The 56,058-nt window shown below is 63.6% G+C and carries 54 protein-coding genes and 1 tRNA gene (2 of these 55 running past the window's edge); 21 read left to right on the top strand and 34 right to left on the bottom strand.

Translation table 11 applies throughout. The annotated features are described in order from the left end of the window. From MESOP_RS09405 to MESOP_RS09365, 9 genes are all read right to left on the bottom strand, one after another. Positions 1-868, bottom strand: partial view of an ABC transporter ATP-binding protein gene (locus MESOP_RS09405; protein WP_013893094.1) — the 5' portion only. 197 nt of this gene lie to the left of the window's left edge; only the first 868 of its 1,065 coding nucleotides appear in the window; its start codon is at positions 866-868; its stop codon lies off the left edge, out of view. 30 nt (positions 869-898) lie between these two features. Then, positions 899-1,690 (bottom strand): ABC transporter permease, encoded by a 792-nt coding sequence (locus MESOP_RS09400; RefSeq protein WP_013893093.1) that lies wholly within the window; start codon positions 1,688-1,690, stop codon positions 899-901. Then, a complete protein-coding gene (locus MESOP_RS09395; RefSeq protein WP_013893092.1) occupies positions 1,687-2,604 on the bottom strand; it encodes an ABC transporter permease in 918 nt (305 codons plus the stop codon). The genes MESOP_RS09400 and MESOP_RS09395 overlap by 4 nt, the downstream gene beginning before the upstream one ends. A gap of 64 nt (positions 2,605-2,668) precedes the next feature. Further along, a complete protein-coding gene (locus tag MESOP_RS09390; protein WP_013893091.1) occupies positions 2,669-3,775 on the bottom strand; it encodes an ABC transporter substrate-binding protein in 1,107 nt (368 codons plus the stop codon). A gap of 243 nt (positions 3,776-4,018) precedes the next feature. Beyond that, positions 4,019-5,191 carry an iron-containing alcohol dehydrogenase gene (locus MESOP_RS09385; RefSeq protein ID WP_013893090.1) on the bottom strand — a complete coding sequence of 391 codons (1,173 nt, stop codon included), beginning with the start codon at positions 5,189-5,191 and terminating at the stop codon, positions 4,019-4,021. 18 nt (positions 5,192-5,209) lie between these two features. Further along, positions 5,210-6,598 carry an aldehyde dehydrogenase family protein gene (locus tag MESOP_RS09380; RefSeq protein WP_013893089.1) on the bottom strand — a complete coding sequence of 463 codons (1,389 nt, stop codon included), beginning with the start codon at positions 6,596-6,598 and terminating at the stop codon, positions 5,210-5,212. A gap of 180 nt (positions 6,599-6,778) precedes the next feature. Further along, positions 6,779-8,149: a glutamine synthetase family protein gene (locus tag MESOP_RS09375; RefSeq protein ID WP_013893088.1), complete on the bottom strand. Its 1,371-nt coding sequence runs from the start codon at positions 8,147-8,149 to the stop codon at positions 6,779-6,781. 84 nt (positions 8,150-8,233) lie between these two features. Beyond that, positions 8,234-9,790 carry an amino acid permease gene (locus tag MESOP_RS09370; RefSeq protein WP_013893087.1) on the bottom strand — a complete coding sequence of 519 codons (1,557 nt, stop codon included), beginning with the start codon at positions 9,788-9,790 and terminating at the stop codon, positions 8,234-8,236. A gap of 21 nt (positions 9,791-9,811) precedes the next feature. Then, complete coding sequence (locus MESOP_RS09365; protein WP_013893086.1) at positions 9,812-10,630, bottom strand: N-formylglutamate amidohydrolase; 819 nt, start codon at positions 10,628-10,630, stop codon at positions 9,812-9,814. A 135-nt stretch (positions 10,631-10,765) separates the two neighbouring features. On the opposite strand from MESOP_RS09365, the gene MESOP_RS09360 reads away from it, so the two are divergent. From MESOP_RS09360 to MESOP_RS09350, 3 genes are all read left to right on the top strand, one after another. Then, the gene (locus tag MESOP_RS09360; RefSeq protein ID WP_013893085.1) at positions 10,766-11,593 is read left to right on the top strand and encodes a MurR/RpiR family transcriptional regulator; all 828 of its coding nucleotides are present in this window, start codon (positions 10,766-10,768) and stop codon (positions 11,591-11,593) included. 203 nt (positions 11,594-11,796) lie between these two features. After that, on the top strand, positions 11,797-12,957 hold the full coding sequence (locus MESOP_RS09355) for an efflux RND transporter periplasmic adaptor subunit (RefSeq protein WP_013893084.1): 1,161 nt from the start codon (positions 11,797-11,799) through the stop codon (positions 12,955-12,957). After that, entirely contained in the window at positions 12,954-16,085 is a 3,132-nt protein-coding gene (locus tag MESOP_RS09350) for an efflux RND transporter permease subunit (RefSeq protein ID WP_013893083.1), read from the top strand. Before MESOP_RS09355 ends, MESOP_RS09350 begins: the two co-directional genes overlap by 4 nt. A gap of 59 nt (positions 16,086-16,144) precedes the next feature. On the opposite strand, the gene MESOP_RS09345 is transcribed toward MESOP_RS09350, so the two are convergent. From MESOP_RS09345 to MESOP_RS09320, 6 genes are all read right to left on the bottom strand, one after another. Next, positions 16,145-16,555 carry a GtrA family protein gene (locus tag MESOP_RS09345; RefSeq protein WP_013893082.1) on the bottom strand — a complete coding sequence of 137 codons (411 nt, stop codon included), beginning with the start codon at positions 16,553-16,555 and terminating at the stop codon, positions 16,145-16,147. Next, positions 16,552-17,370 (bottom strand): ChbG/HpnK family deacetylase, encoded by an 819-nt coding sequence (locus MESOP_RS09340; RefSeq protein ID WP_013893081.1) that lies wholly within the window; start codon positions 17,368-17,370, stop codon positions 16,552-16,554. The genes MESOP_RS09345 and MESOP_RS09340 overlap by 4 nt, the downstream gene beginning before the upstream one ends. Further along, positions 17,367-18,383, bottom strand: a complete 1,017-nt coding sequence (locus tag MESOP_RS09335) for a glycosyltransferase family 2 protein (protein ID WP_224730233.1) — start codon at positions 18,381-18,383, stop codon at positions 17,367-17,369. Before MESOP_RS09335 ends, MESOP_RS09340 begins: the two co-directional genes overlap by 4 nt. Continuing rightward, positions 18,376-19,557, bottom strand: a complete 1,182-nt coding sequence (locus tag MESOP_RS09330; protein ID WP_041164039.1) for a glycosyltransferase 87 family protein — start codon at positions 19,555-19,557, stop codon at positions 18,376-18,378. Before MESOP_RS09330 ends, MESOP_RS09335 begins: the two co-directional genes overlap by 8 nt. Positions 19,558-19,858: 301 nt before the next feature. Then, a complete protein-coding gene (locus MESOP_RS09325) occupies positions 19,859-20,896 on the bottom strand; it encodes a zinc-binding dehydrogenase (protein ID WP_013893078.1) in 1,038 nt (345 codons plus the stop codon). Positions 20,897-20,935: 39 nt separating this feature from the next. After that, the gene (locus tag MESOP_RS09320) at positions 20,936-22,177 is read right to left on the bottom strand and encodes an acyl-CoA dehydrogenase family protein (RefSeq protein WP_013893077.1); all 1,242 of its coding nucleotides are present in this window, start codon (positions 22,175-22,177) and stop codon (positions 20,936-20,938) included. A gap of 120 nt (positions 22,178-22,297) precedes the next feature. Between MESOP_RS09320 and MESOP_RS09315 the strand changes: the two genes are divergently transcribed. From MESOP_RS09315 to MESOP_RS09295, 5 genes are all read left to right on the top strand, one after another. Then, on the top strand, positions 22,298-23,113 hold the full coding sequence (locus tag MESOP_RS09315) for an SDR family oxidoreductase (RefSeq protein WP_013893076.1): 816 nt from the start codon (positions 22,298-22,300) through the stop codon (positions 23,111-23,113). Between the two features lie 39 nt (positions 23,114-23,152). Then, a complete protein-coding gene (locus MESOP_RS09310) occupies positions 23,153-23,638 on the top strand; it encodes a MaoC family dehydratase (RefSeq protein ID WP_023765869.1) in 486 nt (161 codons plus the stop codon). Further along, positions 23,635-24,669, top strand: coding sequence for a phosphotransferase family protein (locus tag MESOP_RS09305; RefSeq protein ID WP_013893074.1), 1,035 nt, complete (start codon positions 23,635-23,637; stop codon positions 24,667-24,669). Before MESOP_RS09310 ends, MESOP_RS09305 begins: the two co-directional genes overlap by 4 nt. Positions 24,670-24,797: 128 nt before the next feature. After that, positions 24,798-25,442 (top strand): TetR/AcrR family transcriptional regulator, encoded by a 645-nt coding sequence (locus MESOP_RS09300; protein ID WP_013893073.1) that lies wholly within the window; start codon positions 24,798-24,800, stop codon positions 25,440-25,442. A gap of 180 nt (positions 25,443-25,622) precedes the next feature. Beyond that, entirely contained in the window at positions 25,623-25,871 is a 249-nt protein-coding gene (locus MESOP_RS09295) for a DUF680 domain-containing protein (protein ID WP_013893072.1), read from the top strand. Between the two features lie 48 nt (positions 25,872-25,919). Here MESOP_RS09295 and MESOP_RS09290 read toward each other — a convergent pair whose 3' ends face one another. The 8 genes from MESOP_RS09290 to MESOP_RS09255 all read right to left on the bottom strand — a co-directional run bounded on the left by MESOP_RS09290 (position 25,920) and on the right by MESOP_RS09255 (position 33,751). Then, the gene (locus MESOP_RS09290; RefSeq protein ID WP_013893071.1) at positions 25,920-26,969 is read right to left on the bottom strand and encodes a Gfo/Idh/MocA family protein; all 1,050 of its coding nucleotides are present in this window, start codon (positions 26,967-26,969) and stop codon (positions 25,920-25,922) included. A 60-nt stretch (positions 26,970-27,029) separates the two neighbouring features. Beyond that, the gene (locus tag MESOP_RS09285; protein WP_013893070.1) at positions 27,030-27,815 is read right to left on the bottom strand and encodes a ThuA domain-containing protein; all 786 of its coding nucleotides are present in this window, start codon (positions 27,813-27,815) and stop codon (positions 27,030-27,032) included. A gap of 78 nt (positions 27,816-27,893) precedes the next feature. Further along, on the bottom strand, positions 27,894-28,127 hold the full coding sequence (locus MESOP_RS09280) for a hypothetical protein (RefSeq protein ID WP_013893069.1): 234 nt from the start codon (positions 28,125-28,127) through the stop codon (positions 27,894-27,896). Between the two features lie 58 nt (positions 28,128-28,185). Next, positions 28,186-28,770 carry a sarcosine oxidase subunit gamma gene (locus MESOP_RS09275; protein WP_013893068.1) on the bottom strand — a complete coding sequence of 195 codons (585 nt, stop codon included), beginning with the start codon at positions 28,768-28,770 and terminating at the stop codon, positions 28,186-28,188. After that, positions 28,763-31,756 (bottom strand): sarcosine oxidase subunit alpha, encoded by a 2,994-nt coding sequence (locus tag MESOP_RS09270; RefSeq protein ID WP_013893067.1) that lies wholly within the window; start codon positions 31,754-31,756, stop codon positions 28,763-28,765. The genes MESOP_RS09275 and MESOP_RS09270 overlap by 8 nt, the downstream gene beginning before the upstream one ends. Beyond that, positions 31,753-32,064: a sarcosine oxidase subunit delta gene (locus MESOP_RS09265; RefSeq protein ID WP_013893066.1), complete on the bottom strand. Its 312-nt coding sequence runs from the start codon at positions 32,062-32,064 to the stop codon at positions 31,753-31,755. Before MESOP_RS09265 ends, MESOP_RS09270 begins: the two co-directional genes overlap by 4 nt. Positions 32,065-32,075: 11 nt before the next feature. Further along, entirely contained in the window at positions 32,076-32,498 is a 423-nt protein-coding gene (locus MESOP_RS09260) for a hypothetical protein (RefSeq protein WP_013893065.1), read from the bottom strand. Further along, positions 32,498-33,751, bottom strand: a complete 1,254-nt coding sequence (locus MESOP_RS09255; protein WP_013893064.1) for a sarcosine oxidase subunit beta — start codon at positions 33,749-33,751, stop codon at positions 32,498-32,500. The genes MESOP_RS09260 and MESOP_RS09255 overlap by 1 nt, the downstream gene beginning before the upstream one ends. A 209-nt stretch (positions 33,752-33,960) precedes the next feature. On the opposite strand from MESOP_RS09255, the gene MESOP_RS09250 reads away from it, so the two are divergent. From MESOP_RS09250 to MESOP_RS09215, 8 genes are all read left to right on the top strand, one after another. Then, the gene (locus tag MESOP_RS09250; protein ID WP_013893063.1) at positions 33,961-34,329 is read left to right on the top strand and encodes a YrdB family protein; all 369 of its coding nucleotides are present in this window, start codon (positions 33,961-33,963) and stop codon (positions 34,327-34,329) included. A 108-nt stretch (positions 34,330-34,437) separates the two neighbouring features. Beyond that, positions 34,438-35,196: an SDR family oxidoreductase gene (locus MESOP_RS09245; protein ID WP_013893062.1), complete on the top strand. Its 759-nt coding sequence runs from the start codon at positions 34,438-34,440 to the stop codon at positions 35,194-35,196. 117 nt (positions 35,197-35,313) lie between these two features. Then, positions 35,314-35,700: an SET domain-containing protein gene (locus MESOP_RS09240; RefSeq protein WP_013893061.1), complete on the top strand. Its 387-nt coding sequence runs from the start codon at positions 35,314-35,316 to the stop codon at positions 35,698-35,700. A 178-nt stretch (positions 35,701-35,878) separates the two neighbouring features. After that, positions 35,879-36,145 (top strand): 30S ribosomal protein S21, encoded by a 267-nt coding sequence (rpsU, locus tag MESOP_RS09235; protein ID WP_010911429.1) that lies wholly within the window; start codon positions 35,879-35,881, stop codon positions 36,143-36,145. 141 nt (positions 36,146-36,286) lie between these two features. After that, entirely contained in the window at positions 36,287-37,129 is an 843-nt protein-coding gene (locus MESOP_RS09230; RefSeq protein WP_013893060.1) for a tetratricopeptide repeat protein, read from the top strand. A gap of 206 nt (positions 37,130-37,335) precedes the next feature. Further along, on the top strand, positions 37,336-37,812 hold the full coding sequence (locus MESOP_RS09225) for a DUF992 domain-containing protein (protein ID WP_013893059.1): 477 nt from the start codon (positions 37,336-37,338) through the stop codon (positions 37,810-37,812). Positions 37,813-37,904: 92 nt separating this feature from the next. Beyond that, the gene (locus MESOP_RS09220) at positions 37,905-38,387 is read left to right on the top strand and encodes a DUF992 domain-containing protein (protein WP_013893058.1); all 483 of its coding nucleotides are present in this window, start codon (positions 37,905-37,907) and stop codon (positions 38,385-38,387) included. A gap of 201 nt (positions 38,388-38,588) precedes the next feature. Continuing rightward, positions 38,589-40,028, top strand: a complete 1,440-nt coding sequence (locus tag MESOP_RS09215) for an MFS transporter (protein ID WP_013893057.1) — start codon at positions 38,589-38,591, stop codon at positions 40,026-40,028. A gap of 14 nt (positions 40,029-40,042) precedes the next feature. On the opposite strand, the gene MESOP_RS09210 is transcribed toward MESOP_RS09215, so the two are convergent. From MESOP_RS09210 to MESOP_RS09170, 9 genes are all read right to left on the bottom strand, one after another. Beyond that, positions 40,043-40,735, bottom strand: a complete 693-nt coding sequence (locus tag MESOP_RS09210; RefSeq protein ID WP_013893056.1) for a response regulator transcription factor — start codon at positions 40,733-40,735, stop codon at positions 40,043-40,045. Continuing rightward, positions 40,732-43,461, bottom strand: a complete 2,730-nt coding sequence (locus tag MESOP_RS09205; RefSeq protein WP_013893055.1) for a sensor histidine kinase — start codon at positions 43,459-43,461, stop codon at positions 40,732-40,734. Before MESOP_RS09205 ends, MESOP_RS09210 begins: the two co-directional genes overlap by 4 nt. A 55-nt stretch (positions 43,462-43,516) precedes the next feature. After that, positions 43,517-44,083, bottom strand: coding sequence for a potassium-transporting ATPase subunit KdpC (kdpC, locus tag MESOP_RS09200; RefSeq protein ID WP_013893054.1), 567 nt, complete (start codon positions 44,081-44,083; stop codon positions 43,517-43,519). Positions 44,084-44,156: 73 nt separating this feature from the next. Next, on the bottom strand, positions 44,157-46,250 hold the full coding sequence (gene kdpB, locus MESOP_RS09195) for a potassium-transporting ATPase subunit KdpB (protein ID WP_013893053.1): 2,094 nt from the start codon (positions 46,248-46,250) through the stop codon (positions 44,157-44,159). Continuing rightward, positions 46,247-46,456, bottom strand: a complete 210-nt coding sequence (locus tag MESOP_RS09190; protein WP_013893052.1) for a hypothetical protein — start codon at positions 46,454-46,456, stop codon at positions 46,247-46,249. Before MESOP_RS09190 ends, kdpB begins: the two co-directional genes overlap by 4 nt. Before the next feature lie 25 nt (positions 46,457-46,481). Further along, positions 46,482-48,185, bottom strand: a complete 1,704-nt coding sequence (gene kdpA, locus MESOP_RS09185) for a potassium-transporting ATPase subunit KdpA (RefSeq protein WP_013893051.1) — start codon at positions 48,183-48,185, stop codon at positions 46,482-46,484. Positions 48,186-48,197: 12 nt separating this feature from the next. Further along, the gene (locus MESOP_RS09180) at positions 48,198-48,287 is read right to left on the bottom strand and encodes a K(+)-transporting ATPase subunit F (RefSeq protein ID WP_023669708.1); all 90 of its coding nucleotides are present in this window, start codon (positions 48,285-48,287) and stop codon (positions 48,198-48,200) included. A gap of 473 nt (positions 48,288-48,760) precedes the next feature. Continuing rightward, a complete protein-coding gene (locus MESOP_RS09175; RefSeq protein ID WP_224730218.1) occupies positions 48,761-49,066 on the bottom strand; it encodes a hypothetical protein in 306 nt (101 codons plus the stop codon). 623 nt (positions 49,067-49,689) lie between these two features. Then, positions 49,690-49,779: transfer RNA gene (locus tag MESOP_RS09170), tRNA-Ser, on the bottom strand. A 303-nt stretch (positions 49,780-50,082) separates the two neighbouring features. Here MESOP_RS09170 and MESOP_RS09165 point away from each other — a divergent pair. The 3 genes from MESOP_RS09165 (at position 50,083) to MESOP_RS09155 (ending at position 52,636) form a co-directional block, all read left to right on the top strand. After that, complete coding sequence (locus MESOP_RS09165) at positions 50,083-50,919, top strand: hypothetical protein (RefSeq protein WP_013893049.1); 837 nt, start codon at positions 50,083-50,085, stop codon at positions 50,917-50,919. 150 nt (positions 50,920-51,069) lie between these two features. Further along, positions 51,070-51,393, top strand: coding sequence for a hypothetical protein (locus tag MESOP_RS09160; RefSeq protein WP_013893048.1), 324 nt, complete (start codon positions 51,070-51,072; stop codon positions 51,391-51,393). Between the two features lie 253 nt (positions 51,394-51,646). Beyond that, positions 51,647-52,636, top strand: coding sequence for a BMP family lipoprotein (locus MESOP_RS09155; RefSeq protein WP_013893047.1), 990 nt, complete (start codon positions 51,647-51,649; stop codon positions 52,634-52,636). Positions 52,637-52,956: 320 nt separating this feature from the next. On the opposite strand, the gene MESOP_RS09150 is transcribed toward MESOP_RS09155, so the two are convergent. Both MESOP_RS09150 and MESOP_RS09145 read right to left on the bottom strand, forming a co-directional pair. After that, positions 52,957-53,364: a hypothetical protein gene (locus tag MESOP_RS09150; RefSeq protein WP_013893046.1), complete on the bottom strand. Its 408-nt coding sequence runs from the start codon at positions 53,362-53,364 to the stop codon at positions 52,957-52,959. A gap of 22 nt (positions 53,365-53,386) precedes the next feature. After that, the gene (locus tag MESOP_RS09145; protein ID WP_013893045.1) at positions 53,387-53,596 is read right to left on the bottom strand and encodes a SlyX family protein; all 210 of its coding nucleotides are present in this window, start codon (positions 53,594-53,596) and stop codon (positions 53,387-53,389) included. 198 nt (positions 53,597-53,794) lie between these two features. On the opposite strand from MESOP_RS09145, the gene MESOP_RS09140 reads away from it, so the two are divergent. After that, a complete protein-coding gene (locus tag MESOP_RS09140; RefSeq protein WP_013893044.1) occupies positions 53,795-55,327 on the top strand; it encodes an ABC transporter ATP-binding protein in 1,533 nt (510 codons plus the stop codon). After that, positions 55,324-56,058, top strand: the 5' portion of a protein-coding gene (locus MESOP_RS09135) for an ABC transporter permease (RefSeq protein WP_013893043.1). The gene runs 405 nt beyond the window's last position; the window shows 735 of its 1,140 coding nt (coding positions 1-735); the start codon lies at positions 55,324-55,326; its stop codon lies beyond the right edge, outside the window. The genes MESOP_RS09140 and MESOP_RS09135 overlap by 4 nt, the downstream gene beginning before the upstream one ends.

The following is a 56,058-nucleotide window of genomic DNA, read 5'->3' as shown; positions in this document are numbered from 1 at the left end:
GGCGGCCGAGCGAAATCGCTTCCGGCCGCAGCGCCAGCGACAGCGTGTCGCCGGACTTCGAACCATTGAGCTTGCCCTTGAGCGAGACTTCCTGCGTGTTCACCTGCACCGTGCCGGCCGCGGCATCGGTGACCTTGCCTTCGAGCACGTTCAGCGTGCCGACGAAATTGGCGACGAACTTGGTCGCCGGCCGGTTGTAGATCTCGAACGGCGTGCCGACCTGCTCGGCCTTGCCGCCATACATGACCGCGATGCGGTCGGAGATCGACAGCGCCTCTTCCTGGTCATGGGTGACGAAAATGGTGGTGATGCCGAGCTTCTTCTGGATCGAGCGGATCTCCTCGCGCAGCGACACGCGAACCTTGGCGTCGAGCGCCGAGAGCGGCTCGTCGAGCAGCAGAAGCTTCGGCTTCGGCGCGATGGCGCGCGCCAGCGCGATGCGCTGCTGCTGGCCACCGGAGAGCTGGTAGGGATAACGATCGGCCATCTGCGGCAGTTTGATCATGTCGAGCATCTCGGCGACGCGCCTGTCGGCATCGGCCTTCGACATGCCGGCGACCTTCAGCCCGAAAGCGATGTTCTGTGCCACGGTCAGGTTGGGAAACAGCGCGTAGGCCTGGAACACCATGCCGACATTGCGCTGGTTGGGCTTCAGCCTCGTAATGTCCTTGCCTGCGACGACGATCTTGCCGGCCGACGGCTCCTCAAAGCCGGCGACCATGCGCAGCACGGTGGTCTTGCCGCAACCGGACGGCCCGAGGAAGGAAACGAATTCACCGGGCTCGACGTCGAGGCTGAAATCCTGGACCACGGTGTTGGAACCGTAGGATTTTCGCACATGCTGGATGGACAGGAATGGCTCGGCCATGGCTTTTTCTCTCAGGTCAGTGCTTTTCGTTCAGTTCGGGCGGTTCGCCGATTTCGGCGCGAAGCGGGACAGGATCTGGATCAGCGACATACAGCCCCAGGTAATGGCGAAGGCGATGATGGCAAGGGCCGCCGGTTCATAGGCGCGGTTGGCGCCGATGTTCTGCAGATAGGGGCCAAAGGCCGGGCGATTGAGCAGGCTGGCCATTGTGAACTCGCCGATGACGATGGCAAAGGTCAGGAAGGCGCCCGACAGCACGGCGATCAGCACATTGGGCAGGATGACGCGGCCAATGATCGTTCCCCAGCCGGCGCCCAGGATCTGTGCCGCTTCCGTCAAGGTGCGCACGTCGATGGTGCGCAGCCCGGTATCGACCGCGCGATACATGTAAGGCAGCGCCAGCGTCGCGTAACCGATCACCAGCAAGGCATTGGCACCCATATTGCTGCCCAGGAACGGCAGCGGCGAATTGGAGCCGTACATCCTGATATAGCCGAAGACGATGACGATGGCCGGAATGACCAGCGGCAGCAGCGTGATGAATTCGACGATCGGCCTGAGCTGCGGCAGGCGCAGCCGGATCCAGTAGGCCGCCGGCACCACGATCAGCACACCCAGAATGATGGTGAAGATGGCAGCGACCACCGAATACAGGAAAGTCGACTGGAAGCGCGCGTCGCCCAGCACGATCTGATAGGCGTCGAAGGAATGGACGCCTCGGCGCATGCGCAGCGAAAACTCGACCGTCGCCATCAGCGGAATGAAGAAATAGGCCGCACCGATGATGAAGACGACCCAGGCCCAGAATTTTCCCGACTTCATTTCAGCCACCTCTCCGAGCGAGTCCGGAACCAGATGTAGAAGACATTGGCGAGTCCGGTGATGACGATCATGCCGAAGGCGATGGCATAGCCGAGCTGCGGATTGTGCAGCACGTCGCCGTTGATCTGCGAGTACAGCTTGATGGGAACGATGTTGAGCGCCGGACCGGCAAACGCATAAGCGGTGGCGATGGCGCCGAAGGCGTTGGCGAACAGAAGGATGACCGTTCCAAGGAAGCTCGGCCATATCACCGGTATGACCACCATGCGCCAATACTGCGCCTGAGTGGCGCCGAGCGTCGCTGCCGCCTCGCCCCATTCCTTCTTCAGTCCGTCAATGGCCGGCACGATGATGACCACCATCAGCGGAATCTGGAAGAACAGATAGACCGCGATCAGGCCCGACGTGGTGAGGAAATTGAAGCCCATCGCATAGATGTTGATATTGAGCACATCACGCAGAAGCGTTGTGACGATGCCGACACGGCCGAGCGTGGCCAGGAACGCGAAGGCGAGCGGCAAGCCCGCGAAATTCGACGCGACACCGGAAAAGGTCAACGTCGCGGAGCGCGTCCAGCTCGGCAGCCCGCCGCGCACGATGGCGATGGCGATTGCCAGGCCGGCAAAGGCGCCGATGATGGCCGACCAGAAACTGATCTTGATCGAGACCCAATAGGAACTGCTGATCGAGGGATCGCTGACCAGTTGCAGGATGTTGTCCAGCGTGAACTGGCCATCGCTTCGCTGGAAAGCTCCCACCACGAGATAGATCGTGGGCAGGATCAGGAACATCAGGGCGAAGATGAAGAACGGCGCCACACCAATCCATTGCGTCGGCAAGCGGAAAGCGGTCGCCTCGTTCGGTGGCGCGGGCTTGGTGGCAATCGTTCGATTTGAAAGCGAGAGGTCGGTCATGCGCCGGCTACCGTCTTCGAGGGAAGGCCGGGCGGCCTCGCGACCGCCCGGTGGATTTCAAGTCTTACTTGACGTTGGCGCCGACAACGGCGTCCCAGTTCTTGCTGATGACTTCCTTGGCCTTGCCCTGCTCGTCGAGCGTCGGGAATGCGGCCGAGGCGTAGGATTCCGCCGGCGGCAGCTTGGCCAGCACGTCCGCCGGGATCTTGCCGTTCTTGGCGAGATCGTTGAAGCGGATCGGGTGGCAATAGCCCTTCAGCCAGCCGACCTGGCCTTCGTCGGAATAGAGGTATTCCATCCAGAGCTTGGCTGCGTTCGGATGCGGCGCAAAGGCGCTGATGGCCTGCACGTAAACACCGGCGACAACGCCGGTCTTCGGCACCACGACGTCGACGGGCGGGTTGCCCTTCAGCGTGTCGCGGCCAGCAAGCGCGTTATAGTCCCAGTTGATCAGGATCGGCGTCTGGCCCTGGGCGAGCGTAGCGGGCTTGCCAACGACCGGGACGAAATTGCCGGCGGCGTTGAGCTTCTTGAAGAAGTCGAGACCAGCGGTACCGGCAGCTTCACCAGCGGCAGCCCCCGACGACAGGCCGGCGGCATAAACCGCCTGGATGGCCTGGTTCGAAGCGCGCGGATCACCGGCGACGGCAACCGCGTTGGCGAATTCAGGCTTCAGCAGGTCCGCCCAGTCAGCCGGCGCTTCCTTGATCAGATCCTTGTTCACCATGAACGAAAGAACGCCGTAGTAGTCGCCGTACCAGGCGCCGTCGGCATCCTTGGCGCTGTCAGGGATCGAGTCCCAGGTCGACACCTTGTAAGGCATCAGCAGGCCGTCGGCCTTGGCGGTCGGACCGAAGGACAGGCCGACGTCGATGACGTCGGGTGCCTGCGGGCCCTTGTTGTCCTTGTTGGCCTTGATCGCCTCGACCTCGTCGCCGGAGCCGGCATCGGGGTTGAGCTCATTGATGGTGATTTCGGGATACTTAGCCTTGAAGCCGGCGATGACGTCGCCGTAACCGCACCAGTCATGCGGCAGCGCGATGGTGGTTAGCTGGCCTTCAGCCTTGGCGGCCTTGACGAGATCATCCAGCGAAGCCGCGGACGAAATCACCGACGACACCATCAGTGTCGCGGCCGAAAGGGAAAGCACTTTCCCCGTGAATTTGAACATGTGTTCTCTCCGTTGAACTGACGCCGTTGGACGCCTGCGATGCGGTATCTTTTTCATGTGACAGCCAGATGAAGCCTTTGTGAAACCATTGGCCGGCAACGGAAAAAGTTAACTCTTTTTAACGGGCTGTAGCAATTAGCCGTCACTTATTTTTCCGGCTAATCACTTTCTGCCTTGTTCTCCATCCCTTCCCCCTTGGTTTGCGCTTATTTTCAGATCAATTTTCCGCAACGGCACGCCGTCTCAGATCGTGCCGGCGATAGCGTTTTCCAGCAGCGCCAGCGCCGCCTTCTTGGTCAGCTTGACCGGATTGCCGCCGGCCGTCGGATCGACCACCGCCATGTCGGCGATCAGCGCCTTGCGCTTCTTGTCCATGTCGAGCCCCTTGATCAGACCCGGCAGCGCATGCGGCACCTTCAATTCCTTGCGCAGCTTGATGATCGCCTTGGCGAAGCCGTCGAAGCCGCCCTTGATGCCACAGTAGGCGGCGAGCCTGGCGATACGCTCCTCGATGGCGTCACGGTTGAAGGCGAGCACATAGGGCATGAACACGGCGTTGGTCATGCCGTGATGGGTGTCATAGAGCGCACCGATCGGATGCGACAGCGAATGGATGGCGCCGAGGCCTTTCTGGAAGGCGGTGGCGCCCATCGCGGCGGCACTCATCATGTGCGCCCGGGCGACGAGATCCTTGCCGTTGGCAAAGGCCTTCGGCAGGTTTTCGAACACCAGACGCACGCCTTCGACCGCAATGCCGTCGGCCATCGGATGATAGCCTGGCGCGCAATAGGCTTCGAGGCAATGGGCAAGCGCGTCCATGCCGGTGCCGGCGGTGATGAAGCCCGGCATGCCGACCGACAGTTCCGGATCGGCGATCACGATCGCCGGCAGCAGCTTGGGATGGAAGATGACCTTCTTGGTGTGGGTCGCCTCATTGGTGATGACCCCGGCGCGGCCGACTTCCGATCCGGTGCCGGCCGTGGTCGGCACCGCGATGATCGGAGCGATCGCATCCGAATTGGCGCGCGTCCACCAATCGCCGACATCCTCGAAATCCCACACCGGCCGCGTCTGGCCGGCCTGGAAGGCGATCAGCTTGCCCAGATCGAGCGCCGAGCCGCCGCCGAAAGCGATGACGCCGTCATGCTTGCCCTTCTTGAACACAGCGATGCCGGCGGTCAGGTTGGATTCGACCGGGTTCGGCCTCACCTCGGAGAAGACCCCGTATGGGATTTTGGCATCGTCGAGGATCTTCAGGGTCGAGGCCACGACCGGCAGTTTGGCCAGGCCCGGATCGGTGACGAACAAAGGCCGCTTGATGCCGGTGGCACCAAGCACCTCGGGCAGTTCCTTGATACGCCCGGCGCCGAAGCGAACGGTGGTAGGGTAGTTCCATTTGGAGATCAGCTTGGACATTTTTTGTCTTTCGAAAAATCAGATGGCTTCGCGCAGGTGGAAGGATTTCGGCCGGGTCAGATTGTCGTAGCCGATGGCTGACAGGCCCGCGCCCTTGCCGGTGTCCTTGACGCCGGTCCAGACCAGGGCCGGATCGAGATAGTCGCAGCGGTTCATGAATACCGTGCCGGTCTCGACGCGGTTGCCGATCGCCACCGCGTGCTCGGTATCGCGCGTCCAGATCGAGGCCGTCAGCCCATAGGGACTGTCGTTCATCAGCGCGATCGCCTCCTCGTCGTTGCGCACCTTCATGATGCCGACGATCGGACCGAAACTCTCCTCGCGCATGACGCTCATCTGGTGATCGACCTCGGTCAGCACCTCCGGCGCCAGATAGGGCGAGCCAGCCTTGTCGTCGGCCACCTTCATGTTGATGTGCGCCTTGGCTCCCTTGCGCAGCGCCTCGGCCTTCTGCTCGCGGATCAGGTCGGCGAAACGAGCCTGCGCCATCGGCCCCATCGTCGTTGCCTGATCGAGCGGATTGCCGACGACGTAATTCTTCGTCTCGGCGATGAAGCCCTCGACGAATTCATCATAGACCTTTTCGTGCACATAGACACGCTCGATGCCGCAGCAGCACTGGCCGGAATTGTAGAAGGCGCCGTCAACCAGATTGGCGACCGCGTGGTCCATCTTGGCGTCGGGCAACACATAGGCCGGGTCCTTGCCGCCAAGCTCGAGCCCGAGCGTCATGAAGGTGCCCGCCGCCGCCTTCTCGATGGCACGGCCGCCGGCGACCGAGCCGGTGAAATTGACATGGTCGATCTTGCCCGAGCCGAGCAGCTTTTCGGTTTGGGCATGGTTGAGCACGACATTCTGGAACACGCCCTTGGGCAGGCCGATCTTGTCGAAGGCCTGCTGAAAACGCTCGCCGACCAGCAGCGTTTGCGCCGCGTGTTTCAGGATGACGCTGTTGCCGGCCATCAGCGCCGGCACGATGGTGTTGACGGCCGTGAGATAGGGATAGTTCCAGGGCGCGATAACCATGACCACACCGAGCGGATCCTTCTTCACATAGCGGCGGAACCCGTCCTTCGGGTTGGAGGCCGGCACGGATTTGAGCGCCGCCTCGGCGATCTCGACCATGTAGTTGGTGCGTTCCTTGACGCCGCCGAATTCGCCGCCATAGCGCACCGGCCGCCCCATCTGCCAGGCGATCTCCGGCACGATCTCGTCGGTCATCGCGACCAGCGCTTCCAGCATGGCGAGCATGTATTTGCCGCGCTCGACGATCGGCACCTGCGCCCACTTCTCCTGCGCCGCCTTGGCGCGCTCGACTGCCGCATTGACCGCCTGGTCCGTTGCGATCGGCCGCTCGGCATAGATCGAGCCGTCGACGGGGGTGATGAGTTTGACCGTTTCGGTCATCGTTTAAGTCCTCGCACTTCTTTAAAATCGAAAATCATCGGTCTTTGTGCTGCCTCATCCGCCCGCCGGCACCTTCCCCGTATAGTGACGGGGAGAAGGGAACGCTCCAAGGTCGACGCATCCTCCACCCGTTCTTCACTGGGAGAGGGTGAGGGGCAGCGCGGACGCTTCGCAGCCAATCTAGTACCGCTCGAATCCCCTGTGCAGTTCCCAATCCGTAATGCGGCGATCGTATTCGAACTGCTCCCACTTGGCGGTGTGGACGTAGTGTTCGAGCACGTCCTCGCCGAGCGCCTGTTTCAGCATCTTCGACTTCGCCAGCGTCTCGGTGGCATCGCGCAGCGTCTTCGGAATCTCCGGCAGGCGAGAGGCCTGATAGGCATCGCCGACGAAGGGTTTCTGCAATTCGAGCTTCTCGTCGATGCCGGCAAGGCCGGCCGCGATCAGTGCGGCGAAGGCGAGATACGGATTGAGGTCGGCGCCCCCGATCCGGCATTCCATGCGGATGCCCTTGGTGCCCTCGCCGCACAGGCGGAAGCCGGCGGTGCGGTTGTCCTCGCTCCACATGATCTTGGTCGGCGCGAAGGTGCCGGCCTGGAAGCGCTTGTAGGAGTTGATGTAGGGCGCCAGGAACCAGGTGAACTCCTTGGCGTATTTGAGCTGGCCCGCCGCCCATTGCTGGCCGAGTGTGGACAGCGTCCAATCAGCCTTCTTGTCGAAGAACAGCGGCGTCTTGCCGTCGGCGCTCCACAGCGAATTGTGGATGTGGCTGGAGTTGCCGGCGAGCCCGTAATTGTATTTCGACATGAACGAGATCGCCTTGCCCTCGGATTCGGCAATCTCCTTGGCGCCATTCTTCAGGATGACGTGGCGGTCGGCCATGTCGAGCGCCTCGGCATAGCGCACATTGATCTCTTCCTGACCCGGACCCCACTCGCCCTTGGAGTTCTCGATCGGAATGCCGGCCGCTTCCATCTCGTTGCGAAGCCGGCGCATGACGCCTTCTTCCTTGGTGGTGATGCCGATCTGGTAGTCGCCGATATAGGGCGAAGCGGTGTCGAGACCCTGCCAGTGCTTCTTGCGGGCGGAATCGTAGGTTTCGTTGAACAGATAGAATTCAAGCTCGGACGCGAAATAGCCGATATAGCCGCGTTCCGTCAGCCGCTTGATCTGCTTCTTCAGGATGGCGCGCGGCGAATGCGGCAGGTCGTCATGGGTGTGGTGGTCGAGCACGTCGCAGATCACCAGCGCGGTCTTTTCCAGCCACGGAATGCGCCGCAGCGTGGCGAGATCCGGCTTCATGACGAAATCGCCATAGCCCTTCGACCAGCTTGCCGCCTTGTAGCCGGGCACCGGCTCCATATCGATATCGGCGGCCAGCAGATAGTTGCAGCCATGCGTTTCGTCATGCGCGGAATCGACGAAGTACTGCGCCAGGAACCGTTTTCCCGCCAGCCGGCCCTGCAGGTCGACGATGCAGGCCAGCACCGTGTCGATCTCGCCGCTGGAGACCGCTTTCTTCAACTGATCGAACGAGAAATTTCCGGCCATTCCTGTGGCACTCCAGTGCTTGGTCGTTGAAGGGGATAAACGAAACCATGGCCGGCGCGATTCCGGCCATGGTTGGTGATGGCCTCAGTGGCCGGTCTCGCCGACCGCCTGTTCCGCTGCCTTGATGGCCGCCTGACGCGCCGCGATGATGTCGCCGAGCGGCGGACCCTGGAAGCGGTTCCGCTCGAAGGCAAACCAGACGATCGCCGTCAGAATGAAGAAGCCGACGGTGATGTAGAGCGCCCAGTCGTTGGGCGGCTGGATGCCGATGACGAAGATCAGGATCATCGACAGGATCGACAGGAAGGCGAACAGCATGAACACGCCGCGCCCCATGTTCCACGGTCCCATCTTGTCCCACTTCGGCGTTCCCCAAGCCAGCATGCCGAGCACGATCGGCACGGTGAAGGACAGGAACAGGAAGATGACGGTGCAGGACACCACGATGGTGTAGGCCGAGGTGCCGGCGACCGAAACCAGCGTCGAGCCCCAGACGAACAGCACCGACAGGACCGACGCCGTCCAGATCGCCGCCACCGGCGTGCGGTAGGTCGGGCTGACCTTGGCGAGCGCCGCCGAGCCAGGCAGGCCGCCGTCACGCGAGAAGGCGAAGATCATGCGCGACGCTGAGGTGACGGTTGCCAGGCCGCACAGCAGCTGCGCGACGAACACGACGAGGTAGACGAACTCCTTGATGCCGGGGCTGACGCGCTGGTCGAAGGCCCAGAAGAACACGTTCCAGCCCTGCTTGGCGGCGTCGTCCATGTTCGGGATCATCAGCACGAAAGCCGCGAGGAACAGGTAGCCGAACAAGGCCGACCAGATCACCGACATGACCATGGCGCGTGGCACGGAAGAGGCCGCCTTGATGGTTTCTTCCGATGTGTGCGCCGAGGCATCGTAGCCGGTGATCGTATAGATCGGCAGCAACAGGCCAAGCGCGAACACCCAGGCATTCGACACCGACGGCCAGACGCCGCCGCCTGCGTCGCCGGAATAGTTGTGGAACGTGAACAGGCGGCTGAAATCCCAGGTCTCGGCCGAGAGCAGGCAGACCACCGCGATCAGGATGGCGCCGAAGAAGATCAGATAGCCGGAGAAGTCGGTCAGCTTGGCCGTCAGCTTGATGCCGAGATGGTTGATCAGTGCCTGAAGACCGGTGACGACGACCAGGAAGATCATCTGGTTGGTCAGCGTGCCTTCGATGCCGAGAGCCGGACCGAAGGCGCCGATGAAGAACGTCCAGGTGCCGACATTGATGGCGCCGAGAACGGTGATCAGGCCGAGCAGGTTGAGCCAGGCCGTCACCCAGCCGGTACCGCGATTGCCGAGAATCGAACCCCAGTGATAGAGGCCGCCGGCGGTCGGATAGGCCGAACTGATCTGCGACATGGCGACCGCGAAAGTCAGCGACACGAAGCAGCCGACCAGCCAGCCGATGCCGATGCCGATGCCGCCGGCGCCCGACGTGCCTTGCGCCAGCGAGTTGATGCCGCCCGACAGGATGCAGATGATGGAGAAGGAAACCGCGAAGTTCGAGAAACGGCTGAGACGCCGCTCCAGTTCCTGGGCGTAGCCCATGCTATGGAGGGCCTTTACGTCCTCCGCCTTGTCAATGTCTGTATAACCCGGTGCTGCCATTGGTATTCCCCTGTTTGTTTCTCAGCTGGCCGATTGGACTGACTTTCTGATTGAATGCGATCTGGGCCGCGTGGCCTCCTCTGGTTCCAGATCCGAAAAAATACCGGTGAGCAGATCCGCCCATTTCCGCTGCCCGGTGTCGCCGGAGATTTCATCGTTGCGGATTTCGATCATGGCGCAGGCCAGCCCGCGCGAGCGTGCATGCCGTTCCAGCGTGAAATAGACGCGGTCAGCGGGCGAATAGGGTTCGTTGACGCCGACGGCGATGCCGGCGAGCCGTTTGAGCGCCGATATCAGCGGTGACGCCAGCCGGCGGTCATCGTCATGGATGATGCCGATATGCCAGGGCCGGTTGCGGCCCTTGTAGACCGGTGTGAAGGAATGCACGGACACCAGGCGCGTCTCCTGGCCGCGCACCAGCCTGTCCTCGACAATATGCTCGATGGCGTCGTGAAACGGCTGCCAAGAAAGGGCGATCCGCGCCGCGCGCTGTTTTTCCGACAGGCCCGTATTGCCGGGTATGGCCGTTGTCTCGCTGACCGGCGGCACCAGGTCCGGCGCGTCGAGCGGCCGGTTGCAGTCGATGACGAGACGCGAAATGCGGGTTTCGACCAGCGTGGCATCGAGTGCCTGCGCCATGCGCATTGCCACCGGCAGCGCGCCGGGATCCCAGGCGATGTGCCGGGACAGATCCTCGGTGGCAAGGCCGAGCGTGCCGAATTCGGCGGGCAGGAAATTGGAAGCGTGATCGCAGGTCAGCACGAAAGGGCTCGATCCGCCCGGGTTCGTCACCCTCACGGTATCGGATGATGCAACGCTGGCGGGCCGTGCTTTCTCCATAGTCTGCGGTCCCCGGGGAGCGCTGTATCGTATGTTACGTATTTTGCCTCATTGCGTCCCTACGGATGATTTCATACAGTTTGTCCGGCTTTGTCAAATGCGATCTCGTGGGCCAGGCCAAGGGGTGGGGAAAACATGATTTCCAGCATTGCCGAACTGATCGCCGACCGCGTCGGCACAATGCCGGCCGGCGAACGTCGCGCGGCCCAGACGCTGATCGCGAGCTATCCCTTGATCGGCCTCAAGACGGTCGCCGAATTCTCGGCCGCGGCCGGCGTCTCCTCGCCGACGATCCTGCGCTTCGTTGCCCGGCTGGGCTTCCAGAATTATCCGGAATTCCAGTCGAGCCTGCAGGACGAGTTGGCGGCGCAACTACAATCGCCGGCCACGCGAACGCTCAACCCGCCCTCGCCCGGCGGCGGCACGGTGTCGCCGATGCTGGAAGCGACGCTCGACAACATGCGCGAGACCTTCCGCCACCTCTCGGACAGGCAGCTTGCCGACATTGCCACCCGGCTTGCCGAGCGGCGCGGCAAGACATTCCTGATCGGCGGCCGCTTCACCGATCCGCTGGCGCGCTACATGGCCGCCCATCTCGCCGTCATCCAGCCCGATGTGTTCCATCTCGCCGGCCAGGAAAGCATGTGGCGCGACCGGCTGATCGACATGGGCAAGCGCGACGTGCTGGTGATCTTCGACATCAGGCGCTACCAGGACAGCCTCGTCCGCTTCGCCGAGAAGGCGCATCAGCGCGGCGTTCAGATCGTGCTCTTCACCGACCAGTGGCTGTCGCCGATTGCCCGGTTTGCCCGCCATGTTATCGCCGGACGCACCGCTGTGCCTTCCGCATGGGATTCCTCGGCAGCGCTTTTCGTCGTCGCCGAAACGCTGATCGGCGCCGTCACCAGACAACTCGAGGCCGATGGCGCCCGGCGTATTCGGGAAATGGAAGGCCTGCGCTAGGTAGGTTTCCAAGGCAAATCGCAACGACTCCAGGGAGCGTCCGGATCTCACGTTACCGAGATTTAATGTGCACGATCGCGTGATAATTGCCATAAACCGATGATATCGGGATGTGGCGTGGCCGGTTTTCGCCCCCAGCCCGTATCGTCTCTGCATTCGTTTCCATCTGGAACCGGCAGACGATTCTTGCTGCTGGAGTGTCGATGTCGCGCTGGAAACAGATTGTCCTTTCGCTTGTGATTTTGGTCGCCGCCGCGGCCGCCTGGGCGCGCTTCTACCCCGGTGCTCCCGAAGTGCTGGCGCGCTGGGGGATGGATTGGGCGTATGGCGCGACACCTCCGGCGAAAGAGGCCTCGGCCGCCGGTTCCCGGCGGGGTGGGCGTAACGGCGCCCAGATCGTCACCATCGTCGCATCGCCGGCCGCCTCCGCAACCATCAACGACCGCCTGCAGGCGATCGGCACCGGCCGCGCCAACGCCTCGGTGACCGTCAATCCCTATAGCTCCGGCCGCCTTGCCGAACTGCTGGTGGAATCGGGCAGTCATGTCGACAAGGGCCAGATCATCGCGACGCTGGATTCCGAGACCGAGATCATCTCTCAGGACCGCGCCAAGCTCGCTTTGCAGGATGCGCAATCCAAGCTTGACCGCGTCAAGTCGCTGCGCGCCTCCAACGCGGCGACGCCTGTCGCCGTTGCCGACGCCGAAGTGGTTCTGGCAGGCGCGAAGCTGGTGCTTCAGGATGCCGAACTTGCATTGCAGCGCCGCTCGATCCTGGCGCCGATCGCCGGCACCGTCGGCATCTTGCCGATCTCCGCCGGCAACTATGTGACCAACCAGTCGGCGATTGCCACACTCGACGACCGTTCCTCGATCCTGGTCGATTTCCAGGTGCCGGAACGCTTCGCCGCCGCCATCAAAGTCGGCGCCCAATTGACGGCGACGCCCATTGCCAATCCGAGCAACGCCTATACCGGCACGGTTTCGGCCATCGACAACCACATCGACGAAAAGAGCCGCACGCTGCTGGTCAAGGCCAAGATCGCCAACCCGGCCGATTCGCTGCGCGCCGGCATGTCGTTCGGCATCACCATGAAATTCCCAGGTGAGACCTATCCGGCGGTCAGTCCGCTGGCGATCCTGTGGGGATCGGACGGTGCCTATGTCTGGCAGATCGAAGACGGCAAGGCCAAGCGGGTGCCGGTGCGCATCATCCAGCGCAACACTGAAACCGTGCTGATCGATGCGAAGATCGACAACGGCGACATGGTGGTCACCGAAGGCACGCAGAGCGTCAGCGAGGGCGGCGAGGTTCGCATCGCCGGCCAGGAGCAGCCCAACCCCAACGCCGCCGAAGGCTCATGACCGGCCCCGTCAACGCCGCCAGCGACACCGGCTTCACCGCCCTGTTCATCCGCAGGCCGGTGATGGCCTTCGTGCTGAACACCCTCATTGCCGTTGCCGGCCTTGCCGCCTTCTACGGCGTCGAGATCCGTGAACTGCCCGACGTCGACCGCGCCGTCGTCACCGTTTCCACCACCTTCGAGGGGGCGGCGGCCGAAACCGTCGACCGCGAGCTGACCGACACGATCGAGGGTGCCGTCGCCCGCGTCTCCGGCGTCAAGTCGATTTCGTCCTCGTCGTCCTTCGGCTCGAGCCGCGTCACCATCGAGTTCAATGACGGCGTCGACCTGAATGTGGCCGCCTCCGATGTGCGCGACGCCGTCGGCCGCGTCGCCAACCAGATGCCGGACACCGCCGATCCGCCACGCATCGTCAAGGCCGATGCCAATTCCGACGCGGTGATGCGGCTGGCGGTGACCTCCGACAACATGTCGATCCAGGACATGACGGTCGTGGTCCAGGACCAGATCGAAGACGAACTGGCGGCCGTGCCCGGCGTCGCCGACGTCCAGGTCTATGGCGACCGCGACAAGATCTTCCGCATCGACGTCGACCAGAACAAGCTCGCCAGCCTCGGCTTCACGGTCGCCGACCTCAGGACGGCGCTTGCGTCCGTCGCCTTCGATTCTCCTGCCGGCTCGATCACCACGACCAACCAGGACCTGATCGTACGCACGACCGCCGACGTGACAACGCCCGAGGAATTCGAAAACATCATCATCGGCGGCACGACGCGCATCCGCGATGTCGCCACCGTCACGCTCGGCCCCGATATCGGCCAGACGACGCTGCGTTCGGATGGCAAGACCGGCATCGGCATCGGCATCATCCGCCAGGCGGAATCGAACACTTTGGACATTTCGACCGGCGTCCAGGCCGCCGTCGCCAAATTGCAGCAGAACCTGCCCAAGGGCATGGCGATCAAGATCACCAGCGACGACGCCGTCTTCGTCAAGGGCGCCGTGCACGAGGTCGAGATCGCGCTCGGCCTGTCGGTCACCATGGTGCTGATCGTCATCTATGTCTTCCTGCTCGACTGGCGCGCAACGCTGATCCCCGGCCTGTCGATGCCGGTGGCCATGATCGGCACCATCGCCGCCATCTATCTGGCCGGCTTCTCGGTCAACATCCTGACGCTGCTCGCCTTGGTTCTGGCAACTGGACTGGTGGTGGACGACGCCATCGTGGTGCTCGAAAACATCGTGCGACGGCGCAACGAAGGCATGGGGCCGCGCGCGGCCGCCGTGCTCGGCGCGCAGGAAGTATTCTTCGCAGTCGTTGCGACCACGTTGACGCTGGTCGCCGTCTTCGTGCCGATCTCGTTCCTGCCCGGCCAGACCGGCGGCCTGTTTCGCGAATTCGGCTTCGTGCTCGCCATGTCGGTGCTTCTGTCCTGCGTGGTGGCGCTCACGCTCTGCCCGATGCTCGCCTCGCGCATGCTGACCAGCGCATCGCTTCACCACGAAGGCGGCCACGGCATCGGCGCCCGCATCGGCGGTGTCTTGAATGCAGGCTATCGGCGCGGCCTGCACGCTTGCCTCGACGCGCCCTGGATCGTGGTTCTGGTCGCGGTGCTGTTTGCCGGTACCGCCTTCACGCTGTTCGGCACCATCCGCCAGGAACTGACGCCGACCGAGGACCGCGCCGCCGTGCTATTGCGCATCAGCGCCCCGCAAGGCGTCAGCCTCGACTACACGACGCAGCAGATGCAGAAGATCGAGAAACTGATCCAGCCGATGCGCGATTCCGGCGAGATCCGCTCGACCTTCGAGAATGCCGGCCAGAACGGCTCCTACAATTCCGGCTTCATGGTGATGACGCTCGCGCCCTGGAACGAGCGCAGCCGCAGCCAGCAGGAGATCATGGCCGAGATCAGCCAGCTCACCAAGCAGGTGCCGAGCGTGCGCATTTTCCCGGTGCAGCCCAACAGCCTCGGTATCCGCGGCGCCGGCAACGGTCTGCAATTCGCGCTGGTCGGCAACGACCGCAAGGCGCTCGGCGACGCGGCGCTGAAGATCATCGCCGAGATGCAGAAGGACCCGCGCTTCCAGACGCCGCGCCTGTCGATCGACCCGACCCAGCCGCAGCTTGCCGTCGCCATCGACCGCGAGCGCGCCTCCGACCTCGGCATCGACATCACCGGCCTCGCCAACACCATGCAGGCCATGCTCGACGGCAATGATGTCGTCGACGTCTACATCGCCGACCGCAGCTATGGCGTGAAGCTGGTTTCCACCACCAATCCGATCAACGATCCGACCGACCTCGAAAACGTCTTCCTGAAGACGGCGGACGGCCGTTTCGTGCCGATGTCGACCATCGCTACATTGACCGAGCGTGCCGTGCCGCCATCGCTGTCGCGCGAGCAGCAGCAGCCGTCGGTGGCGATCACCTCCAACCTCTCAGGCAATTTCGCGCTTGGCGATGCCTTGACCCGCGCCGAGGAGATCGCCACGCCACTGCTGCCGCCAGGCAGCCGCATCTTGCCACTGGCCGAGGCGGCGACGCTGGGCGAAACCAACAGCGCCATGATCACCATCTTCGGCTTCGCGCTGGTCATCATCCTCCTGGTGCTGGCCGCGCAGTTCGAGAGTTTCGTCAGCGCCGTTATCATCATGGCGACGGTGCCGCTAGGTCTTGCCTGCGCCATCATCGCACTGCTGTTGAGTGGAACCAGCCTCAATGCCTACAGCCAGATCGGCCTGGTGCTTCTGGTCGGCGTCATGGCCAAGAACGGCATCCTGATCGTCGAATTCGCCAACCAGTTGCGCGATCGAGGGCTTGGTGTGCGCGAGGCGATCGAGCAGGCCTCGACCATTCGCCTGCGGCCGGTGATGATGACGATGATCTGCACCATACTTGGCGGCGTGCCGCTGGTGCTGGCCGCCGGCGCCGGCGCCGAGGCGCGCGTGGCGCTCGGCTGGGTGATCGTTGGCGGACTGGGCCTGGCCACCGTCTCGACGCTGTTCCTGACGCCGGTCGCCTATCTCCTGCTTGGCCGCTTCATCACGCCCAAGACGCATGAGGAAGCACGGCTTAAGCGCGAACTCGAGGAAGCCGCCTACACCAATGTGGAGCCGGCGGAATAAAAAATTCCACGAAAGTGCGTCGCGATATTCCATCCGGAATTTCGCCGGAACAGAATACGCTATCTTAAGAGCCGGCCCTCGATCGACCAGCGCGCGGCGATGAAATTCAGCACCGCCGCCACGATGACACCGCCGATCTTTGCCGGCCACACGCCGGCGATGCCGGCAAGGAGTGCGATCGACAGGCTGGAGACGCCGAGCGAGATCAGCGCTCCAAGCGAGACGAAGCGAAGGAAGGCGTCATGCAGCCGGATCGCGCGATTGCGCTCGAACGACCAGAAGCCATTCGCCACGAAGGAGAAGACGACGGCGATGGACCATGAGACGATGTTGGCCGGCAGCGGCGGGACATGCAGCTTGAGCAGCAGGAAAAAACCGGCAAGGTCGATGGCCGTGTTCACCAGCCCGACAATGGCGAAGCGCACGATCTTGCTGCCGGTCGAACGCTGGGGCTGGTCGGCGCCGCTCATCCCCTGCCATCCATGATCTCGACACCGGCGCGGGCGAGGCTCGCGCCGAATGCGTCCGAGGCCAGCACCTCGAATTCCACTTCGCGCACCCGCTGCATCGGATCACGCCCGCGCAATGTCTCGTCGACATGGCCGGGATGGCACATGAACAGGCCTCGTTCCGGCAGTGTTTCGACAGCGGCTTGCAGAACCGGAGCAAATCTCTCGGGTTGCCGCCAGTCGTAGATGCCGGCGAGCGGCTCGAAAATGGTGAAGCCGGCGCGCGCCATCGCACGGTTGAAGCCGGCGGCCACGGCGGCGATTGCCGCGACTTTCGGCGCCACGGCGGCATTGCCGAGCGCCGGCGCCCCGCGCAGCACCGGCTTCTCGGAAGCTTCTGAAAAACGCGCCCGCAGCCATGTGCGTACGACCGGCAGGAAATGCACGTGCTGGTGCCCGTCGATGAAGTCGGGCCGGCGGCCCAACGCCTCGACGAAGCGGCCGTACTGTGCGTCGAGCTCGGCATGGACATCGCACTCATCGACGCGGCCGCGCAGGACCGGCAGTGCCAGCCGGCGGAGCGGCGGCAACCGGCCTTCCGGCGCCAGGCTCGATCGGCCGGTGACCGCAGGCTGATCCGTCAGGGTAAGATGCAGACCGACCGCCGCGCGGCCGCACAGCGGCTTTATGAGCGCTGCCGCATCAGGCCATTCGGGAAAGCCGGTCATGCAGCTGGTGCCCGTCAGGCGCCCTCGATCGAGCAGGTCGAGAATCCCGGCGGAAACGCCTGGCGCCAGGCCGTAATCGTCGGCGATCAGGCGGATGCGCCGCGTCATGCCCCGGGTGCGCCTGGCAACCTGTCAGGGGCGACCTCGCCGCGCAAGACCTCACCATGCAAGACATCCCCGCGCAAGACGTCGCGCACGATATAGACCGGTCGATCCTTGCTCTCCGAGAGCGTGACCCAGACATATTCGCCGATCAGCCCGAGCAGTGTGAGGTTGAGGCCGCCGAGCAGGACGACGGCGACCATCAGGCTGGGATAGCCGGGCACGGCAATGCCGTAGAACATCACTTCGAAGAACACTTTGGCGCCGTAAAGCAGGCCCGCCAGCGCCGCCAGCATCCCGCTCAGGCTGATGATGCGCAGCGGGATGACGGAAAACGACGTAAACCCTTCCAACGAGAACGCGATCAGGTTGAGGCGGCTCCATTTCGAGGTACCGCTGGCGCGGTTCTCCGGCGAATATTCTATGGCCTTCTGGCGGAAGCCGGCCCAGGCGAACAGACCCTTGTTGAAGCGCCGCTTGTCGCGCAAGCTCGTCAGCGCGCGTGCCACAGCGGCCCGCATGACGCGGAAATCACCCGCGTTCTCCGGAATGTCGAAGCGCTGGCTGCTGTTGATCAGGCTGTAGAAAAGCCGTGCCAGCTGGCTGCGCCGCCAGCTGGCCTCGCGCCGGTCGTTCTGCGCGTAGATGACGTCGATGTCGGGGTTTTCCACCAGTTCGGCGATCATCTTCAGGCTGATGTCCATCGAATGCTGGAGATCGGCGTCCATGATCAGGACCATGTCGCTCCTCGACTGGTCGAGGCCGGCAAGCACCGCGACTTCCTTGCCGAAATTGCGGCTGAGCCGCACGATCTCCCAGGAACCCGACAGCGCCTGCGAAAATCGCTCGGCGCCATCGTCGCGGCTGCCGTCGTCGATCAGGATCTTGTGGACGGCCATGCCGAAACGTTGCGACACCGTGGCTTCGAGCCTGTCGAGCAATTCGGCAAAAGCCGAAGCCGATTGCGCCTCGTTGAAGAACGGCGCCACGATATCGAGAGTGGGTCGCGACTCAGCCATTTGCGACAGGCCCTTCATTCATCACCTTTTCCCGCGTCACCTTGCCTTGCGCCTTGGCCCAGAACCACCAGATCAGGGAACCGGCAATGACGGTGACCGCGATCGGCCGAAACCAGGGATAGGTCAAATCTTGGATATGGCGCTCGACGCCCGTCAATCCGGTCAGGAACAGCATCACCGACAGCACCGAGGCCAGGACACCGCCTTTTTCCTCGCGCCATAACAAGGCAATGGCTAGGCCGGCGGGCACGGCGATCATGGCATAAGTGTTGGGCTCGACACGCGGGTTGAAGACGCACATGTAGAACGTCGCCGTCAGGAAGATGGCGAGATCAGCCGTTCCGCGCTCGAGCCTGCGGTCGAACCAAATGACCGCGCAGAGCGTAAACAGGGCCATGACGATGCGTATGACCGTGGCGCCGATTTCCGGCAGCGGCAGTCCCATCCGGGTGAAGGGGGCTGTGAAATCGGTGGGGACGAAATGGCTGGTGTTGTCGACGGCCATCGAGGTCAGCATCTCGGCGAAAAGACGATACTGGTCGTTGAGATAGCCTGCAGGTGCGAAAGCGTAGGGCAAGGCGAGCACGAACAGCACCGCCAGCACCAGGACCGGTATCAACCGGAGGCGCAGGGCTCCCAGCAACAGCAGCATGATGATCGCCGTCGGCTTGGCGATGATGGCAACGGAAGCCCAGAAGAACGTTTCGGCGCGACGCCCCTCGAGCGCAGAAAAGGTAAGGAGCCAGCAGGCGCCGGCCAAGAGGATCGTCGCCTGGCCGTTGCGGATTGCACCCATCGCCATCGGCAGGGCAAGAAAGAGCCCGAAGGAAAGCAGCCATGGCAGTTCCCCGCCGCCGAGCTTGCGCACCTGCCGCATGGCGGCCAATGTCAGCACCGCGAAACCGATAATGTGCCAGGTCAGGCCGCCGAGATGCGGGCCGAGCTTGACCAGCGGAACGTAGAGCGCGGCAAAGGCCGGCGCGTAGAGATACCCCATCTCGGAGCTGAGATTGTAGAGCGGCCGGCCGGCCAGAAGGGCCTCGCTGCCGTCTATATAGGCCTGCCAGACAGTACGCGTGTGGGGTGACCACAGGACGAGCGCAAGAACGACCAGGAAGGCTCCGATCCACATGCCAAGTCCCAAACGGTCGAAAACCGGCTTGGAAAGCGTCATCCGCGCACCCCACACAATTCCAGAACGATTTCCCATCACCGCCTGTATTTGAAGGCGGCATATCACGGACAAAGCAGCGTGGCATAGAGGGGCCGGAAGCCGTGGACTTCGAAACCGCTGGCCCACCCTGAAGCCAAAGACCGGCCTTTGTTGATGACCATCGATGGCCTTTTGAAGGCCTCGGCATCGAACTGCAGATGCCCTAGGAATTGCGCTAACGCTTTGTTTTGACGCAATTTCCAAGGGGAAGCGCTATGCGCTTTTCCCGGGAAAACGGCTTCCCACTTTTCCGGAAGTTGCTTTAAGGCCGGATGAAAACCTTGCCATTGGGCTTGGCCAGTTCCGCCGGCAACCGCGCCATGGCCTCGGTGAGCGGCACGACCGACGTCACGTCGGTCGACCAGCGCCCGTCGGAAAACCGCTTCTGCGCTTCCAGGATCGCCGGACCGCGACGATCCCTGGATTGCCGCATCCATTCGCTCAGCCAGAAGCCCTCGATATGCTTGTGCTGGAAGATCAGCTGGCCAGGCTCGCGGATAACAGTGGCTTCGGGATCGAGCCGTCCATAGATGATCCAGCGCGAACGCTTCGGCATGGCGTCGAAGATGGCCGAGGCCAATGGTCCGGTCACCGCATCGAGGAAGATGCGCGGCTGCTCTTCCTTCATCACTTGACGCAGCGCCGCCTTGAAGTCCGGCGCCTTTTCATTGAGGACATGCGCCGCGCCAAGCTCTTTCAGCAATGCGGTCTGGTCGTCACGGCGCACGGTGACGATAGGCCGGAACCCCGCTTCCCCAGCCAGGCCGATGATCAGCTTGCAGAGCTGGCTGGCGCCGGCAGTCATGACGAAGGCCTTTTCACCCTCCTGTCTGACGATCTCGAACATGGCGATCGCGGTGAGCGGATTGACGATCATCGCCGCCCCATCCTCATCACGCACGGTGTCGAGGAGCGGAATGCAGACCGCCGCCTCGGCGACGGCATATTGCGCCCACGAACCCCAGTTGGTGACGCCGGTGGCGAAGGCGACCCGCTTGCCGATCAGGCTTTTCGGATAGGGCTCATCACCGCCGGCAACGACCGTGCCGACGCCCTCGAAGCCGGCCGGTTGGCCCTTGGCGCGCGGCTGGCCGTACTGGCCCTTGATGAAGGCGACGTCGGAAGGATTGATCGAGGCGAGACTGACCCTGATCAGCACTTGGCTCGGTCCAGGCGCCGGCACCGCGATGCTGCCCGGTTCGATGTAGGGCTCCATCGCCTCCAGCACGCTGCCGCTCGGCGTCCTGGTGTAGCCGTCGCCGACCAGCAGTAGCGCCTGCATTTCGGAGGGGATGGTCATCGCGGGCTCCTTGCTTGCCGGCAGAGGTCAGGCAACGGCTCAGACCTTTTCCTGCGTGTATTTTTTCAGCTCCGTCCGCGCCACCTGGCGGCGATGCACGGCGTCGGGTCCGTCGGCGAGGCGCAACGTCCTCAGATGCGTCCACGAACGCGCCAGCGGCGTATCCTGGCTGATGCCCTGGGCGCCGAACATCTGCACCGCCTCGTCGGTCACCTTGAGCGCGACGCGCGGTGCGATGACCTTGATCTGGCTGATCCAGGGGGCCGCGGCGCGCGCATCGCCCTGGTCGATCATCCACGCCGCCTTCAGGCACAGCAGCCGCGCCATCTCGATCTCCATGCGGCATTCGGCGATGATGTCGAAATTGGCGCCGAGTTTCGCCAGGGGCTGGCCGAAGGCCTCGCGGCGCACGGAGCGCTGGCACAGCATCTCCAGGGCCATCTCGGCCTGGCCGATGGCGCGCATGCAGTGGTGGATGCGGCCCGGCCCGAGCCGGCCTTGCGCGATCTCGAAGCCCCTGCCCTCACCGAGAATGAGGTTCGAGGCGGGTACCCGGACATTGTCGAAGCGAAGGTGCATGTGGCCATGCGGCGCGTCATCGTCGCCATAGACCTGCATGGCGCGGATTTTGGTCACGCCCTTGGTGTCCGATGGCACCAGGATCATCGAATGGCGGCGGTGCCGCGGCTCCTGATCGCCGCCGGTCCGCACCATGACGATGTAGATGGCGCAACGCGGATCGCCGGCGCCCGACGCCCACCATTTCTCGCCATTGAGCACATAGTCGTTGCCCTGCCGCTCGCAGCGCATCGCAATGTTGGTGGCGTCCGACGAGGCCACATCCGGCTCGGTCATCAGATAGGCCGAGCGTATCTTGCCGTCGAGCAGCGGATCGAGCCACGTCTTCTTGTGGTCGGCCGAACCGTAGCGTTCCAGCACCTCCATGTTGCCGGTGTCTGGCGCCGAGCAGTTGAAGGTCTCCGCGCCGAGATGCGCCTTGCCCATCTCCTCGGCCAGATAGGCGTATTCGACAGTCGATAGGCCATAGCCGCGCTCCGAGCCGGTCAGCCAGAAATTCCACAGGCCGCGCTCCCGTGCGGTTCTCTTAAGCCCTTCGAGGATCTCGCTTTGCCGTGCGCTGTAGACCCAGCGGTCACCGTCCTTGCCCACTTCGGCGAGGAATTCCTTGTCCAGCGGCATGATCTCGTCGCGCACCATGGCCGCGACGCGGGCGTGGATCGGCTTCAGCCGCTCGGTCATGCCGAGGTTCATCTCCGTCATCGGTCGCTAACCCTTCATACAGGCCGGGCATTTTACCCGTGGCAAGGATGACCGTACTTCGGATAGCCTTGTCAACGCGAACTGATTGCCGCATGCCGAGGCAGGGCGCGGAGGATTGTGATGGGCTATCTGGACGAGCTGTTTTCGGTGGCCGGCAAGACCGCGCTGGTGACGGGTGCGGCGACCGGCATCGGCCGCATGGCGGCCACCGCGCTGGTCAAGGCCGGCGCCAGCGTCATGATTGCCTCGCGCAAGGGCGAAGACTGCGTCAAGGTCGCCGCCGAATTGAACGATCTCGGCACCTCGGGGCGGGCCGATGGCTTTACAGGCGACGTCTCCAGCGAGGCCGGCATTGCCGCGCTTGTCGCCGAGGTCAAGGCGCGGACCGATCAGCTCGATATTCTGATCAACAATGCCGGGATTTCCTGGGGCGCGCCGCTGGAGAGCTTTCCCTACCACGCCTGGGCCAAGGTTTTTGGCGTCAATGTCACCGCGGTCTTCCATCTGACGCGCGAATTGCTGCCGCTGCTTGAGGCCGCCGCCAGCGACGTCGACCCGGCCCGGGTGATCAATCTGGGTTCGGTGATGGGCACGCAGCCGCTCGCCGACGACGCCTATTCCTACACCGCCTCGAAGGCCGCCGTTCATCATCTGACGCGCACGCTGGCGCTCGAATTCGCCCCTCGCCGCATCACCGTCAATGCCTTCGCACCCGGCCCCTTCCAAAGCCGCATGACTGCCTTTGCCACCGGCACCCAGGAACAGGCCGACCATGTCGGCAGTCATGTTCCGATCGGCCGTATCGGCACACCGGATGACATTGCCGGCGCAACGCTCTATTTGTGCAGCCGTGCAGGCAGCTATGTCACCGGCGCCATCCTGCCGATCGACGGCGGGCAATCGGTGCAGCATGGATTGACCTTGTTCAAGGAATGACATTTGCCGGCCGCAGAAGCCGGGGGTGAACTGGAGGACATGAGCGTGGAACCGATCAGTCTCGATGTGCTTCTGGCCAGCGTCGGCAAGGAAGTTGGCGTTTCACCCTGGCGTGCGGTCACACAACGCATGATCGACCAGTTTGCGGACGCTACCGACGACCACCAGTTCATCCACTGCGACCCGGAGCGGGCCAAGCGCGAGACGCCGTTCGGTGGCACCATCGCCCATGGCTTCCTGTCGCTGTCGCTGCTGTCGGCGATGACCTTCGAGACCATGCCGCCGCTGGAAAACGGCAAGATGGGTGTCAATCACGGCTTCGATTCGCTGCGCTTCCTGGCGCCGGTCAAGACTGGCGCCCGCATCCGCACCCGTTTCGTGCTGGCCGACGTCAAGGTCAGGCCGTCGGGCTGGGTGCAGACCGCGCACGACGTGACGATCGAGATCGAGGGCTCGAAGAAACCGGCGCTCACCGCCCGCTGGCTGACGCTGACCCTGATCGAACGCCAGCCCGAGACCGCATGAACGACCCGAACGCGCTCGACCAGGCCGCGCTCGCGTCCTACCTCGAGGCGGAAATCCCGGGCTTTTCCGGGCTCGCCGCAATCGAAAAGTTCAAATCCGGCCAGTCGAACCCGACCTATCTGCTGACGGCGGCAAGCGGCCGCTATGTGCTGCGCGCCAAGCCGCCGGGGCAGTTGCTTAAATCGGCGCATCAGGTCGACCGCGAATTTCGGGTGATGAAGGCGCTTGCCGGCAGCGCGGTGCCCGTCCCCCGGATGCTGCATCTGTCGGCGGAGGATTCGCCGATCGGCCGCATGTTCTACGTCATGGATTTCCTCGACGGCCGCATCTTCTGGGATCCGGCGCTGCCCGAGGCGCGCGACAACGATGAGCGTTCCGCCATCTATGACGCCATGAACGAGACGCTGGCGGCCTTGCACGACGTCGATGTCGAGGCCGTGGGCCTCGGTGATTTCGGCCGGCCGGGCAATTATTTCGAGCGGCAGCTGGCGCGCTGGACCAGCCAGTACCGCGCTTCGGAAACCGGCGCCATCGCCGACATGGACCGCCTGATCGCCTGGCTGGAAACGCATATGCCCGCCGATGACGGCCGTGTCTCGCTCGTCCATGGCGACTACCGGCTGGATAATCTGATCTTCGCGCCGGACCAGCCAAAGGTGCTGGCGATGCTCGACTGGGAACTGTCGACATCTGGCCATCCCTTCGCCGACATCGCCTATCAGTGCATGCAGTGGCGCTTGCCGCACGCATCCGGCTTTCGCGGCCTCGGCGGCATTGACCGTGCGGCGCTCGGCCTGCCCTTCGAAGAGGAGTATGTCGCCGCTTACTGCCGGCGACGCGACCTCACTGGCATCGGCAACTGGACATTCTTCCTCGCCTTCTCCTTCTTCAGGTTGGCAGCGATCTGCCAGGGTGTCTACAAGCGGGCGTTGGACGGCAATGCCTCCAATCCCGAAAAGGCCAGAACCTATGGCGAGGCGGTGAAGCTCTTGTCGCATCTTGCAGTCAAACTGATCGACAAAGAGATGTGACGTGATGGGAGAGACGGCTGCGTCGGAGCGATCTGATGCCTGCCGTTTGGGAACCTGGGGCGCCCTTGTCCATTTCCGTACAGCGTATATAATTTAGTCGGAACACCACCAACCGAAAGGCACCAGACTTGCCGCCGAGCGTCCAGACACGCCGCGAGAAACAAAAGGCCGAGCTACGCTCCGAACTGGTCGCAGCCGCGCACAAGCTCGTCCAGGAAGAAGGCTATGAGGGTCTGACCATCCGCAAGCTGGCCAAGCGGGTCGGCTATGCACCGATGTCGGTCTATTCCTACTTCGCCGACAAGCAGGACATCCTGTTCGCGCTGGCCGAAGATGCGTTCGAGACCCTTGCCCGGCGCATCGAGGAGCATCCGTCAGACGATCCGATCGCGGCTTTGCAGGCGGTCATGACCGAATATGCCGCCTTCGGCCTCGGCAATCCCAATGAATACCGCACCGTCTTCATGACCGAAAAGACCAAGCTGCCGGAAGGCAGGAGCTACGCGGACATGGAGGAAGGCAACCCGGCGATGAAGGCGCTGATCAGCCGGGTCGAGGCCTGCGTCGCCGCAGGCGAGTTGCAGGGCGATCCGCGCGCCATCGCCACCATGCTGTGGGCGGTCGGCCATGGCACGATCTCGCTGCTGATCACCTTTCCGTTCTACCCCTTCGGCGACCCGCAGGCCTTTGTGAAGCGGATGTGCGATTTCACGCTTGCGACACTGCGCACGCAAAATGTGCCTCCGCTGACCGAGACCCCGGTCAACTGCTGAACGATATCTCCTTTCCTGCAAGCCTCGTCGCCACCAGGTAAACCGGTGGCGATTTCTTGGTTAACAAAAAATTTCCGTACATGTACGATTTCAGCTTGAACTTCGCGAACGGCAGGCGTATCTGTACGGCATAACGTACACGTACGAAGAAATTCACCTGTTGGAAAACGGAGACTGACAATGAAAAAGACCGTCCTCACCCTCGCCGCCATTCTGGCCCTGTCGGGCTCGGCTTTCGCCGCCAGCGCCACCCAGCCGGCCAAGCACCTGCCGGCCGCGACCTGCGTCGACACCAGGACCCATGTGAAGCTCGATTGCGCTTCGACCGGCTCGGTCGAGAAGAAGGGCACCACGGAAAACACCGCTGAGGGCAAGGGCCCGCGCCTCGGCATCAGCATCAACCCGTGGATCGTGCCGAGCGCTTTCTAACATTTGCGCCAAACGCTTCTGGCCGGCGCGGCCGGCCATTCGGTGACGTCAGCCGATCGAGACCGGCAGCCTGGTCGCCGAACTCTCGAACGCTGCATCGATCAGCTTCTGCATGTCGGCGGCGCGCCGGAACGACGGATCGCCGTTTTGCCCGCTATCCAGCGCATCGGCGAAGCGTCTTGCATTGCGTTTGACGTCCGGCGGCGCCAGAGTCCGCCAGCGCTGCAGGTCGATATCTCCGCCGAGACAGGCGGACAGGTGCGAAACCTTGCCGTCGGTCTCGACCTTGATGGCGCCCTTGGTGCCGTGCAGCGTCAGCGAGAGATCGTTGGCGTGGCCTGTCGTGTAGCGGCTCGCCATGATCGTGGCGAGCGCGCCTGACTTCAGCCGCGCTGTCATCGCCACGCTGTCATTGGCGTCCAGCACGTAGTCGCCGATCTGCTCGCCCTCGGCCTTCGGAAACGTCACCAGGTCGGCATGCAGGCTGACGATGTCCTGGGCGGCGCCATAGGTGGCGAAGTCCAGTATATGTATGCCGACATCACCCAGCACGCCTGTCGATCCATGCCGGCTCGACAGGCGCCACAGCCATTTGTCCTCGACCCGCCAGTTGCCCCAGGATTTGCTGACCAGCCAGCTTTGCCGATAACTCGCCTCGACATGGCGGAGTTCGCCGATGGCGCCGGCCTGCACCATGCGCCGCGCTTCCTGGATGGCCGGCGAATTGCGATAGGTCAGGTTGACCATGTTGACGACGCCTGCTGCCTCGGCGGCTTCGGTCATGACAAGCGCGTCGGCATGGTTCGGCGCCAGCGGCTTCTCGCAAAAGACGTGTTTGCCCGAGGCAAGCAGCGCCAGCGTCGTTGCCTTGTGCACGCCGTCCGGCGTGGCGTTGATGGCGGCATCGAACTGGCTCCAGGCGATCGCCGCCTCCAGGCTCTCGAAGCAGTCGCCTATCTTGTTTGCCCCGGCGAACGTCGCCGCGCGGCCTGGCACCTGGTCGACACAGGCCACGATGCTGCAGCCGGGAATCCCGGCGAACTCCTCGACATGATGCCCGGCGATGCCGCCGGTGCCGAGCAGAAGAATTCGGTGCATCAACCCACCCCCAACCAGTTCATGCCCCGATCAGCCCAGGTCGCGGTCAGCTTAGGCCGATCAACTAAGACCCTTATCGCCATCGGCATGCAGGCGCAGGCCTTTCTGGACGATCTTCTCCTTGGCCCTGTCCGTCGGCACGTTCGGCGCATTGGTGACGCCGGACCATGCGGGTGCGGGATTATGCGCCCAGTGCACGGCGTTGCGCAGCACCTGTTGCACCCCGTCATTGTGGTAGATCGGATAGGTCTCGTGGCCCGGCGAAAAATAGAAGATCCGTCCCGCGCCGCGCTGATAGGTCAGTCCCGACCGGAACACCTCGCCGCCCTCGTACCAGGAGATGAATACCGTCTCCAGCGGCTCCGGCACCGCGAACGGCTCGCCATACATTTCCGTCTCGCCGATCTCCAGGCATTCGCCGATGCCTTGCGCGATCGGATGGCCGCGATTGATCGCCCAGACGCGTTCACGCTCGCCCGCCTCGCGCCATTTCAGCGAGCAAGGCGTACCCATCAGGCGCTTGAAGATCTTCGAGTAGTGCCCGGAATGGAGCACGATCAGCCCCATGCCTTCCCAGACCCGCTTCTGCACGCGTTCGACGATCTCGTCCTTGACCTCGCCATGGGCGGCGTGGCCCCACCACAGCAGGACCTCGGTGCCGGCAAGGCGCTTCTCGCCCAGGCCATGTTCGGGCTCCTGCAAGGTGGCCGTGGTCGCTTCGATGCCCTTGTCCTGGTTGAGCGCGGCGGCAATAGTGCCGTGCATGCCCAAAGGATAGAGGTCCCGCACGGCGGCATTGGTCTGCTCGTGCACGTTCTCGCCCCAGACGACAGCTTTTATCGGCATTTTCATCTCCCAAAGCGCTTTAAATAGCGCATGTGACGGGACCTTGAGAAGGTACCGCCAAGATTGAAACTGGGGAAATCAGGGCTTGCGGGTTTTCCGTCCCGCAACGGTCTTGGCCTTGCCGGGTTTGGCAGGAGCGCCTGAGATGACTGATCCGGTGATCGACACCGGATCGCTGGCCGGAAAAGTGTCCTCGAGGCCCTCCTCGAGTTCCTCTTCGGCATTGGCCTCGTGATGCCGCTCGTGTTCGAGCGAGCGGACCGCCGCGGTTTTGGATTGCGGCGGCGACTTCGGCGCGGACTTGGACGGCATCGACATTCTCCCTCGACTTGTTGCCGCACAACGGACGCGCGCGGCAAACGTTCCGGGTTCAGACCGCCGCGTCGCGTGCCCCTTCGGACAGGAAAGTAAAGACATAGTCCGAGAAGGAACGCCAGCACTCGACCCGGAAGGCGTCCGCGGCCGTACGCAACAACACGATTTCGGCCTTGCCAAGGATAGTGCGCGAGGCAGCCCCCACCGGGAATGCATCGAGCGACAGATCCTGCGGGCAACCCGAATTGATCGTTGCGGCCGCCGCCGCGCCGGTAACGGCAATCGCGATATTGCGGTGAGAGACACCCACTGCCGAATGGAGCGCGGCAACCGTGGCGCAAGCGGCGAGCGGATCGTTGCCGGCCTCGTCGATGACAAACCATTCGTCCGGCCCAAGCCACAGCGCGGTGCGGCCAGCCTTCGACACGGACGTCTTCGGCTTTTTCGGCAAGGTCACGCCGAGCGCCTTCGACAGCGCCGCGACGGAAGCCTCCGGCGCGCGCAGCGAAATACGCTCTGCCGGCGGCAGGATCTCGACCTTGGCGTTGGTTGCGGTGGTGCTACGTCCAGCCAGTGCCGGGCGACGCTCAACCGAAGGCGATACGGCGGAAACCGTCTTCTTTTCAGCAGCCTTAGCCATTGAGGCGCCCTCCCGTCTCGTCGAAGAACACCATGCCGGTAACCTCCACTTCGATCACTCCGTTCGGCATCGGCACGTAGAGCGTGTCGCCCATGCGGTCGCGGCCGCCGGCGACCAGCGCCAGCGCGATGGAGCGGCCGCAATTTTCCGACCAGTAGCTCGAGGTGACATGGCCGATCATCTTCATCGGGATCGCCTGCTTCGGGTCCTCGACGATCTGCGCGCCTTCCTCCAGCACCACCTTAGGGTCCTTGGTCTTGAGGCCGACCAACTGCTTGCGGCCCTTGGCCACCAGATCCGGCCGCGTCAGGCCGCGGATGCCGACGAAATCGGCCTTCTTCTTGCCGACCGCCCAATCGAGGCCGGCATCACCAGGGGTCACCGTGCCGTCGGTGTCCTGGCCAACGATGATGTAGCCTTTTTCGGCGCGCAATACGTGCATGGCCTCGGTGCCGTAGGCGGCGGCGCCATGCTTCTGGCCCTCGGCCCACAGCGCTTCCCAGACGGCCTGGCCGTAATCGGCCGGGACATTGACCTCGAAGCCGCGCTCGCCGGTGAACGACATGCGGAACAGCCGCGTTGGCACGCCGCAGATCTTGCCTTCGCGCACCGACATATGCGGCAGCGCCTCGTCGGACATGTCGATGCCCTCGACCAGCGGTGCGATGATGTCGCGCGACTTTGGCCCTTGCACGGCGATCACCGCCCATTGTTCGGTGATCGAGGTCAGCCAGACATTGAGATGCGGAAACTCGGTCTGGAGATAGTCCTCCATGTGGTTCATGACCCGCGGCGCGCCACCGGTCGTCGTCGTCACATGGAAACGGTCCGGTGCCAGTCGGCCGACGACGCCGTCATCATAGATGAAGCCGTCCTCGCGCAGCATGATGCCATAGCGGCAGCGGCCGGGTTCCAGCTTCTCCCACGGATTGGTGTAGAGCAACTCCATGAACTTGGCGGCATCCGGCCCGACCACTTCGATCTTGCCGAGCGTCGAGGCATCGAACAGCCCTGCCTTGTTACGAACCGCGACGCATTCGCGGTCGACCGCTGCATGCATGTCTTCGCCCGCCTTCGGGAAATACCAGGCGCGCTTCCACTGGCCGACATCCTCGAACACCGCGCCCTGCGCTTCGGCCCAGGGATGGATCGCGGTCTTGCGTGTCGGGTCGAACAGCGGCCCGCGCGCATGGCTGACGATCGCGCCGAAAGTGACCGGCGTGTAGGGCGCGCGGAACGTGGTCAGGCCGACTTCCGGGATCGGCTTGCCCAGCGTCTCGGCGGCGATCGCCAGGCCGTGCATGTTGGAGGTCTTGCCCTGGTCGGTCGCCATGCCGTTGGTGGTGAAGCGCTTGACGTGCTCGATCGAGCGCATGCCCTCATGCACCGCCTGGCGAATATCCTTGGCGGTGACGTCGTTCTGGAAATCGACGAACGCCTTCACCGTCGTGTCCGGTCCGGCGCCGGGGCCAGCCCCCAGCATGCCGCGCGACCAGCTCTCCGAGGCATCGACCTTCGGCTTGGCGCCCTTGGCGGTTTTCGCGCCGGCATCTTTCGCTGCCTTGGCGCCAGCCGCGTAGGCCTCGTCGACCGTCGCCGACAGCCCGTCAGTGCCGTTGCAGGCGCCGACGGAGACGCAGTCTTGTGCGTAGATGCCCGGCACGAAGCGCTTGGTCTCGTCGTTGAAGGCGACCTTGCCGCGCGACTGCGAGAACAGATGCACCGACGGCGTCCAGCCGGCCGACATCAGGATCGCGTCGACGGGGATAGTGCGTTCGCCGCCGCCATTCTTCGGCTGCACGGTCATCGACGACACCCGCAATTTGCCGCCGGCACGGATCACCGCGCGGCCGAAATTGATCTCGATGCCGAGCGCCCTTGCCTCGTCGATCACCGGTCCTGTCGGGTTGTCGCGCAGGTCGACGATCGCCGCCACGTTGACGCCGGCCTTCTTCAGGTCGATCGCCGCCGCGTAGGCCGAATCATTGGCGGTGTAGACGCCGACATTCCTGCCGACCGCCACGCCATAATGATTGAGGAAAGTGCGCGCCGCGCCCGCCAGCATGATGCCCGGCCGGTCGTTGTTCGCAAACACCATATGGCGCTCGATGGCGCCGGAGGCCAGCACGACGCGCTTGGCGCGGACCTGCCACAGCCGCTCGCGCGGCAAATCGTGGCCGGGGGCCTTCAGATGATCGCTGACACGCTCGACCAGGCCGACGAAATTCTGCGCGTAGTAGCCAAAAGCAGTTGTGCGCGAGAGCACGCGGACATTGTCCATCGCGCTCAGTCTGGCGATCGCCGCCTGTGCCCAGGCAAAACCGTCCTGGCCGTCTATTTTCGCGCCACTCTCGAAACGCAGGCTGCCGCCGAATTCGACCTGCTCGTCGGCGAGGATGACGCGCACGCCGGTCTCCGCCGCCGCCAATGCCGCCGCGATACCTGCGGCACCGCCGCCCAGAACCAGCACGTCGCAATGCGCGTAGCGCGAGGAATAATGGTCGGGATCGGGTTTGTCCGGAGAAACGCCAAGGCCGGCGGCTTCGCGGATCTTGGGCTCGTAAAAGCTCTTCCAGGCCGCCTTGGGCCACATGAAGGTCTTGTAGTAGAAGCCGGCCGAAAACATCGGCGATGCGATGTCGTTGACCGCGCCTATGTCGAAGGACAGCGACGGCCAGCGGTTCTGCGAATTGGCGGCAAGTCCGTCATAAAGCTCCTGCACGGTGGCGCGCACATTCGGCGTCTTGCGCGCGTCGTCGCGCACGATCTGCACCAGCGCGTTAGGCTCTTCCGCGCCTGCCGACAGAATGCCGCGCGGCCGGTGGTACTTGAACGAGCGGCCGACCAGATGCACGCCATTGGCAAGCAGCGCCGAGGCCAACGTGTCGCCCTCGATGCCGGTATAGGGCTGGCCGTCGAAGCTGAACCGCGCGGTCTTGGCCTGGCTGAGGCGACCGGCGCTCGGAATGCGGAACCCGCCGCTCATTTGGTAACCACTTCGTTGGAGTTTTTGGGCAGCTTGGCGGGTTTCGGCTCACCGGCCTTGTAGGTCATGACGAACTTGTCGGTGACGGTGTCGCGCACTGCGTTGAAGAAGCGGGCGCAGCCATGCATGTGCCGCCAGCGCTCGTAGATGATGCCCTTGGGGTTCGAGCGGATGAAGAAGAATTTCTCGAAATCGTCGTCGCTCTCGCCGGCCATATTGGCCGAGCGCGCGATATGGGCCTCGCCGGCGTTGCGAAATTCGAGCTCCGGGCGCTCTTCCTCGCAATAGGGGCAGCGTATGAGCAGCATCGTCTTCGTTCCTACAATTCGCCGTGGCCGACGTGGGCGCCGGCGGGTTGGTCGCAAAGCTTCTGACCCATGGTCATGAATGGAGCGACGAGCCGCAGGCGCTCCTCGACGTTTGTCGCATCGCGAAACAAAGCGCGGTTGGCCATGTTGCCGAGCGTCAGTTGCATCGGGTCGGTGGTGACGATCACGCCACGCGGCTCGAAATCCTCGTCCTCGTCCAGCCCATGCGGCCGGCCTTCAAAGAACATCACCACTTTCTGGCCGGCGCTCCACACGCATGCCAGCGTCCCCTCGTCGACCGAAAACGGCCAGCCGGCCTCGTTGCCGGCACGTTCGATCGGCTGCAGCCGCACCTCTTCCGGCGACGGCAAATGGAACATGCCCTGTTCCCCCGCCAGCACCAGCGGCATGGCGACAGCGAGTTCCGTCATCATCAATGCGCCACCGCCGCCGCCGCGGCCTCGTCGATGAGGCGGCCGGTGCGGAAGCGTTCGATGGTGAAGGGCGCGTTGATCGGATGCGGATCGTCCCTGGCGATGGTGTGGGCAAAGACATGGCCCGAGCCGGGCGTCGCCTTGAAGCCGCCGGTGCCCCAGCCGCAATTGACGTAGAGGCCGGGCACCGGCGTCTTGGCCAGGATCGGCGAGCGGTCGGGCGTGACGTCGACGATGCCGCCCCACGAGCGCAGCATCTTCATGCGCGTGAAGATCGGGAACATCTCGCAGATTGCGTCGAGCGTATGCTGCAAGATGTGCAGGCCGCCGGTCTGCGAATAGGAGACATACTGGTCGGTGCCGGCGCCGATGACCAGCTCGCCCTTGTCGGACTGCGAGATATAGGCGTGCACGGTGTTGGACATCACCACGCAAGGCACCACCGGCTTGACCGGCTCCGACACCAGCGCTTGCAGCGGATAGCTTTCCAGCGGCATGCGCACGCCGGCCATGTTCATGATGACAGACGAATGGCCAGCAGCGACGACGCCGACCTTCTTGGCGCCGATGAAGCCGCGTGTCGTATCGACGCCCATGACCGCGCCATTGGCGGCCCGCTTGACGCCGGTGACCTCGCAATTCTGGATGATGTGCACGCCGCGCGCCGAAGCGCCGCGCGCGTAACCCCAGGCCACCGCATCGTGGCGCGCCGTGCCGCCGCGCCGCTGCAAGGCGGTCCCGACCACCGGATAGCGCGCATCCCTGGAGATGTTGAGCGGCGGGCAGAATTCCTTGGCCTGCTCCGGCGACAGCCATTCATTGTCGATGCCGTTCAGCCGGTTGGCATGGACATGGCGCTTCAGCACCTGGACGTCGTGCACATTGTGGGCGAGCATCATGACGCCGCGCGCCGAATACATGACGTTGTAGTTGAGCTCCTGGGAAAGCCCATCCCACAGCTTCAGCGCATGGTCGTAGATGCCGGCGCTCTCGTCATAGAGATAGTTGGAGCGGATGATGGTGGTGTTGCGGCCGGTGTTGCCGCCGCCCAACCAACCCTTTTCCAGCACAGCGACATTGGTGATGCCATGCACGCTGGCGAGATAGTAGGCGGTGGCCAGCCCATGGCCGCCGGCGCCGACGATGATGACGTCGTATTCCTTCTTCGGCTCGGGCGAGGACCATTGCTCCTCCCAGCCCTTATGGCCGCGCATGGCCTCGCGGGCGATGGCGAATACCGAATATTTTTTCAACGTTCCAGCCTCGCAAATGGCGGCGAGGCGTTCACTTGGCCCCGGCGCGCGAGGTGTATCACTAGCGAAACAGCGCTTCCACCCTTGCGCTGTTTGCGACGGCGCTTGCCGTTTTGCGCCGCGACGAGAAACAGGCATGCGGGCTGGCTGCCATGGCTGCGGTCAGTCACACTGCCTGTCGCGAGATTCTTGAGGACGAGAGGACGAGTATGGGCAACGCCTGGTGGAATCTGACGCTACGCTTCCTGTTGGAGCTTGCCGCCTTGCTTGGTCTCGGCGTCGCGGGCTGGAACCTCTCCGAGGGATGGTGGCGATGGGGCCTGGCCCTGGTCCTGCCGCTTGTTGCAGCCGTGCTGTGGGGCACTTTCGCGGTACTCGACGACCCGAGCCGATCAGGCCGTGCGCCAGTACCGGTTCCGGGCACGGTGCGGCTGGCGTTGGAATTGGTCATCCTGTTCGGCGGCGCTGCTGGATTCCATGTGGCCGGTTACACGACCACGGGCATCATCGTCGCCCTGCTTATCGCCATGAGCTACGCATTTTCGCTCGACCGGCTCGGTTGGCTGCTGAAGCAATAGTTCAGGGACGACGCAGCCTTCGCAGGTATCGGGTGGCTCCGACCAACCCCATTTGCGACCAAGCATCCGATCGCCGGCAGAACTGGCGCCAAGCAAAGGATGCAAAAAATGCTCGCACTCGCCAACAAGGTCGCCATCGTCACCGGCGCCAGTTCCGGCATCGGCCGCGCTGCCGCAAAACTCTTTGCCGAGGAAGGCGCGAAGCTCGTCGTCGCCGCGCGGCGCCAGGCAGAGCTCGACGCGCTCGTCGCCGAAATATCGGACGCGGACGGCACCGCCGTTGCGCTTGCCGGCGACGTCAGGGACGAAGCCTATGCAAAGGCTCTTGTCGATCTGCCGTTGGAAAGGTTCGGCGGCCTCGACATCGCCTTCAACAACGCCGGCGCCGTCGGCGTGATGGCGCCCCTGCCCGACATGGTGCCGGCGGCATGGCACGAGACGATGGACATCAACCTGACAAGCGCCTTTCTCGGGGCAAAGCACCAGATACCGGCCATGCTGGAGCGGGGCGGCGGCTCGCTGATCTTTACCTCGAGTTTTGTCGGCTACACTGCCGGCATGCCGGGCATGGCCGCTTATGCCGCTGCCAAGGCTGGCCTGATCGGCCTGACGCAGGTGCTGGCCGCCGAATATGGGCCAAGGGGGCTACGCGTCAACGCGCTGCTGCCCGGCGGCACCGACACACCCGGCGCGACGACCACCACGCCGCAGGCACGCGCTTTCGTCGAAGGCATCCACGCCTTGAAGCGCATGGCACAGCCGGAGGAGATTGCCCGCTCGGCGCTTTATCTCGCCTCCGATGCCTCGAGCTTCACCACGGGAACCGCGCTGTTTGCCGATGGCGGCGTCTCGATCAACCGGACGTGAACCCGGCGAACAGGCCCGTTCGTCCAAGTGACGCAGGCCGCCGGTCTTGATTTTTCCGCGCGATTTGGCGATTCCGTTTGTCGAACCGCTCTTCTTGCCGAAACAGGTCCTGGAACCATGATGCTGATCCGAACCTATGTGGCCGCGAGCGCGATCGAGGGCGTCGGCATGTTCGCCGCCGAGCCGATCCGCAAGGGTGCCTCGATCTGGCGCCTCGATCCTGATTTCGACCGGCTGATCCCGATGGACAAATACGAGGCAGCGCCACCAGCGCTGAAGGAATTGCTCGACCGCTATGCCTATCCGAGCCCGGATCGCCCGGGTTTCATGGTCTATGAAGTCGACAATGGCCGTTTCATGAACCATTCGGCGACGCCGAATACCGATTTTTCGCAATATGGCGGCGCGACGGCGACCCGCGATATCGCGGCGGGCGAAGAGATCACCTGCGACTACGGCGAGTTCTTCGAGGATTTCGAGCGGCTGCATCTGGCCACGGCGTAGCTGATGGCCTATCTACCGGGCAACCGGTGGCAATTTGGCCGTTGTCCTTCATTTCGACTGTGGACAGCGCGGCTTGATTCTGCTATCAGCCGCCACAATTCGTGGTGTCGAGCGCCGCGGAGGCTAGTGGCTATGGCTGCTTGCCTGTTGATATCAAACCCGAAAGACAGGATTGCCCGTGCAGGTACTCGTCCGCGACAACAACGTTGATCAGGCGCTTCGCGCGCTCAAGAAGAAGATGCAGCGCGAAGGCATTTTCCGCGAAATGAAGATGCGCGGTCACTACGAGAAGCCTTCCGAGAAGCGCGCCCGTGAAAAGGCCGAGGCCGTTCGCCGCGCCCGCAAGCTGGCCCGCAAGCGCGCACAGCGCGAAGGGCTGCTGCCGATGACGCCGCGTCCGGTGGCTGCCGGCGGTGCTGCCGGTGCAGCGCGTCCGCCGCGCTGATTAACGCCAATATTTCGTCCTTTTCGAAGGATACCAAGGTGGCGCGATGTGGAATCGCCGCCACCTTTTTATTTTGATGTGACCGGCCCGGAGGGGGGATCCGGGCCTGAATGACGCGGCGCAAGTGAGGACAGGGCAGACATGAACGCAACGAGCGTGGAGCGCGGGACCGCATTGCGTGGTTTTGCCCTGACAGCGGCCCTGCTTTCCGGACTGGTGCTTGCCGGCTGCCAGACATCGGGCCCGACCGGCGAGTTCAACAACATCGACAAGGCGCAAGGGTCGAGCGAGAACATCTCCTCGCTGTCGGCGGTGATCCAGCGCAATCCCCAGGATCCCGAAGGCTACAATGTGCGCGGCTCGGCCTATGGCCGCGGCGGCCAGTACCAGGCGGCGCTCAAGGATTTCAACCAGGCCATCCAGCTCAACCCGAATTTCTACCAGGCCTATTCGAACCGGGCACTCATCCAGCGCTTCCTCGGCAACCAGGAAGCCGCGCTTGCGGACTACAACCGCTCGATCCAGATCAACGGCAACTATGACGCCGCCTATATCGGCCGCGGCAATCTCTACCGCAAGGCGGGCCGCACCCAGGATGCCTTCAACGACTTCCAGAAGGCGATCCAGCTCGACACCACCGATGCCCGCGCCTATCACAATCGCGGCCTGATCTATCAGAGCCAGGGCCAGCACAAATTCGCCATCGAGGATTTCTCGACCGCCATCTCGCTGGCGCCGGACGCAGCCGAACCGTACAACGGCCGTGGCCTTTCCTATCTGGCGACAGGCGACGAGGACAATGCCTTCTCCGACTTCAACATGGCCATCAAGCTTGACGGCAAGAACGCCGAGGCCTGGGCCAACCAGGCGCTGATCTACGAGCGGCGCGGCGACAAGGCGAAGGCCGCGAAATCCTACAAGGAAGCCGTTCGCCTCAACCCGACCTACCAGCCGGCCAAGGACGGCCTCGCCCGCGTCAGCTGACATCGGTTTCACCAGATCCGCTAAACATTCCAGATCGTTAGCGTGTCCAAAAGGACACGCTGCTCTGGCTTTCGCCGGCGATCCGGCAACCGCGCGTTAACCCCCGCTGCAACCCGTCGACCCTTGCCTTGTTCGCGCCAAGTTTTCAGCGGAACGGTCTGGCCATCAAAGCCGTTACTTGGAAGCAATCGCAAAAGGACCCTCCCATGATCAAGAAACTCGCCTGCGCCGCCGCTCTCGCCATGACCGCGTTCGCTGCCGCACCGGCCAGCGCCGGCAAGCTGCAGCTCGGCACGCTCGACTGCACCATCGATGGCGGCACCGGTTACATCGTGACGTCCAACAAGGGCGTGTCCTGCGTCTTCCGGCCCCACCATCATGGACCGTCCGAGGTCTACACAGGCGTCATCTCCAAGCTTGGCGTCGATCTCGGCAAGACTCATCAGGGCCAGTTGGTCTGGGCCGTTTTTGCCGCGACACGCGACCGTGACGCGGGCGACCTCGCCGGCAGCTATTACGGCGTCAACGCCGAGGCCAGCGTCGTGACCGGCGGTGGCGCCAATCTGCTGGTTGGTGGCTTCGACAGCGCCTTCATGCTCGAGCCGCTCAGCGTCCAGGCGCAGACCGGCGTCAATCTTGCCGTCGCCGTGACGTCGCTCGAGCTGATCCACTCGCTCAAATGAATGCATGGAGCCATGGGCTCCACGACCCCTCACTTCGCGGCGCGGAACCGGATAGGATGGTTCCGCGCCGTTTCATTTTTGAGGGGAACAGTATGCCGAAGACAGCCATCGCCGCTGCCGTGATTGCAACCGCGCTTGCCGGTGCGGCACGAGCCCAGGACCGTGGCATCGAACTCGGCGCGCTTGAATGCGCCATATCAGGCGGCACCGGCTTCATTTTCGGCTCGACCAAGGATTTGAGCTGCACCTTCACCCCCTCCGACAAGACCTTCGCGCCGGAAGCCTATTTCGGCGCCGTCAACAAATACGGCCTCGACATCGGCACGACAAAGCAAGCGGTGATGCGATGGTTGGTGCTGACGCCGCTGAAGAACATCTACGCGCCGGGTGCGCTGGCGGGCGACTATATTGGCGCCAGTGCCGAGGTGACGGCGGCCGTCGGCGCCGGCGCCAATCTGCTGGTTGGCGGTTCGTCGCAGGCCTTCACCCTCCAGCCGCTCAGCCTGCAGACCCAGACCGGCATCAATCTCGCCATCGGCGTCAGCCAGTTCCAACTGCGCAGCACCGAGAATTGAACCGCCGGCCGCCGGCCGCAAACATCTCGAAAATTTCGCTTGAGCTCAATCGCGGTTGAGGTTTTACAAGCCTGCCCTGACCGGAACAGCGCCCCGGTCTGACGCGCGATCCGGCGTTGCCAACACGCATGGTCCTGCCGGAAACCCTTTCTGGCTTCTGGGCCCAGCGCCGTCATCGAGCTATGCAAGGCCGGGGTAGAAATGACTGAAATCGGTATAAACAGGGTCGACTGGCGCGCATTGTGGGCGAGCGGCGACCTGGCGCGCTTCTGCTTCATCAGCCTCGGCATCCTGCTGCACGCGACCAATGAGACGATGGTGGCGACCGTCATGCCCGCCATGGTCGGTGAACTGGCCGGCGTGCAGCTCGTTGGCTGGTCGCTGGCGATCTACGAGCTCGGCGCCATCGTCGCCGGTGCCGCGGCCGGGCGGCTGGTGAGTTATGTGGCGCTGCGCACCAACATGGTTGTCGCCGCCCTGCTCTACGCGGCCGGAGCGTTGATCTGCGCCACCTCGCCTTCCATGCAGCTGTTCCTCGCCGGCCGCCTGATCGAGGGGCTTGGCGGCGGCGCGCTGGTGTCGCTGGCCTTCGTCTCGGTCGAGCGGTTGTTTTCGCGTGCCATCTGGCCGCAGCTTTTCGGCATCATGTCCGCGATCTGGGGCGTCGCGGCCTTCAGCGGCCCGTTGCTCGGCGCGATCATGACCGAGCTTCTCTCATGGCGCTGGGCGTTCGGCGTCTTCACCGTCGGCGGCACGGCCATGGCGTTGGCAAGCTTCATCGTGCTCGACACGCCCGAGGCGACGAGACCCACCACGAGCAAGGGCAAGGCGCCGCCCTTCCCGTTCGCCGCCCTCGCCTGCCTTGCCGTAGCCGTGGTGCTGATCGCCTCTGCCGGCGTCGACATCGCCTTGCTGCGCTCTTCGCTGCTGATCGCCCTCGGTCTCGGCGGCCTGGCGCTGTTCTTCTACATCGACGCGCTGAAGCCGCGCTCCCGGCTGTTCCCGGCGCGGCTGTTCTCGTGGCGCACGCCGGTAGGCGCCGGCATGACCATGGTCGCCGCCTTCTCGGTGGCGACCTGCTCCTTCGGCGTCTACGGGCCGCTGCTGTTGACCAGCCTGCACGACATCCCGCTGCTGACCACCGGTTATATCATCGCCGCCGAATCGATCGCCTGGTCGATCCTGTCGATCCTCGTCGCCAACGCGCCACCGCGCCGCGAGCGGCTGATCATCGTCTGCGGCGCGCTGATGATCGCCGCCGGCATCGCCGGCTTTGCCTATACGCTACCGCTGGGCTCTATCCCGCTGATCCTGGTCTGCGCCCTGTTGCAGGGCGGCGGCTTCGGCATCGCCTGGCCGTTCCTGACCCGCGTCATCGTCGCCTCCGCCCCGGATGACGAGCAGACAATTGCCTCGGCAGCGGTGCCGACCATGCAGCGCATCGGCTATGCCGTGGGTGCCGCCCTTGCCGGCATCGTCGCCAATGCCAGCGGTTTTTCGCAAGGGTTGAACCACGACGCGGCCGCCAATGTCGCGAGCTGGCTGTTCCTGGCCTTCGTGCCGCTTGGAATTCTCGGCTGCCTGGCCGCCTTGCGGGCATCATCGACCGCGAACCGACTGCAGCAGGAAGCAATCGGTTAAGTGACGGCTCTCGCCTACTCGACCTCGCGCAGGCGATAGCCGACACCGGTCTCCGTGGTGATGTAGCGTGGCTGGTCCGGGGTCTTCTCGATCTTCTGCCTGAGTTGCCGGACATAGACCCTGAGATACTGCACGTCGGTCGAATCGCCCCAGACCTGCTTCAACAGGAAATGGTGGGTCAGCACTTTGCCGGCATGCTGCACCAGCATGCGCAGGATCTCGTATTCCTTCGGCGAGAGCTTCACCTCCTTGCCCTCGACCTTGACGACGCGCTTGACCAGGTCGACGCTGAGGTCACCGGTCTGGAAAACCGGCTTTTCACCCTGCTGCTGGAATTTGTGGCGCAGCGCCACGCGGATGCGGGCGACCAGCTCGTTCATGCCGAACGGCTTGGTGACATAGTCGTCGGCGCCGAGTTCGAGCGCGTTGACGATGCCGGCCTCGTCGGTGCGGCTAGAGAGGATGACGACGGGAATGTCGAGGCCATCGTCACGCCATTTGCGCAGCAGTTCATGGCCGCTCATGCCCGGCAGGCCGAGGTCGAGCAGGACGAGATCAGGCTTTTCCGTCTCCATCAATTCGATCGCCACCTTGGCGTTCGGCGCCTCGCTGATTGCATAGCCCTGGCTGCCGAGCCCGACCCGCAGCAGCTTGCGGATCGGCGGCTCGTCATCCACGACCAGTATCCTGACGTTCGAGTTTGTCATGCCAAGTCACCAACATCGTCGGTAGTGGAGGTGTCGAGGTCGGGCGGGATCGCCGGCTTCGGCATGCTGATGGTGAAAACCGCGCCCGGACGGTCGGTTCGGTTCGCGGCTGTGATCGTGCCGCCCATCGCTTCGATGAAACCACGGCAGATCGACAGGCCGAGCCCGGTGCCGGCGCGGACCTGGTCGCGCTTGCGCACCCGGTAGAAGGTGTCGAAAATCCGTTCCACGTCTCCGGGCGGAATGCCCGGCCCTTCATCCATGACCTGCAGGATGACGGAACCATTGTCGGTCCAGCCCTGCACGCGGATCGTCGAGCCGGGTGGGGCGTATTTCGCCGCATTGTCGAGGAGATTGAACAGCGCCTGCTCGAACAGGACGGGATCGACCTTCAGCATCGGCAGATCCATGGGGATGTCGATCTCGGTCTTGTGCTCGGCGATGATCTTCCTCGCCCTCTGCAGGGCCGAGCCGACGATATCGCCGACATAGTGGAAAGCGTAGTTCGGCTCCATGGCCCCGGACTCGATCTTGGTCATGTCGAGCAGATTGGCGATGAAGCGGTTCAACCGCTCGGACTCGTCAAGCACGGTCGACAAAAGTTCCGCCCGATCCTGTTCCGGCAATGCCGGTGCGAATTCCCGCAGCGTGCCGGCCGCACCCATGATGGCGGCGAGCGGCGTCTTCAGATCATGCGAAATCGAGGTGAGCAGCGCCGAACGCAGCCTGTCCGCCTCGGCGGCGAGCTTGGCACGGTCGACGTCGGCGACCAGTTGGATGCGTTCGATGGCGACCGCCGCCTGGTCGGCCAGCGCGTCGAGCAGGCGCTGCTGCTCTGGCGTCAGCAGCGGACCCTGCTTGTCGTTGTCGAGCCCGACGACGCCGATCGCGGTGCGCCCTGTCCGCAGGGGCAGATAGAGGCGCTTGGCACCGGGAAGCGTGTCGGCGCCGCGTCCTGCCGCGCGGTTGTGCTCCCAGGCCCAGCGGGCGGCCGCGATGTCGGCCTCCGCCAGCGTATCGTCGGGCGGATAGCCGGCCTTGACGGTGATCGTTCCATCTTCCGGCAAAAGCAGCACCACGCGCAGCTTCAGCATCGAGGCGATCTGGAAGGCGGTGGCCCACAGAACGTCGTCGAGCGTGCCGGCACCGGCGAGCTTCTTGGAAAAGAGGTAGATGTCCTCCGTGGCCCGCGCCCGCGAGCGGGCGGCGACCGCCTGGCGTTGCACGCGCGCCGTCAGATTGCTGGCGATGACCGCCACGACCAGGAACACGCCGAGCGCGACGATGCTCTCCGGATCCCGGATCGTCAGCGTGTAGCGCGGCTCCAGGAAGAAATAGTTGAAGGCGACGGCGCTGGCGAGACAGGCATACAGGGCCGGCCAGAGGCCGCCGGTCACCGCCGACGTCAGCACCCCGATGAGAAAGATGATCGCCAGATTGCGAACGTCGAGAAACTGGTCGAGCAGGACGGCGAAGGCGAGCGAACCGGCGACAAAACCCGTGGCGCTGAGATAAGGCCAGATCTGGAACTGCCACTGCTCGTCCGCCGCCTTGACGCTTCTCGACGTCGCCTCGGTGTTGCGCTCGGTTCCCGAAATGACATGGACGCTGATGTCGCCGGCATTGCGGATGAGATCATAGGTGAGCGAACCTTCGATCAATTCGCGCCAGCGCGACCGGGTCGGCCGGCCGACCACGATGTGGGTGAAATTGTTGGCCGTCGCATGCCGCACGATATCCTGCGCGACGTTCTGGCCGGGAATGGTCGTCACCTCGGCGCCGAGCTGTTCGGCAAGGCGCAGCAATGCCGCCAGCCGGTCCTTGTCCTCCTCGGACATGGCGGCCGAACGAGGCGTATCCACATGCAGCGCCGTCCACGGCGCGCGCAGCCGGTCGGCCAGCCGGCGCGCATAGCGAATGCGGGCCGCCCCGCCCGGACGCGCGTCGACGCAGACGAGCACCCGCTCGCCCGCGGCCCACGGCCCCGGAATGGCGTGGGCCTGCATATGGATCAGTAACTGGTCGTCGACGCGCTGCGCCGTGCGGCGCAGCGCCAGTTCCCTGAGCGCGGTCAGATTGCCCGGCGAGAAATAGTTCTCGATCGCGCGCTGGGCGGTGTTGGGGAAATAGACCTTGCCTTCCTCGAGCCGCTTGATCAGGTCGTCGGGCGTGAGGTCGATGATCTCGACGTCGTCGGCCTGGTCGATGATGGAATCGGGAACCGTCTCGCGCACCCTGACCTTGGTGATCTGGGCGACGACATCGTTCAGGCTTTCGACATGCTGGATGTTGAGCGTCGTGTAGACGTCGATGCCTTGCGTCAGGATTTCCTGGACGTCGAGATAGCGCTTGGGATGGCGGCTGCCGGGCGCGTTGGTGTGGGCGAGCTCGTCGACGAGAACCAGCGCCGGACGCCGGGCGAGGATGGCGTCTATATCCATCTCGTCGAGGATGCGGCCCTTGTAGTCGACCTTGCGGCGGGGAATGACCTCATAGCCCTCGACAAGGGCCATCGTCTCCTTGCGGCCATGCGTCTCGACGACGCCGATCACCACGTCCACGCCGTCGGCCAGGCGGGCACGGCCCGACATCAGCATTTCATAGGTCTTGCCGACACCTGGTGCCGCACCGAGGAATATGCGCAAACGACCGCGACCTTCCCGCTCGGCATGATCGAGCAGTGCGTCGGGAGAAGGTCTGGATTCGTTGCTTCGGTCGTCCGGCATCAGCTTCGATCATGGACGGCGCCAGGGGTACTGTCGATCCCCGGTCACCCCTTCGTTATTTCGCATCGTCGAGTGCGAGGTTGAGCGCCAGCACATTGACGACCGGCTCACCCAGGAAGCCCAGTTCGCGGCCATCGATGTGGCTGTCGACGAGCGCCTTGACCTTGGCCTCGTCGATGCCCCGGGCTTTCGCCACCCTGGCGACCTGGAAGTAGGCGGCCTCGGGGCTGATGGCTGGATCGAGGCCGCTGCCGGACGTCGTCACCAGGTCCATCGGGACCGGCTGGTTCGGATTCTCCGCCTTCAGCTTTTCGGCATCGCCCTTGATGCGATCGATCAGCTTCGGATTGGTCGGGCCGAGATTGCTGCCGCCGGAGGCGGTTGCGTCGTAGCCGCTGCTGCCGGCCGCCGAAGGCCGGCCATGGAAATACTTGTCGCTGGCAAAGCCCTGGCCGATCAGGCCGGAGCCGATGACCTTGCCGTCCTTTTCGATCAGGCTGCCATTGGCCTGGCGCGGGAACAGCGCCTGGGCGATGCCGGTCATGCCCAAGGGATAGATCAGGCCGGTCAGCACCGTGAAGAAGACGATCATGATGATCGCGGGTCTTATCTGGGAGAGCATGGAAATTTTCCTCAAAGCAATTCCAGGAAAAGTGTGAAGCGGTTTCCCACAGGAATTGCGTTAAAACAAAGAGTTAAGCGAGGCCGAGGGCGGTGACGATCATGTCGATCGCCTTGATGCCGACGAAGGGGACGATGATGCCGCCGAGGCCGTAGACCAAGAGGTTGCGGCTGAGCAGCGCACCGGCGCCGATGGCACGATACTTGACGCCTTTCAGCGACAGCGGGATCAGCGCGATGATGATCAGCGCGTTGAAGATGATCGCCGACAGGATGGCGCTCTGCGGCGTCCCCAGATGCATGATGTTGAGTGCCTGCAGCGGCCCGGTCGTCTGTCCCGGCGCGATGTAGAAGACGGCGAACATCGCCGGGATGATGGCGAAGTACTTGGCGACGTCGTTGGCGATCGAAAACGTCGTCAGCGAGCCGCGCGTCATCAACAGCGCCTTGCCGATCTCGACGATCTCGATCAGCTTGGTCGGATCGCTGTCGAGATCGATCATGTTGCCGGCTTCGCGGGCCGCGACCGTGCCGGTGTTCATGGCCACGCCGACATCAGCCTGGGCAAGGGCGGGCGCATCGTTGGTGCCGTCGCCGCACATGGCGACCAGCTTGCCCTTGGCCTGTTCGTCGCGGATCAGCTTCAGCTTGTCCTCGGGCGTCGCCTGGGCCAGGAAGTCGTCGACGCCGGCCTCCGCGGCGATCGCAGCGGCCGTCATCGGATTGTCGCCGGTGATCATCACAGTTCGGATGCCCATGCGGCGCAGTTCTGTGAAGCGCTCGCTGATGCCGCCTTTGACGATGTCCTTGAGGTGGACGACGCCGAGCAGGCGCCCATCGCGTTCCACCGCCAGCGGTGTGCCGCCGGACTTGGCGACCTCGTCTGCGATGGCCTGGAGGTCGCGGATGGAGTCACTGCTCGGGCGCACGCCATGGGCGGCCGATGCCGACTGGTTGACATGGGCGAGCACCGAATCGACGGCACCCTTGCGCACCGACGAACCGTCGATGTCGACGCCGCTCATACGGGTCTGCGCGGTGAAGGGCACGAAGGTGGCGTGCAGCGTTGCCATGTCGCGGGCGCGGATTGCGTATTTCTCCTTGGCCAGCACCACGATCGAGCGGCCTTCCGGCGTTTCGTCGGCGAGCGAGGCGAGCTGCGCCGCGTCGGCCAGCTCCTGCTCGGTGACACCTTTGACCGGGCGAAATTGCGTCGCCTGGCGATTGCCGAGCGTGATCGTGCCGGTCTTGTCGAGCAGCAGCGTGTCGACGTCACCCGCCGCCTCGACGGCGCGGCCGGACATCGCCAGCACGTTGAACCGCACCAGCCGGTCCATGCCGGCGATGCCGATGGCCGACAGCAGCGCGCCGATGGTGGTCGGGATCAGGGTGACGAACAGGGCGACCAGGACGGTCACCGGGATGTAGCCGCCCGAATAGGAGGCAAAGCTCGGGATGGTGGCGGTGGCTAGCACGAAGATCAGCGTCATGCCGACCAGCAGGATGTTGAGCGCTATCTCGTTCGGCGTCTTCTGGCGCTCGGCGCCCTCGACCAGCGAGATCATGCGGTCGAGGAAAGTATGGCCCGATGCCGCCGTGATGCGCACGCGAATCCAGTCGGACAGCACCTGCGTGCCGCCGGTGACCGCAGAACGGTCGCCGCCGGATTCACGGATGACCGGCGCGGATTCGCCTGTTATCGCCGCCTCGTTCACCGAGGCGACGCCTTCGACCACCTCGCCGTCCGACGGGATGATGTCGCCGGCCTCGACCAGCACGGCATCCCCGACCTTCAGGCTGGTGCCGGGCACCAGTTTGTATTTCGTGCGGTCCTCACCGGTCAGAAGCTTGGCCTGGGTTTCGGTGCGCGCCTTGCGCAGCGAATCGGCCTGCGCCTTGCCGCGGCCTTCGGCGACGGCCTCGGCGAAATTGGCGAACAGCACGGTGAACCACAGCCAGATGATGATCTGCAGCGTGAATTTGGAATCGCCGCCGCCGGTGATCAGGTCCTTGGCGAACAGGACGGTCGTCAGCGCCGAGACGACGGCAACGACGAACATGACCGGGTTCCTGATCAGGGTGCGCGGATTCAGCTTCCTGAAGGCTCCACCGACGGCGGGCCACAGGATGCCGGCATCCATGATGCTGGCGGATTTGGACTGGCTCATTTGTTGGCTCCAGTATCGATGTTGTTGGCAGGCACCGATCGATCGGATGCCGAAAAGGGTGGGCCATAGACCAGCAGCCAGATCACGATCATGACCGCCGCAATGCCCAGGAATGTGGAGATGGTCGGGAAGGGAGGAGGCGTTGCCTCTCCCTCGTTTCCGGCCCGGGGCCGGCTCTTCCGTCGCATGATGTTGAACCAGGACATGATGTTGATCCAAGGCCGGGCCGTGTCAGAATGTCTGCCCATGGATCATGGCCAGGTGTTCGACGATCGGTCCGATCGCCAGTGCCGGGAAGAAGGTCAGGCCGGCGACGATCAGGATGACGCCGACCAGCAGGCCGACGAACAGCGGGCCATCTGTCGGGAAGGTGCCGGCCGAGGCCGGCACCGTCTTCTTCGCCACCAGCGAGCCGGCGATGGCGAGCGCCGGGATGATGACCAGGAAGCGGCCCATCAGCATGGTGATGCCGAGCGTGATGTTGTACCAGGGCGTGTTGCCGCTGAGGCCGCCAAAGGTCGAGCCATTGTTCGCCGCCGCCGAGGTGTAGGCGTAGAGCACCTCGGAGAAGCCGTGCGGCCCGCCATTGGCCATGGACGCGACACCCGTCGGCAGCACCACGGCGATTGCCGTGAAGATCAGCATGGCCAGCGGCAGGCACAGTATGGCCAGCATCGCCATCTTGACTTCCTTGGCCTCGATCTTCTTGCCGAGATATTCCGGCGTGCGGCCGACCATCAGGCCGGCGACGAAGACGGCGAGGACGATGAACATCATCATGCCGTAGAAACCGGCGCCGACGCCGCCGACGATGACCTCGCCGAGTTGCATGTTGACCATCGGGATCAGCCCCCCGAGCGCGGTGAAGCTGTCATGCATGGCGTTGACGGCGCCGCACGAGGCGGCCGTGGTGATGACCGCGAACAGTGCCGACAGGGCAATGCCGAAGCGGCTCTCCTTGCCTTCCATGTTGCCGCCGTCGATGCCGAGCGCATGGACCAGCGGATTGCCGGATGCCTCCGCCCAGTAGCAGATGGCGACGCCGGCGATGAACAGCACGCCCATCGTGGCCAGGATCGCCCAGCCCTGGCGCTGGTTGCCGACCATGCGGCCGAAGACGTTGGTCAGCGCCGCACCCAGCGCGAAGATCGTCACCATCTGGATCAGGTTGGAGATGGCGTCGGGATTTTCGAACGGATGCGCGGCATTGGCATTGAAGAAACCGCCGCCATTGGTGCCGAGCATCTTGATGGCCACCTGCGAGGCGACCGGGCCGAGCGCGAGGGTCTGCTTGGCGCCTTCCAGCGTGGTGGCGTCGACGTACGGACCGAGCGTCTGCGGTATCCCGAGCCAGACATAGACCAGCGTCAGCACAATGCAGAGCGGCAGGAGGATGTAGAGCGTGCAGCGGGTCATATCGACCCAGAAATTGCCGATCGATTTTGCCGAGGCACGGGCAAAGCCGCGGATCAGCGCGATGGCGATCGAGACACCGACGGCGGCCGACATGAAGTTCTGCACGGTGAGGCCGGCCATCTGCACGAGGTAGGACATCGTGCTCTCGCCGCCATAGTTCTGCCAGTTGGTGTTGGTGACGAAGCTGGCGGCGGTGTTGAAGGCGAGGTTGGCGTCGACGGACGCCATGCCGGTCGGATTGTAGGGAAGCACACCCTGGAGCCGCTGCAGGACATAAAGCACCAGGAAGCTGGCGACGCTGAAGAACAGGATGCCCGCCGCATAGGCGGTCCAATGCTGTTCCTCGCGCTCACTGGTTCCCGAAATGCGATAGAGCTCGCGTTCGACCGGACCCAGAACCGGCGACAGGAATGTCCGGTCGCCATTGAAGACGCGGTATATGTAGCCACCGAGCGGCTTCACCAGCAAAACGACGATCCCGCAGTAGACGAGGATCTGTAGCCATCCGTTGAGAGTCATGGTTTCCGGCCTTCAGAAGCGTTCTGGACGAACGAGGGCGTATGTCAGGTAAACGAGCAGGAACAGCGTCACGCCGCCACCGAGAATGTAGTCGACAAGCATCGTTTCGTCCTCGCGTTAAAGAATGTCGCAGGCTTTGACGTAGGCGAAGGAAAGGACGAAAAACAAAATCCCTATTCCGAGAACGACGATATCCATCGTGTTTATTCCTTGCTTTCGCTTTTCTACGTTTCGCCCACTCGAAGCAGGTGGAAATACGTGATACGGCGCGCCACACCTCGATTGGTGAGGGCGTTCGACGTTTTTGCTCGAGATGGAATATGGACCCGATCGCCATAAAGGTTCGAGACGGGGCGAAGCGGAAAGAAATAGGAATTTCATAAAGGTTTTCGGGGCGGCAGCGTGGCTGGCCCCGTGGGACCGCCGGCATCAATGGCGGATCAGCGGGATAAGCAGGACGTGGCGATCACTGTCCCGTCCGGCGACAGAATGATAGCAGGCAAAAGGCGGAAGGCAGCGCCAAACACCGATGTCGGGCGGCTAGGTCCGCGACCCGACCCACGCCTCGCGGCATCCTAGAATCGATCGTTCACCGCTGTGAACCGGGCATGTGCGAATAGGAGCGATGGGTTGCGCTCGAGCCGCACGACCGTGGGAGGCTTTGCGTGAATCCTCTGGCCTTCGGCAAAGGCCAGAGCGAAAGATTTCAACGTGAAAGAGTAGGTGCGCTCCTCGTCATGTTCAACAATTCGCACTAACCACTCACCGTCGGCCTCAATCACTTCAATACGCGTTGCCAGAGGGCCTCCATAACTGGCCAGATAACCATCAACGTTGCGTTGGGGACCAGGCACTGCTTTCCTCCCGATGTGGCGAAACATGCAACTATGCCAATCAAGATATCGGGTGGACTGAAACAGACTATGACATAGCTCACACGGGTTCGGCGGGCACGGGCAATGGCATGCCAACGAGCCCCGAAAGTGAAAGCGCCAGGAGTGGTCGACGCGGCATTGCCTGAAAGCCCGCGCCGACCTTGGCGGCGAGTTGGGTACCGCCGCAACCCAAAATTAGGTGATTCTAATTGATCGCAATATTACGCGAACGCGGAAGGCTTAAGTGGCGACACGTTACCCAACGGAACGTGCTCCGACACAGTGCTGCAACGCGCGTTGGGCATGATCGGTACGTCAATTTTCAAGGAGCGGGTGACGAGGGTCGATCAAATGCGAAATGATGCAGAACTGCTTGCGAGGGCGTGCGCATTGGGCATCAAGATCTATCGACGTTCAAAAACAGTGTGGGTGGCCAGGGGAAGCTATCGGGGTCGTAATTTCGAGGTGAAGGGACGCACCCCGCGGCCGACGATCGCTTTATGGAAGGAAGCCACCCGCTACAGAGGCTCGGCACTGTAGTTTATCTGCGACCCGCCATGGCGGATCAGCGGATACAGGCTGCCAACGCCCTGACAGTTTAGCCCTTGCTGGACAGAAATGTGGAATAATGGCGGAGAGAGCGGGATTCGAACCCGCGTTACGGTCTCCCGTAAACACACTTTCCAGGCGTGCGCCTTCAACCACTCGGCCACCTCTCCGTCCTTGCATGTCGCGCCGGCCGGTTTCGCCGCGCGGGTTGGGGAGATGCATCTCCCTTAGGGCTGCGATGCGGAACTTCCGCGCCATGGACGCCGCCCAACCAGCGAACGTCCTTCCCCTGCACCTGAGCCGTCGAAGCAACAGGCGCGGGGCTCATCTAGTCGATCCCGCGCCGAATGCCAAGCCATAACGGCAGTCTATTCGCTTTGCCGGCGACATGGGATTTCGCGGGCCGCCGGCAGATCCGCTTTTGAAGCGCCGCCACCCGAATGATGTGCACAGCCAGGACCGCGGAGGCTGCCGTGCTTGACTTCGCCTCGAACCAACTGTCGAGTGACCGGGAGGCTTTGCGGGGGCACCAGCCGGACATGACGTCAAGCAGCGGAATTCCGGGCAACGCGCCGGACAATGACAAGGCGCCGTTCGGGCGCCCAGGCAATCGTCCGCACAACGGCCCAGATAGCGGATTGTCCTTCGTCCCGGTGGCATGGCTCATCTTCGTCATGGCGTGGTCGGTGTACGGTCTGGCGTCATCCTGGTGGCTGTTCGGGAATTCCGGCCTGCCGGACGACATCTTCTATTTCTTCATCGGCGGGCTCATCGTCGACGTCGTCACGATCCTGTGGGGGCTTTACCTGCTCGGCCTCGCCTTTAGCCGCTCAGCGCGCTTCCCGCGCCACTTCATCATCTGGCAGGCCGTCATCATCATCTGGTCGCTGGCGAGGCAAGCCTATGTGCTTGCCTCGCCGAGCTTTGTTTTCTCCGCCGAGAACCTGGCCATCACCGGCGCCGAGATCGCCATCGGCCTGCTTTGCATCTACCTGCTGCGCCGTGGCTCCGGCGCCGAAACCGTCTACGCCAAGCCGGACACCGAAGCGCCGTCGGTCTTCGTTTCCATTGTCGCAGCCTTGCTCGGCATCATCCTCGGCGCCGTCATCGGCGCCCTCGGCGGTTTTTTCGCCGGCTCGGTGATTGCCGATGTTGCCGAAGTAAGCTGCTTCGAGGGCGGCTGCGGATATTTCGCGGCGTTCATCGGTCTGGCCGGGCTGGTGGTCGGCGCCATCGTCGGCGGCATTCTCGCTGTCTGGCTCGTTCACCGGCGCAGGCGCAGGCCAGCCGTACAGGGGCCGGTCGCATAGCGCCAGCCGCATCGCGTAGGGAGAGAACGCGCAAGTCCTCAAATTCGCGTATCGTGATTGCGGACCAGTCACACCCACTCTATTTGTCGTTTCGGGACACGTGCCGGCGATCTCTTGGAAAGCGTCCAGGATCGGCCGGGGGAGAGCTTGATGTTTCGTTTCGTCTTTCGGCTAGCGGCCATGGTCGCGCTGTCGGTTTCCGTCATCATGGCGGTGCTCGACGCGACACGCACGGTGGCGGCCTCGGCGCTTGTGCTGACCCCGCTCAACGCAAGCTGGCTGGCCGTCTCGCCGGACACGCGGGCGGCCTTCGAAACCTTCGTCCGCGCCAAGGCGGGTCCGTTGCTGTGGGACGGCGCCATCGCGTGGGTGCTCAACCAGCCGGGATTTGCGGTGTTCGCGGTGCTGGCCTTCCTGCTTTACGCCATCGGCTACAGGCGGCAGCGGCGCACGGGGCAGTTCGCCGCCAACTGATCGATTTCCTGCTCCCTGCCCAGCGACGGGCCACCTTCCAACGGCTTGCGCGCAAGGATCGGACTGCGGCGCGGCTCGCCCGTGGCACGCTTTTCCAAAAGGTCAAAATTCCACGTGAATTTTGTTTCAGGCCGTGCCAGATTGCCCGGGAGCGGGAGGGGAATACACTCCTGGCTGACGTCGCGTGCCTGCCGGTGAACCGGGCAGGCAAGCGGTGCGTAACGGAAAAAATAACCGACAGGGTGTGGATCACATGAAACGTATCGTTCTCGGCCTCCTGGCCGCAACCGCAATGGTTCTTCCGGCTTTCGCCGCGGATGTGCAGCCGGCCATCCTTTATGATCTCGGCGGCAAGTTCGACAAATCCTTCAATGAGGCAGCCTATCACGGCGCCGAGAAATTCAAGACCGAGACCGGAACCGCCTATGTCGAGTTCGAGGTCTCCAACGCTTCGCAGCGCGAGCAGGCGCTGCGCCGCTTCGCCGAGGACGGCCGCAACCCGATCGTCATGGCCGGCTTTGCCTGGGAGGATGCGCTGAAGGTGGTCGCCAAGGAATATCCTGACCTCAACTTCGCCATCATCGACGATGCCGTCGATCTGCCCAATGTCCGCTCGCTTGTCTTCAAGGAGAATGAAGGCTCCTATCTCGTCGGCATCCTGGCGGCGATGGCCTCGAAGACCAAGAAGGTCAGCTTTATCGGCGGCATGGACATCCCGCTGATCCGCAAGTTCGAATGCGGCTATGTCGGCGGCGCCAAGTCGGCCGGAGCGACCGACGTCATCCAGAACATGACCGGCGACACGCCGGCGGCCTGGAACGACCCGGCCAAAGGTGGCGAGATCGCCAAGACGCAGATCGACCAGGGCTCCGACGTGGTCTACGCGGCGGCCGGCGGTACCGGCGTCGGCGTGCTGCAGGCGGCGGCGGATGCCGGCAAGCTTGGCATCGGCGTCGATTCCAACCAGAACGGCCTGCAGCCAGGCAAAGTGCTGACCTCGATGATGAAGCGCGTCGACGTCGCCGTCTACACCGCCTTCATGGACGGCAAGAACGGCACCTTCAAGGGCGGCTTGCAAAATCTCGGCCTCAAGGAAGGCGGCGTCGACTACGCCCTGGACGACAACAACAAGGCGCTGGTGACCGACGAGATGAAGGCGGCGGTCGAAAAGGCCAAGGCCGACATCATCGCCGGCAAGCTCGAAGTGCACGACTACACCGCCGACAACGCCTGCCCCTATTGATCGGTAGGCACCAGGTTTCGAACCGCCGGGTGAAAGCCCGGCGGTTTTGTTTTTTGGAGGGATATCGAAGGACGCTGAAGATTGGCGAAGGTCTCGGCGATATCCGATCTCCCCCCTTGCGGGGGAGATGCCTGGCAAGGCAGAGGGGGGTGCTGTCCCTCGGCCTAACAGCCAATTCACCGTTATTCAGAAGTCATTCAGGTTGGCGATCCTTCACACCCCCCTCTGGCCTGCCGGCCATTTCCCCCGCATGGGGGGAGATGGCAGTTCCGGCGTTGCGGGTCCTTGTTCGCAAGAATCTTATTTGATTGGCTCGCAGGTCAGGGCCGAAGCGCGCTACCCGTCGACCAAAGCCCAGCGAGATAGCCAAGCGCGAAAACCGCGATCAGCACGATGGCGATGATGGCCCCGCGCCGGCCGCCAAGCGAATGCACGCCGACGCCATGGGGACGATGCTCCAGCTTGCTGATCACCGGCGTCGGCTTCGCCTTGTCCTGGCCGACCACACGCATCTGCGGCAGTTCGGCGATGCGTTGCGTCACCAGCGCCCAGTGATTGGCGCCACCCGGCTTTTCGGCACGGTCGAACATATGCATGCGTTCGGCAAGCTGCACCACCGCGTCGCGGAAGGCGGGGTCGATTTCCAGATCGCGCTCGGCCCGTTCGCGCTCCGCGTCGTTCATAAGGCCAAGCACATAGTCACCGGCCCTTGCGATGCGGTCGCTCATGATTGCGCCCTCCCCTTTTTCCTCACCAATGTGGCGGCTTGGTCACCGGCACGTCGGGAGCGGACTGCTCCTCCAGCGCCAGGAAACGGTCGGTCAACGCGTCGAGCTTGCGCTGCATGCGCTCGATCACCTTCCACTGCTCGGCAATCTGGCCTGACAATTCCTCGATGGTCTTCTCCTGCTCGGCGGCGCGAATTTCCAGCGTCGTCAGCCGGTCGGCGGGCATGGTCATTGGCAATCCCTGGCTTTCATCAAGATGCTGATTTCGGCTCGTCATATTAGCGAATATGAAGGCCAGGGACACGTTGGAAATTGACAAGCGCACCGGGATTTGCCGAGAGTGGACGCCGCTCCGGCCGATTGGCATGGGCGGAGCGTCATGCTAGGCATTTTGACCAAGCGATAAAAAAATAAGAGTGGGACTGGCTGCATGGCGCAAGCCGCGATCGAACTGATTGGCATCAACAAGAGCTTTGGCGCCGTACGCGCCAACCGCGACATCAACCTGGAGATCGCGCGCGGCACCATCCACGGCATCGTCGGCGAAAACGGCGCCGGCAAATCGACGCTGATGTCGATCCTCTATGGCTTCTACCAGGCCGACAGCGGCGAGATCCACGTTGGCGGCAAGCTGGCATCGATCAAGACGCCCAACGATGCGATCGCGCTCGGCATCGGCATGGTGCACCAGCATTTCATGCTGGTCGACAATTTCTCGGTGCTGGAAAACATCATCCTCGGCGCCGAAACCAATGCCTTGCTGAAGAGCAGCATCGCCAAGGCGCGTTCCGAACTGGAGCGGCTCGAGCGCGAATACGGGCTCGAAGTCGATCCCGACGCCATCATCGAGGAACTGCCGGTCGGCCTGCAGCAGCGTGTCGAAATCCTCAAGGCGCTTTATCGCGGCGCCGATATCCTGATCCTCGACGAACCGACGGGCGTGCTCACGCCGGCCGAGGCCGACCATCTCTTCCGTATCCTCAAGCAGTTGAAGGAACAGGGCAAGACGGTGGTGCTGATCACCCACAAGCTGCGCGAGATCATGGCCATCACCGACACCGTGTCGGTGATGCGCCAGGGCACGATGGTGGCGACCCGCGAGACCAAGAAAACCACCGTCGGGGAACTGGCCGAACTGATGGTGGGGCGGCGCGTGCTGCTCCGGGTGGAAAAGGGCGAGGCGGAAGCCGGCGGCGTCAAGCTCGCAGTCAAGAACCTGACGGTCAAGGATTCCCGCGGCGTCACCATGGTCGACGACATCTCCTTCGACGTGCGCGCCGGCGAGATCGTCGGCATCGCCGGCGTCGCCGGCAACGGACAATCCGAACTGCTCGAGGCGATTTCCGGCATCAGGCGCGCCGTTTCAGGCTCTGTCATGCTCGACGGCACGCCGATCGACCTGACGGGTGCCGCCGATCCGGGCGAACTGCGCGACCGGGGCTTGGCCCATGTGCCGGAGGATCGCCACCATGTCGGGCTGGTGCTGGCCTTCGAGGAGAACGAGAATTCGATCCTCGGCTATCACGACGACCCGCGCTATCTCAAAGGGCCGCTGCTCAACATCGAGGCCATCATCGCCGATGCCAAGGACAAGATCGAGAAATACGACATCCGCCCCGGCAATCCGCGCCTGAAGACCGCCAATTTCTCCGGCGGCAACCAGCAGAAGATCGTGCTCGCGCGGGAGATGGAACAGGACCCCGGTGTGCTGATCGTGGGCCAGCCGACGCGCGGCGTCGACGTCGGCGCCATCGAATTCATCCACAAGCGCCTGATTGCCATGCGCGACCAGGGCAAGGCAGTGCTGGTGGTGTCGGTCGAGCTCGACGAGATCCGTTCGCTCTCCGACCGTATCCTGGTGATGTTTGCCGGCCGCATCGTCGGCGAGCGCGGCCCCGAGGCGACCGAAGGCGAGCTTGGCCTGCTGATGGCGGGCGTCGAGCGCCAGGAGGCTGCGGAATGAGCACGCCTTATGCCAAACTGCCGGCCTGGGCCGACTACGGGCTGATCCCGCTGATCAACCTGGCGGTGGCTTTCATCGTCGCCGGCTTCGTCGTGCTTCTGGTCGGCGAAAATCCGTTCCGCGCCGCAATCATCCTGGTCGAGGGCGCCTTCGGCAGGGGAACGGGCATCGCCTTCACCCTCTTCTATGCCACCACGTTCATCTTCACCGGGCTTTCGGTTGCGGTGGCGGCGCATTGTGGCCTGTTCAACATCGGCACCGAGGGGCAGGCCTATATCGCCGGCCTCGGCATCGCCATCGTCTGTCTGCCCTTGGACAGCGTGTTCCCGTGGTGGCTGACATTTCCGCTGGCGATCGTCGCTTCGGCGCTTGTGGGCGCGTTGTGGGCGCTGATTCCCGCCTATCTGCAGGCCAGGCGCGGGTCCCACATCGTCATCACCACCATCATGTTCAACTTCATCGCCGCCTCCATCATGGTCTACCTGCTGGTCGGCCCCTTGAAGCCGGCGGCCTCGCAAGCACCGCAGACGCGCAACTTCCTCGCCGGCGCCGAATTGCCGAAGCTCAACTGGATCATCGAACTGTTCGGCGCCAAGATCCGCTCGGCGCCGCTCAACGTCACCTTCCTGCTGGCGCTGGTCATGGCCTTCCTGGTCTGGCTGCTGATCTGGCGCACCAAGCTCGGCTACGAGATGCGCACCTATGGCCACAGCCCGAAGGCGGCGCGCTAT

The sequence above is a fragment of the Mesorhizobium opportunistum WSM2075 genome, from assembly GCF_000176035.2.
Lineage (GTDB): Bacteria > Pseudomonadota > Alphaproteobacteria > Rhizobiales > Rhizobiaceae > Mesorhizobium > Mesorhizobium opportunistum.
This window is presented reverse-complemented; position numbering and strand designations above follow the sequence as displayed.

Excerpts from the sequence above, each read along its gene's own strand:
- MESOP_RS09285 (WP_013893070.1), bottom strand. The coding sequence starts at position 27,815 with ATGCCGATAAAAGCTGTCGTCTGGGGCGAGAACGTGCACGAGCAGACC.
- MESOP_RS09190 (WP_013893052.1), bottom strand. The coding sequence starts at position 46,456 with ATGTCCTGGTTCAACATCATGCGACGGAAGAGCCGGCCCCGGGCCGGA.
- MESOP_RS09245 (WP_013893062.1), top strand. The coding sequence starts at position 34,438 with ATGCTCGCACTCGCCAACAAGGTCGCCATCGTCACCGGCGCCAGTTCC.
- MESOP_RS09175 (WP_224730218.1), bottom strand. The coding sequence starts at position 49,066 with ATGTTTCGCCACATCGGGAGGAAAGCAGTGCCTGGTCCCCAACGCAAC.
- MESOP_RS09315 (WP_013893076.1), top strand. The coding sequence starts at position 22,298 with ATGGGCTATCTGGACGAGCTGTTTTCGGTGGCCGGCAAGACCGCGCTG.
- MESOP_RS09355 (WP_013893084.1), top strand. The coding sequence starts at position 11,797 with ATGTCGCGCTGGAAACAGATTGTCCTTTCGCTTGTGATTTTGGTCGCC.
- MESOP_RS09320 (WP_013893077.1), bottom strand. The coding sequence starts at position 22,177 with ATGACGGAGATGAACCTCGGCATGACCGAGCGGCTGAAGCCGATCCAC.
- MESOP_RS09210 (WP_013893056.1), bottom strand. The coding sequence starts at position 40,735 with ATGACAAACTCGAACGTCAGGATACTGGTCGTGGATGACGAGCCGCCG.
- kdpC (WP_013893054.1), bottom strand. The coding sequence starts at position 44,083 with ATGCTCTCCCAGATAAGACCCGCGATCATCATGATCGTCTTCTTCACG.
- MESOP_RS09220 (WP_013893058.1), top strand. The coding sequence starts at position 37,905 with ATGCCGAAGACAGCCATCGCCGCTGCCGTGATTGCAACCGCGCTTGCC.
- MESOP_RS09280 (WP_013893069.1), bottom strand. The coding sequence starts at position 28,127 with ATGCCGTCCAAGTCCGCGCCGAAGTCGCCGCCGCAATCCAAAACCGCG.
- MESOP_RS09295 (WP_013893072.1), top strand. The coding sequence starts at position 25,623 with ATGAAAAAGACCGTCCTCACCCTCGCCGCCATTCTGGCCCTGTCGGGC.
- MESOP_RS09215 (WP_013893057.1), top strand. The coding sequence starts at position 38,589 with ATGACTGAAATCGGTATAAACAGGGTCGACTGGCGCGCATTGTGGGCG.
- MESOP_RS09360 (WP_013893085.1), top strand. The coding sequence starts at position 10,766 with ATGATTTCCAGCATTGCCGAACTGATCGCCGACCGCGTCGGCACAATG.
- MESOP_RS09140 (WP_013893044.1), top strand. The coding sequence starts at position 53,795 with ATGGCGCAAGCCGCGATCGAACTGATTGGCATCAACAAGAGCTTTGGC.
- MESOP_RS09330 (WP_041164039.1), bottom strand. The coding sequence starts at position 19,557 with ATGACGCTTTCCAAGCCGGTTTTCGACCGTTTGGGACTTGGCATGTGG.
- MESOP_RS09230 (WP_013893060.1), top strand. The coding sequence starts at position 36,287 with ATGAACGCAACGAGCGTGGAGCGCGGGACCGCATTGCGTGGTTTTGCC.
- MESOP_RS09400 (WP_013893093.1), bottom strand. The coding sequence starts at position 1,690 with ATGAAGTCGGGAAAATTCTGGGCCTGGGTCGTCTTCATCATCGGTGCG.
- MESOP_RS09290 (WP_013893071.1), bottom strand. The coding sequence starts at position 26,969 with ATGCACCGAATTCTTCTGCTCGGCACCGGCGGCATCGCCGGGCATCAT.
- MESOP_RS09340 (WP_013893081.1), bottom strand. The coding sequence starts at position 17,370 with ATGACGCGGCGCATCCGCCTGATCGCCGACGATTACGGCCTGGCGCCA.
- MESOP_RS09270 (WP_013893067.1), bottom strand. The coding sequence starts at position 31,756 with ATGAGCGGCGGGTTCCGCATTCCGAGCGCCGGTCGCCTCAGCCAGGCC.
- MESOP_RS09325 (WP_013893078.1), bottom strand. The coding sequence starts at position 20,896 with ATGACCATCCCCTCCGAAATGCAGGCGCTACTGCTGGTCGGCGACGGC.
- MESOP_RS09350 (WP_013893083.1), top strand. The coding sequence starts at position 12,954 with ATGACCGGCCCCGTCAACGCCGCCAGCGACACCGGCTTCACCGCCCTG.
- MESOP_RS09380 (WP_013893089.1), bottom strand. The coding sequence starts at position 6,598 with ATGACCGAAACGGTCAAACTCATCACCCCCGTCGACGGCTCGATCTAT.
- kdpA (WP_013893051.1), bottom strand. The coding sequence starts at position 48,185 with ATGACTCTCAACGGATGGCTACAGATCCTCGTCTACTGCGGGATCGTC.
- MESOP_RS09365 (WP_013893086.1), bottom strand. The coding sequence starts at position 10,630 with ATGGAGAAAGCACGGCCCGCCAGCGTTGCATCATCCGATACCGTGAGG.
- MESOP_RS09335 (WP_224730233.1), bottom strand. The coding sequence starts at position 18,383 with ATGGCTGAGTCGCGACCCACTCTCGATATCGTGGCGCCGTTCTTCAAC.
- MESOP_RS09265 (WP_013893066.1), bottom strand. The coding sequence starts at position 32,064 with ATGCTGCTCATACGCTGCCCCTATTGCGAGGAAGAGCGCCCGGAGCTC.
- MESOP_RS09225 (WP_013893059.1), top strand. The coding sequence starts at position 37,336 with ATGATCAAGAAACTCGCCTGCGCCGCCGCTCTCGCCATGACCGCGTTC.
- MESOP_RS09395 (WP_013893092.1), bottom strand. The coding sequence starts at position 2,604 with ATGACCGACCTCTCGCTTTCAAATCGAACGATTGCCACCAAGCCCGCG.
- MESOP_RS09180 (WP_023669708.1), bottom strand. The coding sequence starts at position 48,287 with ATGCTTGTCGACTACATTCTCGGTGGCGGCGTGACGCTGTTCCTGCTC.
- MESOP_RS09310 (WP_023765869.1), top strand. The coding sequence starts at position 23,153 with ATGAGCGTGGAACCGATCAGTCTCGATGTGCTTCTGGCCAGCGTCGGC.
- MESOP_RS09305 (WP_013893074.1), top strand. The coding sequence starts at position 23,635 with ATGAACGACCCGAACGCGCTCGACCAGGCCGCGCTCGCGTCCTACCTC.
- MESOP_RS09160 (WP_013893048.1), top strand. The coding sequence starts at position 51,070 with ATGTTTCGTTTCGTCTTTCGGCTAGCGGCCATGGTCGCGCTGTCGGTT.
- kdpB (WP_013893053.1), bottom strand. The coding sequence starts at position 46,250 with ATGAGCCAGTCCAAATCCGCCAGCATCATGGATGCCGGCATCCTGTGG.
- MESOP_RS09375 (WP_013893088.1), bottom strand. The coding sequence starts at position 8,149 with ATGGCCGGAAATTTCTCGTTCGATCAGTTGAAGAAAGCGGTCTCCAGC.
- MESOP_RS09205 (WP_013893055.1), bottom strand. The coding sequence starts at position 43,461 with ATGCCGGACGACCGAAGCAACGAATCCAGACCTTCTCCCGACGCACTG.
- MESOP_RS09150 (WP_013893046.1), bottom strand. The coding sequence starts at position 53,364 with ATGAGCGACCGCATCGCAAGGGCCGGTGACTATGTGCTTGGCCTTATG.
- MESOP_RS09370 (WP_013893087.1), bottom strand. The coding sequence starts at position 9,790 with ATGGCAGCACCGGGTTATACAGACATTGACAAGGCGGAGGACGTAAAG.
- MESOP_RS09240 (WP_013893061.1), top strand. The coding sequence starts at position 35,314 with ATGATGCTGATCCGAACCTATGTGGCCGCGAGCGCGATCGAGGGCGTC.
- MESOP_RS09145 (WP_013893045.1), bottom strand. The coding sequence starts at position 53,596 with ATGACCATGCCCGCCGACCGGCTGACGACGCTGGAAATTCGCGCCGCC.
- MESOP_RS09345 (WP_013893082.1), bottom strand. The coding sequence starts at position 16,555 with ATGAGCGGCGCCGACCAGCCCCAGCGTTCGACCGGCAGCAAGATCGTG.
- MESOP_RS09250 (WP_013893063.1), top strand. The coding sequence starts at position 33,961 with ATGGGCAACGCCTGGTGGAATCTGACGCTACGCTTCCTGTTGGAGCTT.
- MESOP_RS09390 (WP_013893091.1), bottom strand. The coding sequence starts at position 3,775 with ATGTTCAAATTCACGGGGAAAGTGCTTTCCCTTTCGGCCGCGACACTG.
- MESOP_RS09385 (WP_013893090.1), bottom strand. The coding sequence starts at position 5,191 with ATGTCCAAGCTGATCTCCAAATGGAACTACCCTACCACCGTTCGCTTC.
- MESOP_RS09260 (WP_013893065.1), bottom strand. The coding sequence starts at position 32,498 with ATGATGACGGAACTCGCTGTCGCCATGCCGCTGGTGCTGGCGGGGGAA.
- MESOP_RS09155 (WP_013893047.1), top strand. The coding sequence starts at position 51,647 with ATGAAACGTATCGTTCTCGGCCTCCTGGCCGCAACCGCAATGGTTCTT.
- MESOP_RS09275 (WP_013893068.1), bottom strand. The coding sequence starts at position 28,770 with ATGGCTAAGGCTGCTGAAAAGAAGACGGTTTCCGCCGTATCGCCTTCG.